The organism is Streptomyces sp. NPDC054975 (assembly GCF_053609105.1).
In genome coordinates, this window is sequence record NZ_JBSGWV010000046.1 from 1 (window position 1) to 49,823 (window position 49,823).

At 68.4% G+C, this 49,823-nt stretch carries 47 protein-coding genes and 1 pseudogene; 19 read left to right on the forward strand and 29 right to left on the reverse strand.

The features are described from left to right. Window positions 1–1,017: 1,017 nt before the first annotated feature. Window positions 1,018–2,172: a hypothetical protein gene (locus ACWF79_RS28215; protein WP_453730978.1), complete on the forward strand. Its 1,155-nt coding sequence runs from the start codon at window positions 1,018–1,020 to the stop codon at window positions 2,170–2,172. Continuing rightward, window positions 2,169–3,818 carry a hypothetical protein gene (locus ACWF79_RS28220; protein WP_453730979.1) on the forward strand — a complete coding sequence of 550 codons (1,650 nt, stop codon included), beginning with the start codon at window positions 2,169–2,171 and terminating at the stop codon, window positions 3,816–3,818. The genes ACWF79_RS28215 and ACWF79_RS28220 overlap by 4 nt, the downstream gene beginning before the upstream one ends. 901 nt (window positions 3,819–4,719) lie before the next feature. Here ACWF79_RS28220 and ACWF79_RS28225 read toward each other — a convergent pair. From ACWF79_RS28225 to ACWF79_RS28235, 3 genes are all read right to left on the reverse strand, one after another. After that, complete coding sequence (locus ACWF79_RS28225; RefSeq protein WP_453730980.1) at window positions 4,720–5,235, reverse strand: NUDIX hydrolase; 516 nt, start codon at window positions 5,233–5,235, stop codon at window positions 4,720–4,722. Next, window positions 5,232–5,747 (reverse strand): hypothetical protein, encoded by a 516-nt coding sequence (locus tag ACWF79_RS28230; RefSeq protein ID WP_453730981.1) that lies wholly within the window; start codon window positions 5,745–5,747, stop codon window positions 5,232–5,234. The genes ACWF79_RS28225 and ACWF79_RS28230 overlap by 4 nt, the downstream gene beginning before the upstream one ends. 145 nt (window positions 5,748–5,892) lie before the next feature. Further along, window positions 5,893–6,021 carry a hypothetical protein gene (locus ACWF79_RS28235; RefSeq protein WP_453730982.1) on the reverse strand — a complete coding sequence of 43 codons (129 nt, stop codon included), beginning with the start codon at window positions 6,019–6,021 and terminating at the stop codon, window positions 5,893–5,895. Window positions 6,022–6,195: 174 nt separating this feature from the next. On the opposite strand from ACWF79_RS28235, the gene ACWF79_RS28240 reads away from it, so the two are divergent. Beyond that, on the forward strand, window positions 6,196–7,059 hold the full coding sequence (locus ACWF79_RS28240) for a hypothetical protein (protein ID WP_453730983.1): 864 nt from the start codon (window positions 6,196–6,198) through the stop codon (window positions 7,057–7,059). Between the two features lie 264 nt (window positions 7,060–7,323). Here ACWF79_RS28240 and ACWF79_RS28245 read toward each other — a convergent pair whose 3' ends face one another. From ACWF79_RS28245 to ACWF79_RS28270, 6 genes are all read right to left on the reverse strand, one after another. Beyond that, window positions 7,324–8,043 (reverse strand): hypothetical protein, encoded by a 720-nt coding sequence (locus ACWF79_RS28245; RefSeq protein ID WP_453730984.1) that lies wholly within the window; start codon window positions 8,041–8,043, stop codon window positions 7,324–7,326. Window positions 8,044–8,400: 357 nt separating this feature from the next. Further along, window positions 8,401–10,329, reverse strand: a complete 1,929-nt coding sequence (locus ACWF79_RS28250) for a hypothetical protein (RefSeq protein WP_453730985.1) — start codon at window positions 10,327–10,329, stop codon at window positions 8,401–8,403. After that, window positions 10,326–10,868 carry a hypothetical protein gene (locus tag ACWF79_RS28255; RefSeq protein WP_453730986.1) on the reverse strand — a complete coding sequence of 181 codons (543 nt, stop codon included), beginning with the start codon at window positions 10,866–10,868 and terminating at the stop codon, window positions 10,326–10,328. Before ACWF79_RS28255 ends, ACWF79_RS28250 begins: the two co-directional genes overlap by 4 nt. Next, complete coding sequence (locus ACWF79_RS28260; RefSeq protein WP_453730987.1) at window positions 10,858–12,036, reverse strand: dsDNA nuclease domain-containing protein; 1,179 nt, start codon at window positions 12,034–12,036, stop codon at window positions 10,858–10,860. Before ACWF79_RS28260 ends, ACWF79_RS28255 begins: the two co-directional genes overlap by 11 nt. Window positions 12,037–12,213: 177 nt before the next feature. Continuing rightward, window positions 12,214–13,164 carry a hypothetical protein gene (locus ACWF79_RS28265; RefSeq protein ID WP_453730988.1) on the reverse strand — a complete coding sequence of 317 codons (951 nt, stop codon included), beginning with the start codon at window positions 13,162–13,164 and terminating at the stop codon, window positions 12,214–12,216. A gap of 15 nt (window positions 13,165–13,179) precedes the next feature. Beyond that, window positions 13,180–13,443, reverse strand: a complete 264-nt coding sequence (locus tag ACWF79_RS28270; protein WP_453730989.1) for a hypothetical protein — start codon at window positions 13,441–13,443, stop codon at window positions 13,180–13,182. A 1,000-nt stretch (window positions 13,444–14,443) separates the two neighbouring features. Between ACWF79_RS28270 and ACWF79_RS28275 the strand changes: the two genes are divergently transcribed. The 3 genes from ACWF79_RS28275 to ACWF79_RS28285 all read left to right on the forward strand — a co-directional run bounded on the left by ACWF79_RS28275 (window position 14,444) and on the right by ACWF79_RS28285 (window position 15,928). Next, on the forward strand, window positions 14,444–15,022 hold the full coding sequence (locus ACWF79_RS28275; RefSeq protein ID WP_453730990.1) for a hypothetical protein: 579 nt from the start codon (window positions 14,444–14,446) through the stop codon (window positions 15,020–15,022). Between the two features lie 185 nt (window positions 15,023–15,207). Next, the gene (locus tag ACWF79_RS28280; protein WP_453730991.1) at window positions 15,208–15,414 is read left to right on the forward strand and encodes a hypothetical protein; all 207 of its coding nucleotides are present in this window, start codon (window positions 15,208–15,210) and stop codon (window positions 15,412–15,414) included. Between the two features lie 148 nt (window positions 15,415–15,562). Next, window positions 15,563–15,928 (forward strand): hypothetical protein, encoded by a 366-nt coding sequence (locus ACWF79_RS28285; protein WP_453730992.1) that lies wholly within the window; start codon window positions 15,563–15,565, stop codon window positions 15,926–15,928. Between the two features lie 113 nt (window positions 15,929–16,041). Here the strand turns inward: ACWF79_RS28285 and ACWF79_RS28290 are convergent, their stop codons facing one another. From ACWF79_RS28290 to ACWF79_RS28300, 3 genes are all read right to left on the reverse strand, one after another. Beyond that, window positions 16,042–16,722, reverse strand: coding sequence for an HNH endonuclease family protein (locus ACWF79_RS28290; protein WP_453730993.1), 681 nt, complete (start codon window positions 16,720–16,722; stop codon window positions 16,042–16,044). 243 nt (window positions 16,723–16,965) lie between these two features. Further along, window positions 16,966–18,096 carry a hypothetical protein gene (locus tag ACWF79_RS28295; RefSeq protein ID WP_453730994.1) on the reverse strand — a complete coding sequence of 377 codons (1,131 nt, stop codon included), beginning with the start codon at window positions 18,094–18,096 and terminating at the stop codon, window positions 16,966–16,968. Window positions 18,097–18,152: 56 nt separating this feature from the next. Beyond that, window positions 18,153–18,479 (reverse strand): hypothetical protein, encoded by a 327-nt coding sequence (locus ACWF79_RS28300; RefSeq protein ID WP_453730995.1) that lies wholly within the window; start codon window positions 18,477–18,479, stop codon window positions 18,153–18,155. A 37-nt stretch (window positions 18,480–18,516) separates the two neighbouring features. Here ACWF79_RS28300 and ACWF79_RS28305 point away from each other — a divergent pair, with 37 nt between their 5' ends. Both ACWF79_RS28305 and ACWF79_RS28310 read left to right on the forward strand, forming a co-directional pair. Then, complete coding sequence (locus ACWF79_RS28305; RefSeq protein ID WP_453730996.1) at window positions 18,517–18,780, forward strand: hypothetical protein; 264 nt, start codon at window positions 18,517–18,519, stop codon at window positions 18,778–18,780. A 333-nt stretch (window positions 18,781–19,113) separates the two neighbouring features. After that, the gene (locus tag ACWF79_RS28310) at window positions 19,114–19,251 is read left to right on the forward strand and encodes a hypothetical protein (RefSeq protein ID WP_453730997.1); all 138 of its coding nucleotides are present in this window, start codon (window positions 19,114–19,116) and stop codon (window positions 19,249–19,251) included. 788 nt (window positions 19,252–20,039) lie between these two features. On the opposite strand, the gene ACWF79_RS28315 is transcribed toward ACWF79_RS28310, so the two are convergent. From ACWF79_RS28315 to ACWF79_RS28330, 4 genes and pseudogenes are all read right to left on the reverse strand, one after another. Continuing rightward, window positions 20,040–20,639 (reverse strand): hypothetical protein, encoded by a 600-nt coding sequence (locus ACWF79_RS28315; RefSeq protein WP_453730998.1) that lies wholly within the window; start codon window positions 20,637–20,639, stop codon window positions 20,040–20,042. Beyond that, entirely contained in the window at window positions 20,639–22,351 is a 1,713-nt protein-coding gene (locus ACWF79_RS28320; RefSeq protein ID WP_453730999.1) for an acyltransferase, read from the reverse strand. Before ACWF79_RS28320 ends, ACWF79_RS28315 begins: the two co-directional genes overlap by 1 nt. A gap of 278 nt (window positions 22,352–22,629) precedes the next feature. Beyond that, window positions 22,630–22,910: pseudogene (locus tag ACWF79_RS28325) on the reverse strand (fic family toxin-antitoxin system, toxin component); the annotation flags it as partial. A gap of 4 nt (window positions 22,911–22,914) precedes the next feature. After that, window positions 22,915–24,960 (reverse strand): hypothetical protein, encoded by a 2,046-nt coding sequence (locus ACWF79_RS28330; RefSeq protein ID WP_453731000.1) that lies wholly within the window; start codon window positions 24,958–24,960, stop codon window positions 22,915–22,917. A 795-nt stretch (window positions 24,961–25,755) separates the two neighbouring features. On the opposite strand from ACWF79_RS28330, the gene ACWF79_RS28335 reads away from it, so the two are divergent. The 3 genes from ACWF79_RS28335 to ACWF79_RS28345 all read left to right on the forward strand — a co-directional run bounded on the left by ACWF79_RS28335 (window position 25,756) and on the right by ACWF79_RS28345 (window position 28,763). Continuing rightward, entirely contained in the window at window positions 25,756–26,346 is a 591-nt protein-coding gene (locus ACWF79_RS28335; RefSeq protein WP_453731001.1) for a hypothetical protein, read from the forward strand. Window positions 26,347–26,526: 180 nt separating this feature from the next. After that, complete coding sequence (locus ACWF79_RS28340; RefSeq protein WP_453731002.1) at window positions 26,527–27,870, forward strand: hypothetical protein; 1,344 nt, start codon at window positions 26,527–26,529, stop codon at window positions 27,868–27,870. Further along, window positions 27,870–28,763, forward strand: a complete 894-nt coding sequence (locus ACWF79_RS28345) for a hypothetical protein (RefSeq protein ID WP_453731003.1) — start codon at window positions 27,870–27,872, stop codon at window positions 28,761–28,763. The genes ACWF79_RS28340 and ACWF79_RS28345 overlap by 1 nt, the downstream gene beginning before the upstream one ends. Window positions 28,764–28,835: 72 nt before the next feature. On the opposite strand, the gene ACWF79_RS28350 is transcribed toward ACWF79_RS28345, so the two are convergent. From ACWF79_RS28350 to ACWF79_RS28360, 3 genes are read right to left on the reverse strand one after another with little or no spacing between them, the layout of a single operon-like run. Continuing rightward, complete coding sequence (locus ACWF79_RS28350) at window positions 28,836–30,614, reverse strand: SAVED domain-containing protein (RefSeq protein ID WP_453731004.1); 1,779 nt, start codon at window positions 30,612–30,614, stop codon at window positions 28,836–28,838. Further along, window positions 30,611–32,077, reverse strand: coding sequence for a ThiF family adenylyltransferase (locus tag ACWF79_RS28355; protein ID WP_453731005.1), 1,467 nt, complete (start codon window positions 32,075–32,077; stop codon window positions 30,611–30,613). Before ACWF79_RS28355 ends, ACWF79_RS28350 begins: the two co-directional genes overlap by 4 nt. Then, window positions 32,074–33,132, reverse strand: a complete 1,059-nt coding sequence (locus tag ACWF79_RS28360; protein WP_453731006.1) for an SMODS domain-containing nucleotidyltransferase — start codon at window positions 33,130–33,132, stop codon at window positions 32,074–32,076. The genes ACWF79_RS28355 and ACWF79_RS28360 overlap by 4 nt, the downstream gene beginning before the upstream one ends. A gap of 486 nt (window positions 33,133–33,618) precedes the next feature. Here ACWF79_RS28360 and ACWF79_RS28365 point away from each other — a divergent pair, with 486 nt between their 5' ends. Both ACWF79_RS28365 and ACWF79_RS28370 read left to right on the forward strand, forming a co-directional pair. Beyond that, entirely contained in the window at window positions 33,619–34,239 is a 621-nt protein-coding gene (locus tag ACWF79_RS28365) for a hypothetical protein (RefSeq protein WP_453731007.1), read from the forward strand. Window positions 34,240–34,511: 272 nt separating this feature from the next. Then, the gene (locus tag ACWF79_RS28370) at window positions 34,512–34,763 is read left to right on the forward strand and encodes a hypothetical protein (RefSeq protein WP_453731008.1); all 252 of its coding nucleotides are present in this window, start codon (window positions 34,512–34,514) and stop codon (window positions 34,761–34,763) included. Between the two features lie 14 nt (window positions 34,764–34,777). Here the strand turns inward: ACWF79_RS28370 and ACWF79_RS28375 are convergent, their stop codons facing one another. From ACWF79_RS28375 to ACWF79_RS28390, 4 genes are all read right to left on the reverse strand, one after another. Beyond that, window positions 34,778–35,950: an SAVED domain-containing protein gene (locus ACWF79_RS28375; protein ID WP_453731009.1), complete on the reverse strand. Its 1,173-nt coding sequence runs from the start codon at window positions 35,948–35,950 to the stop codon at window positions 34,778–34,780. A 489-nt stretch (window positions 35,951–36,439) separates the two neighbouring features. Continuing rightward, window positions 36,440–36,991 carry a hypothetical protein gene (locus ACWF79_RS28380; RefSeq protein WP_453731010.1) on the reverse strand — a complete coding sequence of 184 codons (552 nt, stop codon included), beginning with the start codon at window positions 36,989–36,991 and terminating at the stop codon, window positions 36,440–36,442. A 79-nt stretch (window positions 36,992–37,070) separates the two neighbouring features. Next, entirely contained in the window at window positions 37,071–37,283 is a 213-nt protein-coding gene (locus ACWF79_RS28385; protein WP_453731011.1) for a hypothetical protein, read from the reverse strand. 120 nt (window positions 37,284–37,403) lie between these two features. After that, window positions 37,404–37,631 carry a hypothetical protein gene (locus ACWF79_RS28390; RefSeq protein WP_453731012.1) on the reverse strand — a complete coding sequence of 76 codons (228 nt, stop codon included), beginning with the start codon at window positions 37,629–37,631 and terminating at the stop codon, window positions 37,404–37,406. A gap of 828 nt (window positions 37,632–38,459) precedes the next feature. On the opposite strand from ACWF79_RS28390, the gene ACWF79_RS28395 reads away from it, so the two are divergent. Beyond that, a complete protein-coding gene (locus ACWF79_RS28395) occupies window positions 38,460–38,654 on the forward strand; it encodes a hypothetical protein (RefSeq protein WP_453731013.1) in 195 nt (64 codons plus the stop codon). Window positions 38,655–39,011: 357 nt separating this feature from the next. Here ACWF79_RS28395 and ACWF79_RS28400 read toward each other — a convergent pair whose 3' ends face one another. Both ACWF79_RS28400 and ACWF79_RS28405 read right to left on the reverse strand, forming a co-directional pair. After that, a complete protein-coding gene (locus tag ACWF79_RS28400; RefSeq protein WP_453731014.1) occupies window positions 39,012–39,464 on the reverse strand; it encodes a hypothetical protein in 453 nt (150 codons plus the stop codon). 134 nt (window positions 39,465–39,598) lie between these two features. Then, entirely contained in the window at window positions 39,599–40,363 is a 765-nt protein-coding gene (locus ACWF79_RS28405) for a hypothetical protein (RefSeq protein WP_453731015.1), read from the reverse strand. 194 nt (window positions 40,364–40,557) lie between these two features. Here ACWF79_RS28405 and ACWF79_RS28410 point away from each other — a divergent pair, with 194 nt between their 5' ends. After that, window positions 40,558–40,761, forward strand: a complete 204-nt coding sequence (locus ACWF79_RS28410) for a hypothetical protein (protein WP_453731016.1) — start codon at window positions 40,558–40,560, stop codon at window positions 40,759–40,761. Between the two features lie 35 nt (window positions 40,762–40,796). Here ACWF79_RS28410 and ACWF79_RS28415 read toward each other — a convergent pair whose 3' ends face one another. After that, the gene (locus ACWF79_RS28415; RefSeq protein ID WP_453731017.1) at window positions 40,797–41,237 is read right to left on the reverse strand and encodes a hypothetical protein; all 441 of its coding nucleotides are present in this window, start codon (window positions 41,235–41,237) and stop codon (window positions 40,797–40,799) included. Window positions 41,238–42,177: 940 nt separating this feature from the next. Between ACWF79_RS28415 and ACWF79_RS28420 the strand changes: the two genes are divergently transcribed. Continuing rightward, complete coding sequence (locus ACWF79_RS28420) at window positions 42,178–42,594, forward strand: plasmid mobilization protein (protein ID WP_453731018.1); 417 nt, start codon at window positions 42,178–42,180, stop codon at window positions 42,592–42,594. Further along, complete coding sequence (locus ACWF79_RS28425; protein ID WP_453731019.1) at window positions 42,591–43,670, forward strand: relaxase/mobilization nuclease domain-containing protein; 1,080 nt, start codon at window positions 42,591–42,593, stop codon at window positions 43,668–43,670. The genes ACWF79_RS28420 and ACWF79_RS28425 overlap by 4 nt, the downstream gene beginning before the upstream one ends. A 74-nt stretch (window positions 43,671–43,744) precedes the next feature. On the opposite strand, the gene ACWF79_RS28430 is transcribed toward ACWF79_RS28425, so the two are convergent. From ACWF79_RS28430 to ACWF79_RS28440, 3 genes are all read right to left on the reverse strand, one after another. Continuing rightward, the gene (locus tag ACWF79_RS28430) at window positions 43,745–43,882 is read right to left on the reverse strand and encodes a hypothetical protein (protein ID WP_453731020.1); all 138 of its coding nucleotides are present in this window, start codon (window positions 43,880–43,882) and stop codon (window positions 43,745–43,747) included. Between the two features lie 534 nt (window positions 43,883–44,416). Further along, a complete protein-coding gene (locus ACWF79_RS28435; protein WP_453731021.1) occupies window positions 44,417–44,797 on the reverse strand; it encodes a DUF6192 family protein in 381 nt (126 codons plus the stop codon). Window positions 44,798–46,107: 1,310 nt separating this feature from the next. Then, on the reverse strand, window positions 46,108–47,895 hold the full coding sequence (locus tag ACWF79_RS28440) for a SpoIIE family protein phosphatase (protein ID WP_453731022.1): 1,788 nt from the start codon (window positions 47,893–47,895) through the stop codon (window positions 46,108–46,110). A gap of 3 nt (window positions 47,896–47,898) precedes the next feature. Here ACWF79_RS28440 and ACWF79_RS28445 point away from each other — a divergent pair, with 3 nt between their 5' ends. Together ACWF79_RS28445 and ACWF79_RS28450 are read left to right on the forward strand one after the other, a co-directional pair. Next, window positions 47,899–48,141, forward strand: coding sequence for a hypothetical protein (locus tag ACWF79_RS28445; RefSeq protein WP_453731023.1), 243 nt, complete (start codon window positions 47,899–47,901; stop codon window positions 48,139–48,141). A gap of 873 nt (window positions 48,142–49,014) precedes the next feature. Next, entirely contained in the window at window positions 49,015–49,221 is a 207-nt protein-coding gene (locus ACWF79_RS28450; RefSeq protein WP_453731024.1) for a hypothetical protein, read from the forward strand. The last annotated feature ends 602 nt before the right edge of the window (window positions 49,222–49,823 follow it).

Genomic DNA, 49,823 nt, shown 5'->3' on the forward strand with positions numbered 1-49,823 from the left:
GTCTCCTGCGGAGACACGACGCGGAGTGACTGCGTCACTCCCAATGTCGCCGCGCCGCTGCGCGGCGCCGGGGGGAGTGTCCCGACGGGCAGTCACCTGCGGTGACTGCGGGCTGATCCGGCTCGGATCGGGAGTGCGGCCTTGTGGGTGGGAGGCCGGTTGTGGCTCGGCACCCCCTGCGGGGGTATCTATGCTGGTCAAAAGGCTTGTTGAGTGGTTGTCAGGGGTTGGTTGCTTCCGTCCCCTGCGGGGCCGGCTGCCCCGGTCTCGCCTCTTCTTGCTCGCTGGTAGTGACCAGTATGCCGGGGGTTGGAGGCGGTGTCCAGCCTCCCGGCCCGGCCGGAGGGCGGTCACGCAGAGTGCCACATGAGCAGCCTATCCGAGTGCGAGTGGTCTACACCTTATGAAAAAGGGGCACCAAGAGGGGTGGGGGTCCGGGCCCGGAAATCACCCAGCCGGCCAAACCGAAATACCCAAACAGCAAACCTCCATGACCAAACCTCATACCACCCCCAAAACCCACCCCCTGACACCCCAACAAACCCCCATACAGAAACCGCATAAGAAAACCACTCAGAACCTAGACCCAGTGATTCAAGTGCGGTAACTTATTCATGTCGGGGCAAGCCGCCTCGGCGTCACGGAAACAGCGGCGCCTATTTTCGCGCCCTCTACCGTAGTAGAACCGGAGGAAATTTGAATCCCCTGTACGCGCTGCCGAGCATGCTCGGTAGTCGCTCTACTGAGGCAAGTGCCGTGCTTCACACGGCACTTGCCGGACGCCCGCTGGTCGACTTCGACCGGCACACGACAGGCGGCCGTGTCGCCTATGCGGGGCCGGTCCCGGTCTCTGCCGCCCGTCCCGCGCTGTCCCTCGGGTGCTACGCGCCGTGGGCTCCTGCGCTGCCCGGTGACGTGGTGTCCGCTGAGGCGGGCACCGGGCTGCGGGGTGGCGGTGAGCGCAAGCACACGTGGTGGCCCTCCATCGCGCAGCGGGCTGCTGACCGCGTTCGGGGCATGGCCTCGCCGGTCGTGGCGGGGTGGTACGCCGTGCCGCATCTCGCCGAGCTGGCCGGGGTTACGGGAACCGTGGCCGGGCTGCCGGTGCTGGTCCGTGACCAGGTCGAGAACAAGGGCGAGTTGGGACGCATCCTGCGCGCGGCCGGTGTGTCGGAGCGCCTGATGATCCCCGGCCGGACCTACACCAAGCGTCTGCCGGATCTGTCGCGGATGCGGTCCGACGTTGGCGCGCGGCGGCTCGTGGTGCAGTCGGCTCACGCTGCGGGCGGGCGCGGCACGGTCTTCGTGGACGGCCCGGCGGACATGGCGCGTGCCGTGGCGCTGGCCGGGCCGTGGCGGGTGTCGGCGTTCGTGGACGGCTGGAGTTCGAACGTGTCGGTTCTGTCCGTGCCGGACGGCCGGGGCGGGGTGCGGGTCTACGTGGACCGTCCGTCGCGTAAGGCGGTCGGTGTCGGCGCGGTCGGCATCGGTCCGGCCAAGAGTGCGGGCAACGACTGGTCGGGGGCGCCGTTTCCTGCCCGTGGCGTTGCCGACGTGATCGAGGCGGCGACGTGTCTGGGTGAGTGGGCATGGCGCACGCACCGCATGACGGGGCTGTGGGGAATCGATGTGATCTGGTCCCCGGACGGGCCGGTGATCAACGAGATCAACGCGCGCAAGCAGGGCACGACTGAGATTTCGGGCGTGAACCACCAGCTTGCCGGGGTGCCGCCGCTGGTGGTGGCGCATCTGGTCGTGATGCTCGGGCACCGTCCGACGTGGCTGCCGGACGCCGACACGTTCAACAGCGGCTCGCTGGCGGCGGGCGGCGTGGGCCCCTACTACCTCAAGATCCGTGCCCGGTCGGCCGTGTCCGCGCGGGCGGACTTCCCCGGCTCCGGGGTGTACCGGCTGGCCGGTGGGCGGCTGGTGTGGGAGCGGCCCGGCGCGCACCCGGCTGAGGCGGACAGCGACGCGGGGCGGGTGCTGATCGCGAACGCCCCCGAGGCGGGCACGGCGTGTGAGCCGGGCGCGGAGCTGGCCACCGTCGAGGGGCTGACCGCTGGTCAGGCTTCGCCGTTCTCCAGCCCCTCGGATCTCTCCGACCACGGTCGGGCCGTTCTCGCGGCCTTCGATCAGTGGTTCTCCATCGACAGGAAGGAAGCACGATGACTCTGCTCGAACAGCTTCGGACGCTGCCGGATGAGGCGCTGACGCGGCTTCAGTACCTCGCCCCGGCCACGGGGTGCTTCAACCGGTGCGGGTTCTGCTCGCAGGTGGCCGGACGGGACGTCTGGCAGCTCACCCGGCCGGGCCTGTACGCGCTGATGGACGGCATGGCCACCGTGGCCGATGAGCGCGGGCTGAGGGTCGCCCGGGGCCGTGACGCGCACCGTCCGGGGACGGTGTTCCCGTACCTGGACAACGACATCATGAGCTACCCCTACCTGGACGACTACCTGTCGCTGGCGGGTGACCGGCTCGGAGCACGGGTGCGGATCTCCAGCGTCGGCTACTCGTCTGCGGCGCCGGACCTGGTGGCGATGCACCACCGGATCGTGCAGCGGCACGGAGATGTGCTGGACGGCGTCCGGGTGTCGCTCACGCCGTACACCCTGGGGTGGACAGACAGGGCCGGGGAGGACACGACCCGTGAGCAGTTCACGGCCGACATGGCGAACCTGCTGCGGACCTACCGGCCCGTGCTCGATGCGCTCGGGCACGGTGCGGCGACGGCGGCCATGGAGCTGCGATTCCCGCCGCTGCTCGGCCTGTTCCCCGTGAGCGAAAGCATGGTGGACGGACACCACGTCATCGCGGCCGGTCCGCATCTGGTGATCAGCACCACGGCGCAGACCACTGCGATGCAGCGGGCGCGGGTCGTGCGGCTGGGCGCGGGCAATCAGCCGGTGTTCAGCACCGAGGGGCGGGAGTACCTGCACCTGACCGGCGACGGTCTGAACGGCTCCCCCTCAACCGTGCGGGCGGCCCTGGCGGGCACGCTGGACGTGCTCCACGAGCGGCGGACGGCGCAGGTGTGGCAGTTCGCCAACGCTGACGGCCCGTACTGGGCCGTGGAACCGAACTTCGCGGAGACCGGGCGCTTCACCGCGCTCCACCTCTACCCGCGTACCAAGACCCGCGAGAAGTCCGGGTACACCGACGCCACCCGGCCGTTCCTGAACGCGCTTCTCGCGTTCAAGGCACAGCGCGGGATCGGACGGCGCGAGCCGTTCCCCGCCGCGACGTGGGCGGACGTAAGCGAACTGCTGTGGGGGCTGGCGGGGCGGGCGAGCGCCCTGGTCGCCATCGACCGGGCGGCGGCGCGGCACATCCGCGAGAGCGTCCTCCCGCTGGTCGAGACATACACCGAGGCGCTGCGCGCCGCCGGGTGGCCCGCGTCGGCGGTGTTCTCCCGAGAGTTCACCATCGACACCGGACAGATCGTGAACCAGGGGCGCGGACAGGGTCTGTTCCGAGGACTGGTGAGCGTGCCGGACGAGCCGATGACCCCGCGTGAAGAGCGCGGATACGGGGAAGTCAGCCTGTCCAGCATCCGGGGCACGGTGTGGAGGATCGCCCCCATCCCGTTCGCCTCGACCGGGCACCTGTCCGTGGCGGTCGCGGGCGGGAAGAACACCACGGCGGCCGTGCCGTCGCTGGTGGTCGAGGAGCTGGACCCCCGGCATCTGCGCAACACCGACCGGGCGACCGGGAAGCCGCTGCGGCGCTTCAAGCTGACCGGGGCCGAGGTCGAACACGTCACCCTGGATCGGGGTCGGTCCCGGCGGGCCTTCCCCGGGCTCCTCGCCGAGTAATCCGCTGACGGCCCGCGCCGGTTAGGCGGGGCAAGTGGGCCGGACCCGATAGCAGCGGGTCCGGTCCACGGGCTCACGATACCGGCGCGGCGCGGCGAGCGCGCAGCGCTCGGCCCTCGCTCCAGCTCCCGGGCGCGCAGCGTCCCGGGGATCGCTCCCCCTCCCGGCCGTGTGCGGCCGGGGATCACTCCGCCCCGCCCGGCCGCTTGCGGCCGGGCCCCACTGCGAGGCGCACCGCGCCTCCGCACCCGCTGCGCGGGGAAAGGTGGGAGCCGCCGGACGGCCGTCCTCGCGGCCTCGGCCACTATCCCCGGGCGCGCAGCGGCCGGGCCCCGCTGCGAGGCGCGCAGCGCATCGGCACCCGCTGCGCGGGGGAAGGAGTGGAAGCCTGGCTGCGCCGCCCGGGCGCTGGCTGTCAGGGCAGCGCGTCGGCCCGTCAGGGCCGACGCCAGAGCCGTCAGGCTCCCGCCCCCGAGACTGCTCTTGGCTCCCCAGCGCCGCGCAGCGGCGCGGCAACCCTGGGAGGGACGCAGTCCCTCCGCGTCGTGTCTCCGCAGGAGACCGCGCGCCATGGAAATTGCTCGCCCACGACGCTGCGCCGGGTGTGGGTGGGGGAGGTGCGCGGGAGTGACTCCGTCCCGGTCACCGACCGGTGTGAACTGAGGGTGGGGACGGAGTCAGTGCCGTGCACCTCCCCCACCCACACCCGGCTGCGCCCCGCACGGGTGCGCCCCACCCACGCGGCTGCGCCCCGTCCCTCGGCGCCGCCACTCAACGGCTGGTGGCTGCCGTGCGCCTGGGGCCGGCGATCCGCTCCACCGAGCTGCGCCCTGCGCCCGGGCCCTGCCCTGGCGTACACGTACATGGCCCGCCGCTGCGCCCGCCGGGCCCAGGGTCAGGGTCAGATCCAGCGGTAGTTGGAGTCATCGAGAGCCGGCAGAAGAGCGGCGCCGGCGTCCAGTTCGGCGGCCGGGCCCTCGAGGTCGGTCAACGGCAAGGGCGGGAAGAGCGCCAGGTCCTTGGTGTCCTGCCACCGGATCCAGACCAGTTCGCCGGCTCCGGCGGTGTCGTCGTGCTCCATCGGGCTCAGTGTCTCGCGGACCGTGTCGCCGATGCTCAGGCGGAAGACCATGTGGAGTTTGCGGGGCGGGGTGGTTCCGGGGCGGCTGACCATGGCGTCGATGAGCCATGTGAAGCGAGGGGCGGTGTCGGCCTGGTGGACGTGCAGGTCGAGTTCTTCCCTCAGCTCGCGGGCGAGGGCGGCCGGGATGGGTTCGCCTGGATCGACGTTGCCGCCGGGCACGGTGTACTGCTCAGTGCCGTTCTTGACCCTTTTGATGAGGGCGATCTCGTCGCCGTTGAAGATCAGTGCGGCAACACGGATCTTGATGCGGTGGAACGGTGCCTCGGCGTTCACGGGGTTGCCTGTCCTTCGTCGGTACGAGCGGTCTTTGATACGCGGGTGGTGCGGCGGTTGCCCATCCCCGGCCGGCGCGCCTGCCAGTCAGTGACGTCGCCCCAGGCGCGCCTTTCGTCGTGGCCCACGGGCGGGAAGGGGTTGTTGGATCCAGGTGGGTACAGCCGGGGGTAGTTGCGGACTTCGGTGTAGTCGCGGTCGAGCCGGCGGGCGATCTCGGCGAGCGACACCCGGTCCTTGCGCGGCCACTGCCTTGCCGGTGGATCTGCGGGGCCGGCGCCGGGGGTCTTCGCACGCTGCAGGTCGACGGCGGCCTTAACCGCCTCACGGGGGTAGACCTTGGAGGGCCGGCCGCGGGCGGCGCGTCGTTTCCCGATCCCGTCCGCGGCGGCCGGCCAGTGCGGCCACTTCGTCCACTCCTTGCCGACGGTCGCCTCACTGACGCCGTAGGCGGCAGCGATATGGGCCACGGTCCAGTAGCCGGGCGCGTCCCAATCGAGAATCTCGACCATGGCCTGTGTCCTCTCCGTAGTTTTTTCCAAAACTACTACGGGCAGGGGGGGGCGTCGCCGGGGCGGTGCTGCAGGCAGGCCCGGGCCCCTGGTGACCCAAGGCCCCACGGGTGACCGCGGGGCCCTCGGGCGTTGGTGCCGGCTGCTACTTCTCCCTCTCGCGCCACTTTCGGAATCCCCAGACGGTCAGTGCCGTGATGAGGGCGGTCAGCAGGCTGGCGGGGAGCTGGGTCAGAAAACCCTCTGTGAGCTGAGTCAGCGCCGTGTCGAACATCGTTGTCTCCCTGGCGAGTTGGAGTTGGTCTCACCAGGTTCGACCCGCCCGGGGGCGCGCTGACGCAAGAGGACGACGTTCCACAACTCGGTACGAGAGGCCACGGGTTAGGACGCTGTACCTTGTGTGTCGGACGCTATCGGACACTTCTGGACACTCCACGGGGGACGGCTCATGGCCAAGCTCACCACCCCTGCGCTTGCCCCCGGGCCGCGTAAGGAACTGAGCGATCACCTTCATGCGCTTCATCGCCGGGCGGGATGGCCGTCCGTACGCGAGCTGGCCAAGGCGCTCGGGCAGGGGGTGGCCAGCTCGAGCCGGATCCACGACGCCTTCACCAAGCCACGCCTGCCCGACTGGGGACTCGTGCAACTGGTGGTGGCGGAGCTCGCGTCACGGGTGCCCGACGCTACGCCGGCCGCCGAGGTCAAAACCTTCCACGGCCTTTGGGACAACGCCGCGGAAGCCGGGGACAACCCCAGACAAGCGCCGGTTGCAGCCGTTCCTGCCCCAGAGGAATCCGGCCGGGCCACTTTGGCCGCGATCGAAAAAATGCGTCGGCTTGTAGACGATGTGCGCACCCAGAAGCCTGAGGTTTTCACGCCGAGTACCGCTTCCGTCGCGGCGGCCAGGTCCACCTCGGTTGGTAGCCTCAGCCCGAAACCACGAGACTTTCCCACGCTTACGAACTGCTCTACCCCCGAGCAGCGCGCAAAAGACCTCGAAGAAGACGCTGAAGACGTTATGGCCGCGACCGTCACCGACCCCTACGTGGTCGGCCGTATCTACGCCCGGCGATGGATCAATCGCCTTGGCCCTCAGTACGACCTTGAATTTTTCGCCCTGGAATACCCGATTGTCCCCATGCGTATTCGGAATGATCTGATGATGTACGCCGGGCGGTGCGGCCTTCCCGACGCGTCTGAGGGACAGAACAATGAGAGGGATCTTCTGTTCCATCTCTTGCGGGGCTTCTGGCATGAGGTACACAACGAGTTGGGTGAGGATCCCATTGATCCAGTCGGGATGCCGACCTGACGGCTTACGCGGCGCCCTTGGCTGCCGAAGGTCTGGCTGGGCTGCTGTACAGCGCCTACGGCCGCCCTGCCTGGTCGGGCGGGGCGATGCCGGTTCCGCCGGTGACCGGCGGATGAGGGTTAGCGGCCCTCTCCGGCCATCGCGTGGAACGCGGCTCCACGTGGCGACACCGTGCCTTGACCGCATTCCGTCCTGCATCATATCCCGCCCGAAATAGGCTATGCGCCACCCGGCTTATTGAGGGAAATCCCCCTCAAGGAATTTCTAGTTGTTCCCGGGTGGTTCGTGCCATGGAGCCGTCATGCGTTCCACGGCAGCTCGGATTCCTCGGCGGACCGCTGGCGGGTAATCGAGTCGGTCTGCGGCCTGGTCGAAGGTCATGTGCTGGTCGGTACTCATGAGGGCGGCGATCCGTTCACCCCGGAGCTCGGCGAGCAGGCGCTGGGCCGTGGCCGGCGCAACGCCGACCGCTTCACGGACGCCGGAGATCGTGATGCCAGGGGAAGCGTCGAGAAGTGCAGCCACGTGCGCGCGGGCCTCCCCGCGGGGCAGGGCGTTGCTGCTGCCCTTCGGTCGGCCGGGCGCGGCACTCTTGCCTGGCCGGCTGTCGCGGAAGGTGCGCACGACGTCGCGGGGCCAGTGCTCGACTCCGTGGATGGTGATCGCGTGCGGTGCGATCTGCGGATCGGTGGCGTAGCTGTCCCATGTCTTGGGCGTGACGTCGAGTTCCGCGGCGGCTTCGTGGCGGTCCAGGAGCATGCCGGGGTCGTCGTCCCGTAGTTCCGGGACGGCTTCGCCGGCGAGGAATGCGTTGGTCTGGCCACCGTCCCACAGGAGGGTGCGGGCGCCGGCGGAGCTGATAGGTGCGGGGAAGTGGTCCTGGGTGTACGGCTTCTTGTTCCGGAACGTGCCCATGGCCATGCCCATCTCGTCGGCGAGCATCTCCCGGGTCCGCACCAGATGCTTCCGGTCTGGATGGATCATCGCGTGCTCCTTCAAGGGCTCTACTGGGAGCGGACTGTGACATGCGCCGCCACAGGACCGGAAAAGATACCGCAATTTCATCACCGCCGCCTGGGGACTGAGCCGGCCGAGCACGCGGTGAGCCAGGACGGGTTCACTCGGGCCGCTTGGATGGGGTAGCCGACCGCAGGCGACTCGCGCGGCGACGGACGCCCCCGCCGAACTGCAAGCGCCACCGCATCCACGCCGCCTCCGAGAAGCGTTCCGGCCCCAGCGGCAGGCCTGAGCAGCCTTTCCCGCCAGACAAGGGGCGGGATTGGTCGATGGGCGGGATCCCGGGCAGGCGTGGGACCGGACCTGTCCGGCCCCGCGCGGTCATCAGGCCCCGGCTTGCTCTGCGGGTGGGTCTGGAGACTGCTCGTCACCGTGTTCGGCAGGTGGCATGGGGACCAGTCGGTCTGTATCGGACAGCTCCAGCGACCGGTGGATGCCCTCAATGGGAGGGGAGTCGTTGTCAGTGACGATGATCTGAAGGCGATCGACGTGCTCGGTGGCCGTGCGCAGAAGGCTGGCATACATCTTGCGCAGGCGTTCGAGGTCGACGCCTTCGTGGCCGACGTTGCTGCTGATGCCGTCGATAATCAGGAGGTTGGGCAGAGGGATGTCGCCGTCGTTGAGTGCCACATGTTGGTGTGCAAGTACATGGGCGACGTTGACCAGTACCTCGACGCCTTGCGATTGCAGGTCAGCGAAGGAACGGCCGTCCACGACAGGCAGGTACGTCTTCTTATTGATGTAGGAGCCTGGCTGATCGTCGAAGCGGGGTGCGTCGAAGCTGCGAAGGACGGCTTCGAAGGCGTCATCGAGTTTCTGTAGACGTGCGCTGACGGCCTGGTTGCTGTGGCGGGTGGCGTCGATTTTGCTGTTGAGGTCTTCTTGCTCTCGTTCGAGCTCCGCCACGCGTTCGGCCTGCCCTGCCAGCCGGTCGTGAAGGGCCAGGCCGTCGTCGAGGCGAGCAAGGTGCTCCTCGAGTTGGGCTTGCCGGGCGGCGATTCTGCGGATGCGGTCTGCCTGGTCGGTGATGTAGGTGGAGGTTGCTCGGTCCAGTTTTTCGCCGAGGTCCGCCCGGTACTGAGTCTGGGTTGCCAGGGCGGTCTGGAGCTGAGCGAGGCGGTTGTTGCTTCGGGCGATGAGTTCTTCGGTCTCGGTTACCTGCTCGATGACCCGGTCTTGCTCCGCGGCAAGGGAGGACGGAGCTGGCAAGGTAGGCGGAGTTTGCAAGCAGAGTCGGCAGGTGTGCTCGTCGCCCCTGTCCGGTACGCCGGATCCGCAGCGCGGGCAGGTGTGGAACTCGAAGTCGTTGAGGAGCCGCTCGGCGACCAGGGCGCGGGTGAGCCGGCGGCTCTGGGCGATGAGTTGTCCGTGCAGTTCGCGGAGGTTGGCGACGGATACGGCTTCGGCTTCTGCGGCACCGGCGATCCGGGCGAGCTCTGCTTCCGTCTGTGCGATCCCTTCGCGGAGTGTGACGGTCGTCGGCCCGGGGAGCTTGATCCTGTCGGCGAGGTCAACGTCGGTCTGGCGAGCGTGGTTGAGTTCCCGCTCGGTCTTCTGGCGTTCGACTTCAAGCTGGGCTCGGGAGGCGAAGGCGGTGGTCTGGAGGATCCGTTCGAGGGTGTTGGCATCTGCGGTGAGGGCTGCCAGCTCTGTGGTGACTGCACGTAGGCGGTCGCGCATGCCAGCTGCCTCGGGGTCGTAGAGGCCGTAGAGGATCTCGAAGACGTACTTGCGCTTGATGTTCTTGGAGTAGTTGTCCGGGGTTCCGAAGACAGAGGAGTCGATCTCCTTCTGTCGGAGGACGCAGTACATGAGGTAGTCGCTGATGGTGACCGGAACCAGGGGGCTCGTGTCATCGCTGGGAGCGCGCGGGACGCTGAGGCGGGGCAGCTGAAGTACATCGCGCCACCAGTCACGGAAGGTCGCGTCGTACCCGGCTTGGAGCTGGCTGGCGGGCAGCCGCCAGACTTCCCCGCGGCCTTCGACTTCGGCGATCTCCACCATGGCGTTCGAGGTGGTGACCAGAGGGCGGACGATGCGAAATCGGCGATCTCCGACCAGTACCGTGCCGGCGATGGTCCGTCCTCGAAGTTCGGGGACGACGCTCACGTCGGCGCCGAGCAGGGCCCGGAGGCAGCTGACGGTGGCCGTCTTGCCGCCGCTCATGGAACCGACGATCGCGTTCATGCCCGGTTCGAAGCGGATCGTGCGGCTGGTGCCGACCAGGGTGATCTCTTCGATGCGCAGTCTCATAGGTGGGTCCCCCAGTCCGCCTCGACGATGTCGGGGAACGTCTCGTAGATCAGGTTCTTCAGGGTGGTGCCGGTCAGGTTGAAGTGCCGGCGCAACAGCACTGCCCGGTCGTGCACGGGGCGCCAGCTCTCGCTTTGTGTAAGAGCGCGAGCCACGTCATGCCCGGCTGGGGTCGTGCAGTAGGTCGCGACGGCGTCTTCGTGCCTGGGCTCGATGAGTCCTTTGCCTGTGAGGGCGCCGAGCAGGCTGTAGTAGGTGGGGTCCCAGGGTCCGTACTTGTAACGGATCATGCTCTGCTCGATGGTTCCGGTCAGCCACGGGTTCTCGCCAGCGTCGACGCCAGGCCGCCGAACAGCCATGAGGCGGTTGAAGTGGTCCGGGTAGCGCAGCAGGAAGTCGAGCTTGGCCAACTTCATGCGCCCTTCGATGCCCTTGGCTCCGGAGAAGACGTCGATGAGCAGCAGCAGGCGTGCTTGGGCATCGGCCGAGGGCGGCTGTGTGGGCGGCGCGGCGGCGGGCGCGGCGGCGCTAGGAGGCATCTCGGGCGCTCCCCCAGTCGAACTTGCACTCGTCTGAGATCGCGCATGCTCGGCCCATCAGGAGCACACCATCTTGGGCATAGAGGGGATGGCGGTCGTACGTGCCGGGACTGGCATCCAGTAGGCGCTGCAGTTCGTCGAAGATGACGTCAGCGGGCTGGGGCTGTCCCCGATGGGCTCGGCCGGTACGGCGGGCCAGCAGCAGCAGACGCTGGTCAAGGTCGGTCTCGATCGCTTGGTCGCCCGGCCAGGCCCCCAGAGCCAGCTCTCTGAAGCGGTGCCGGTCGGCGTGGGCACGCAGCATCTGCGCCTCCTCGATGACCTCCTCGGAGGCTGCACCCGCCCGGAGCTTGCGAACAAGCGCGGTCTCGGGGGCATGCAGTTGTTGGGAGAGGTCTTCCAGCAGGACGTGGTCGGGACGGGTCAGGCGCTGGCGTACGTCGGCAATCGCCACTGCGGAGAGGCGTTTGTTCAGCACGGCCACAGGCGGATTGTCGAGGACCAGGAGCTCTGTCCACCGGGCTACGGGCAGGCCTTGGGTGGCATCGCGAGTACGCCGGAGCAGCTCGTTGTATAGGGCGTCAATCGTCGCCATGGTGAGTCCCGGGCCGAGATCCGCCAGGACCCGCGTATTGCGCAGCTCGATGTCGCCGCGTCGCGGCAGCGGCCTGATACGCACTAGGGGAAGGAAGTCGCTGAGCGCGTCCTCTTTGACGTCCAGGTGCTTCGCCACCCGCTTGCGGCACGCCTCGTTGTCTCCGCCCTGTCCCTTGGACAGGGCCACCACCGCGGCGTCTGCTGGGTCGAGATGGCCCTCGATGCCGGCGGTCAGCTGATAGGTCAGACCAGTGCCTGCCACAGCTCCGTACGTGCGCCACAGGCTCTTGAGCGGCTTCTTGGCGATTACATCTGTGAGCGTCCAGGGCTCCACGGCATCCCTGGTCTTGATCTGCTGGAAATCCCAGAACACGCCACCGTCGGTACACCGGGAGTCGCCCTCCCGCGCCACGACTATGTCCTCAATGTGCTCGCAGGTCACATGGATGACCGTTCCGCCCGCGAGCATCTCCAGGACTGCTTGCACAGCGATGTGTACCTGGTACTCGAACCGTCGCACCACACCTGAACCCGTGTCATCCGGTGCTTCGATCTCAATCGGATCAGCCATCCGCCCCCCATCTCGTTACTCCCCGGACACGCAGCGTAAGGCGTCTGTGATCTCCAGTCGACAGTCACAGGGACCAGCCCACGACAGAACAAGGAGGAGCCAGCGTTCGCCGTGTCCAGCCGACGGAGTCCGACGCCGTCACACCACGTGCTCGGCCTGGCCCAGAGCGGATCCCAGTCAGCGGGCCATTCCCCGCCCGGAGGTCAGGACGGCCAGCGGCGGGGCGTAAGCGGGGATCCGTGAGCCGGCGCCGGTATATGTCTGCGCTCGGGAAGCAGGGTGGTCTACACACGTTGGGCAGCGCATCTCCCAGATCCCGGCTTCCCGTTGCTGGCGCTGGCGCTCGATCTCCCATTCCAGGCGGATCCGCCGGTTCTTTTCGCATGTCAGGCAGACCACTGACCACGGCTGCCCGTGGCCTCGGAAGGGCTCCAGGGGTGCGTATCCGAGGTCGTGTGCGGTCTGGATCGCGGTCTGCTCGCGGGCGAACTTGGCCAGGGCGCGGTTGGGTTCGGGGGCGGGCTGCTCCCCGGCGTGGCGTGCCCGTTCCTCCTGGTACTGGATGTTGGCTCGGTGCCAGGCCCGTACGAGGTCGCCGTGGCGCTCTGGTGGGATGCCGCAGCCCACGAGGAACGCCCGCATCTGGTTGAGGGTCGGGCGGGAGGTCTGCCGGGTTCCGATGCGCTGTGCGGTGGAGTGCGGCAGGCGCCCGAACCACTTCCAGTGGGTCAGGGCGCGCCGTTCGATCAGCCGGTACGACGGGCTTCCCTTGCGTTCGCGCAGGTCGACGAGGAAGAGGCCGAGTTCGGCGTAGGTGGTGATCTGTTCCACGCCGACCGGCTTGGTCTGGGGGCCGCGGCGGCCGTGTCGCTCGTCGTGCGCGGTCTTCCACATCCCCCTGACGGTGTCCAGGTCGAGGTTGCAGGCGCTCGCGAATTCGCTGACTACCTCCCAGGTGGAGACGTGTTTGCCGTCAGCGGCCCGTTGCAGGGTGGTCGCGTGGTACCTGGTGATGGCCGCGAGCTCGCGGTAGCTGAGGCGGCGGCGGGCCAGGCCGTCGCGCAAGTGCTGGGCGAGGCGCCCGGGTGCGTTGTTCGGGTTGGGGATCGGGTTCGAGGTGCGCCCCACGGCGTGGTTCTCCCGTCACGCCTGGCCAACGATGCGGGCGAGTGCGGCTACGGCTTCGCGTTCGGCTTCCCGGGCCGAGCGTGCCGCGACGGCGAGGGTCATGGCCGTGACCGTGACGACGGAGGCGCCGGCGGTGCCGCTCATCAGAAGCAAGATCTCGTTGACGGGCAGGCCGAGCGCGGCGAGCAGCACTGCGGATGCGAAGAACACGGTGGTGACGATCAGGACGAGGGTCTCTCGCGGCCCGATGCGGGTGGGCGCGGGGTAAGGCGGTGTCATGTCTCCCCTAAAGGTCCTCGGCACGGGTCTCCCCGTGACGTGGTGAAGACCCCCGGGCGACGTACGCGCCGGGGGCCGGGCTTCAGCCGAACAAGCGCTGCCTGCGGGCCGGTTGGCGCCGCCCGAGACAGATGGTGCGGACATATGCTGCCAGTAGCTTGAGCCGATCGGGGGACATTGATGCGCGGTGTCCGAGCAGGGAATTCACTGCTCGGCGTGATAAGTCGGCGACGTTCCGTACGCGGGCCGACGGGCATCAATCGGCGTACCGCCCCCGCAACGCCCGTACCAGGGCTGATGCGTCAGAGCGCTCCCTTCCTCCGCATCGGCTTCCGTGGGCGCTCGTCGATGGGGCGGTGAATCCCGCGATTCTGTCCCAGGGTTCCTTGCTGTGGCATCACGACGTCTGCCACCATCCACCCGACCCCTGAATACGGGCTTCAGCCGCCAGACCAGGGTTTCCGCACGATCGCGTTGGCGCGCGAGACTGCATAAGAGCCGGCCCTCTTACTCGGGGCCGGCTCTTGCCGTTGCGGACCCGACGTACAGACCGCGCGGGGCGCGCCAGTGCCAGGTCCGTTGTCGCCTGCGTCGTAACGGGCTCCGCCGCTGCTCGTTGATCGAGGCCTTCGGGCGACTCATACGGCCCTGTCAGCACCACCACTCAGCTGACGGAGCCGTCTTGCTACTGCCTCAGCGAGCGCGGCCGCGCGCTCGGCGCTACGGCGCGGGCGTATAGCGGACCACGGTGTTCTCACATGCCTCCGCGTGCACGCCGCTTGCAGCAGCCATAAGCAGCACAGGACACCTCCGTTCACGCTGCTCCGGCACCTGTGTGCTGCTGACGAGCCGACGGCGCCTGCGCACTCACACCCAGCCAGAAAATCTTCAGCAATCGCGCTCACACTCTCGGGCCGGATCGCCTGGTACTTCACAGTGCCGCCAGCAAGCTGAGGCGGCGCTCGTCCCTGACCGATCTACTTTGGAGGCAACGACGGATATGAGCAGCGATGATGCTCGCGGGCAGATCCCGCACCAGCGCGAGCCGCTGGGTCCTGACGCGCAGCGTCAGTGGGACCGGATGCACAAGATGGCCCGCACCGTGCGGCAGCTGATCTACTCGCGCACCGGTCTGCCCGCCACCGAGATCGACGAGATCGAGGCGAAGGTGTGGGAGGCCCTGTTCCGCCGCCTTCGCACCGGCCCGCTCGACGGTCACGTCGAGGCGTACGTGTGGACAGTCACCGGCCAGAAGATCCGCGAACACCTCGCAGAGCTGGCCCTATGGTCCCAGCGGTTCGTCGCCAACAGCGACGAGGCCCTGGAGCAGCAGGCCTGCCCGGGTCCGGAGGAGCAGAGCCTGGCGGACCTCGCGCCCGCCATGAGGCAGCTGCGCGGCTCCATGTCAGAGCTGCAGCTGCGGGCGTTCGTGCTGGCGGAGGCGTACGGCATGAAGGCGCCGTTCATCGCGAAGACCCTGGGCGGCACCGTGACGGCGGCCTCGGTGCGCGACGCGCTCCGCCACGCCCGCCGCAAGCGCCGGCAGCTCTTCGGCGGCCTCGCCGGGGACCTGGACTAGCTGCTTCCCGGAGGCACAGGCCGTCCGCAACGACGACGCTTCGGCCCGCGCCTCCGGGTGGTGACTACTCCGACAGGGAGCAGCACCGGCACGGATGGGAGGTCATGAACGACAACTGCGCTGGTTCCGAGAAGCACTCAAGAGGCCGAGGGGTATTCGGCTTCTTCCGTCCCCGAGGAGGGTGGATGTTCGCACCGATCATCAACGTACTGAGGATCGTCTTCTTCACGATCGTCACCGCCGTCATGGCGGCCGGCACGTGGCTGCGCTGCCGCTACGAGACCATGCTTGTCCTTCTGCCCGGCCGGGCGGCCGACCGGCCGGGCGGGCGGAGGATCGGCCAGCTTCGCCGTAGCAGGGCATCAAGGGCGAGCGTGCTGCTCGCAGAGTAAGCAGGGGGAAGTCGGGGGAAAGCCGGGCCGGGTCGCTCACAGTGGCGACCCGGCCCGGCTGTTTCTTCGTACCGACGCGAACGCGCGGGGCCCGCCGCCTCCAGGCAACCAACCCAGGCGGCGGGCAGGCACTCACAGAGGAACGCCCATGACCACCATGCCCTCCCTGCCCGAGGAGAGCCAGCGCCACCCGGCCTCGCCGCTCCTGAGCACCACGGCGGAGGAACTGCTGGCCCAGATCGAGCACGAGGCCAAGTGCCGCCGCCGCCAGGCCCGCGCACTGCGGCGGGAACTGCGGCGCCAGCGCCGGAAGGAACAGCCCCTCCACGCGCGCGTCGTACGCGTGTCGACGGCGATCTCCTCCGCCGGCCTCGCCGCGATCGGCGCCATCGCGTTCACCGCCGCCGGCGTCATGTACCTGCTCGGCCACATCGCCGAGGCGAAAGCGCTCCTGGCGCTCGCCTCGGCGGCCTGGAGCGGCGCCGCGGGTCTCGCAATCTTCTCCCGCCGGTAGCCGGCCTCGGACGAGGCCGGCGGCCGCACCGCGAAGCGGCGGTCGGCCGGACCCGTCCTCGGCAATCAGCGGGACCGCATCGCCGACGGGCGCCACGCCCGTCGGCGAACGGGCTACGGCGCCGGGGTGTAGCGGACGACGGTGGTCTCGCAGGTCTCGGCGTACACCTTCAGCGCGTCGGCCTCGGCCTGGTCGGCCGTGAGGCCCCAGCGGAGCTTGGTCGCGGTCCACTCGCCGACGTAGCGACAGTGCGCGTCCGGGAGCGGCGGCATCCACTCGGCCGGGTCGCGGTCGGCCTTGGCCCGGTTGCTGCGCGCGGTGACCGCGACGAGCGAGGTGGCGGCGTCCTGGTCGTTGGCGTACGCCTCACGACGAGCCGGCGTCCACGCGCTCGCGCCGGAATCCCAGGCCTCCGCGAGCGGCACCATGTGATCGATGTCGAGCTTGGCCGGGTCGTTGACGACCTGCCCGTCGTAGTAACTCGACCACGAGCCCCCCGAGAGCTTGCAGCCCGTCGCGACGGCCGGCGCCTCGGCAGCCTCGTCGAGAAGGACCTCCGCCCGAGTGTTGCAGCCGTCCTTGGGGTCGAGGCCGGCGTTCCAGTGCTTGAACTTGTCGCGTGTGTAGCCCGTCCTGCTCTCGTCGGCGACCTGGACCAACTCCAGGGCATCGACGAGGGCGAGGACCTCTGTGGCCGCAGGCGCGGCCGGGGCGGCCTGGGCGGTCGCGGGGACGGCGAGCGGGGTGAGCGTGAGGGTGAGCGCGGCCAGGCCGCGGGCAAGGTTCTTGATCACCAACGCTGGATACCGGCCAACACCAGGCCGTGACCAGCAGTTTCGCCCACGGCTCAGCCCTGCGGGTGAAGACGTTCACCGGGGAAACGGTCCGCCGCCCGCCGTCTGGGCGGACACCTACTGGCGACGCCTTGGCCCTCGTACGCCCTGCCGCCGGATCTGGTTGTCCTGCGGCTACAGTCGCGGGCAGGGGCCCGGAGCCACTGATCCTGGCTCCGGGCCCCTGCTGTACGCGGGGACGGTTCAGTCGTTCGTCGGCGGGGCGAGCAGGGCGAAGAAGGTCTTGCGGTCCTCGTCGCTCATCTTGCCGTCCATGGAGACGGCCGCGCGGAGGGTGCGGATGGTCTCCTCTGCCGGGATCTCCCACTTCTGGTGGGCCGCGTGCATGATGTCGCCGATACGGGCGTGGGCGGACTCAGGGTGGTGGCGGATGAACCAGTCGAGCATCTCCGCGATCGGACGCGAGACGTAGAGGAACCAGGTCTTCTCCTCCCCCGGGCCGGACTCCTCGCGGCCCTCGCTGTTGACCTCCATCTCGACGGCGTCGGCGAAGCTGTGGAGCACCGCGTCCACCACCGTGGCGCCGAGGATGTCGGTGGGCAGGATCCGGTCCAGGCTGACGGCGACGGTCCAGGCCAGGGCGTCGGAGACCTCGCGGACCGCGTTCTCGTTGCGGGCGCGCAGGACCCAGCGCTTCCGTACGTCGGGCCGCTCCCACAGCGTGCCGTGGAAGTCGGCGGCGAAGTGGTCGCGGACCTCGGCGGCACCGCGGGAGAGGTCGTGGCGGTCACCGGCGGACATGGTGGCGCGCACGCCCTCGTATGAGCGCTGGCGGGCCTCGACCCAGTCGTCTGCCACCGCCCGCGCCCACTGGTCCCGGCCCCCGATGTTGGCCTGCGGCTGGGGCACCTCGCTGTTTCCGCGCGAGATGTAGGCCCGCAGGGTGGAGGCGGTGATGCCGCCGAGCTCGGCCATCTCCGGCACGCCGATCAGCTGGGCGCCCGTCAGCTCGGGGCTGGCCAGGTCGACCACGCACCTGTCCAAGGGGAGCGAGCCGTCGCGCTCCTGCTGGCGGGCGGCCCACAGGGCCAGGTGGTCGCCCCAGTTGTCCGGGGCCGGGGCGTCGGCGTCGAAGGTGAGGACCTTGCCGATGTACGCCCTGCTCGGGTCGGCGCGGCCGTCGAGCATGTCGGCGGCGCTGACCGTGACCGCGGCGCGGGCCTTGCGCCGCTCGTTGTCCTGGGCGACGGGGTCCCAGACTTGTCCGGGCCGGTACCAAGTGGTGCCGTCCCACCAGTAACCGCCGGCCCGGAAGAGCAGTTGGTCGCCGCCCCACGCACTGTGCAGGGCCCCGGCTGCGTCACGGTGTCTCACCCCTCTTCGTCCCGGGCACTGAGTTTGCCGGGGTGGTGCATGCTCCCAGCGGACCACTAGGGGAGGAAGCGCAGATGGATATGGGTTCGGTGCTCGGCGGCGTAGAGCGGGCGGTGGCTGGGGTGGGCCGGTTCTTGTGGGAGGCGCTGACGGCGCCGACCACTGGCACGGAGGAAGACGCCCGTGAGGAGATCGGCAGGCTCGCCGGCCAGATCGAGGAGGAAGTGCCGGAGGAGCTGCACGACCAGGCATGGGGTCTGGTCCTCGATGCTCTGCGCTCGGCGTCCGGCGACATCGACCGGCTCGTGGAGGAGAACCGAAGAGAGCAAGAGGAACGGGACGTCGACCCGCGAGGGCACGACGGTGGAGATCGTCCCGGTCAAGCCCGGGGAATGACCGGTCGGCACGTCGGACGTGTCCGTGCGGCAACCTGTAGCGCGCACCGACGTGAAGCCGAAGGAGAAGGACATGGCGCGGGGGCACATCCACAGGCCGTCTGACGTGGCCCCGGGCATGGTCACCCTGTGTGCGACGAGGGAGCTGCCGGGCGGGCTTCAGTGGGCGCATCTGCCCGTGTACCGGTCCTTATGGGCCGACGAGGAGCTGCGCGAGGGCTTCCGTGTCCGGGTGCGGCGCACGGTGGGCGACCCGTCGGCGCCGGTCGAGGTCGTCGAAGGCGCGTAGCGCGGTCGCGGGAAGCCTCATTCGGGTGACAAGGCGCCAGGCGAGGTCCGCCGCGGAGATCACGAAGAGGGCGCGCCGCATATGCCGACGGTTCTTTCATGCACACCTCTGTTGCCCAGGCGGGGCGCGGTGGCAGGGTGTGCGCACGCGGTCCCCGCAGACCACCCCCGGAGAGGGACCGCGCACCTGGTTGGCCCCGCCTGCCGCCCAGTAGGCGGGGCCGCGCCGCCCCTTCCCGGCTCCCCACGGGAAGGGTCCAGGCGCGCCCAGCCGCTGCGCGTACCCACAACCAGCATGTGGTCCAGGTGCTGCCTGTCGATGCGGATCTCGCCCATGACCGCTCCCGTGCACCGCGGGCGCCCCGTCAGCGAGATCCTTCCCCTGCTGCGCCCAGCCGACCGGGCCCTGCTCAGCTTGACCACCGCGGACCTCCGTGAGCAGGCCGAGGCGATCAGCAGCGGGCATCCCTAAGTACTCCGGGTCCGTGTCGCTGGCCGCTGACCGCAAATCGACGGTGTGCGGTCACGACCGGAGTCTGCATTGCCATGACGCGGTGAGCGCTTGGGCTACCTTCCTGCCGGAGCAGTCACCGCCCGCGGTGAGGGCATCATGAACCATTGGCAGACATGCATGGATGTCTCGGCGGAGAACGACGGGGCTGGCCCGTCGACCCTGGGACGACGAACCGTGGTGGCACCCTCTCTGGGTTCCCTGGGCCGAGAGCGCCGATGGCGGGGCACAGGTGATCGACCAACGTCCTGGCCCGGACGCGGGCCGTCTCGGTTGGGCAGGCCACAGTGGGGGCGGCGACTTCACCGATTCCTGGCCTGATCTTGCGAGCCTTCTCCAACGCGGTCACCCATGTGCTCCACAAAGGTGAGCTTTGGTGGGACGACGCTGGCTGCGAGTAACTCAACGGTCAACCGCTGAGAGCAGCACCCATCGGACTGCCCTAACTATCAGCCTGCAGACCTGCCGCCGAGCCGACGCGAACCACTGCTCTTTCTTCTCGCGAACATTTCCAAGGCATCTGCCTCGTCGACGTTCTCGAAACCCACCGACAGGGTGCTCTCCGCTGTCACCTACGCAGCCAGCGCATTTCACCGCGGGGCCCGACGCTCACTCACCACCGCTCTCGGGCCAGGGTCCTGACTAGGCGTCAGGATCTCCCCTGACCACCCAACCGCGCGATTGCGGGACCACTGGGGGTTCCTTGGCCTGACCACGGAGCGGACCTTGTGCAGCATAAGGGTGAGTGGTCAGGCTCCGATGCCGATGGCGGAGACGTAAGCGTAGGCGGCGTAGTCGGAGTCAAGGTCGCTGATGACATCATCCCAGATCTCGTCGACCAGGTTCTGGTTGCGGGTGGCCCAGGCGTCGACGAGGTCTGCCCAGATGTACCGGACGGTGACGGTGCGTTGGCTGATGTTGGGGCGCTGGTATTTGGCTTCGACCTGGCTCTGGTCGACCGGATAAATCTCCATCCGGCGGCCGCGGCCGTCGTTGTCGAGGTGCCGTGTGAGCCAGCCGGACCTGATGAGGTTTTCCCGGCGTCGGGTCCAGTAGGCGGTGTCAATCCGCTTGCGGCTCGCTGGCGAAGGGGTGGCCTTGCCCTGCATCCAGGAGCGGAGTGTGCGGGAGGTGACGCCCTGCTCGGCGAGCGCCGCATGGCCAGCGGCGCTGTCGAGGTAGCGCAGGCGAGCGTTCAGTCCGCGTTTGGAGGTGACCGGTGAGGCGATGCCAGAAGTGTGGACGATCCGGTTCAGTTCCAGGATGAGGGCCTCGCCGCCCTTCATCCCGTCCGCGTTGGACTTCTTCCATTCGCCCCATCGGGACCACAGGTCCGGAGATCCGGCCATCACTTCTTACCGCCCAGGATGTAGGTGGCCTTCTCCTTCACCTGGTTCAGGTCCCGGCCCTCCGGGAATACCGTGCGCCATTCACCGACTACGTGAAGTTCGTCCGTGCCGGAAATCTCCACAACGTCAAGTCCGGCTTGATGTGCCTTGTTGGCCTTCATCCACAGATTCGCGAACGCCTTCGCTCGGATGATGTGCATCCAGTCCGGACGGCGGATTTCACGGTTCGCGCTGGACTCGCCAATGGTCGACACGAATTTAGAATACATGGCTTTCACGTAGGTCACGGTCAATTCGTCACCCTCTGCCAGAGCATTCTTCCGCGCTTCGGCCAGAGCCCGGCGGAGCTTTTCCAACAGGGCTTCGGAGGCGCCCGAGACCAGCGAACGATGGATCGCAGGGGCGTCGGCCAGGCCCTGGCGGGCGCAGTCGAGCAGGAGGCGGAGCGTGGACTCGCTCACCCACAACTCTCCCGGTTCCATGCGGTTTCCGAGGGGGTTAGGCAGGTCGGTGTGGTCCCACGCGGCCGGGGTGATGAGGTGGACGCCGGCCTTCTTCGGGTCGTGGATGCCGCTGGTGTCCTCTCGGAGCTGGCCGATCGGCAACCACGCCTTGAGCGCGGACAGATAGGCGGCGTTCATGTCCAGCGTGGTCACCTCGATTCGCTCACCGCTCTTGGCCGCCGCCACCAGCCCGGCGTTCCGCCACTTCGGCCGGCCCTCCCAGATTTCGTCCGCGCCCTTCTGGGACTTTTTCCTGAGGATGTCCTGGGTCGGCGGGAATTCTGAATGCTCGTACCGGCCGCCGACGCGGGAGGATTTCAGTAGGGCCATCACGTCCGGGATCGCGGCCTTGATCAGCGCGGCCTGCGTGGCGTCGACGTCGCCTGCGCATTCGTCCAGGACCTCGTGCACCCGGCCGGCAATCTGCTCCAGCAGCGTGCCGGAGGCGTACCTGGGCGCGCTCTGGCGCAGCTCCGGGGCCGGTCGCTTCGGCTGCTGCAGGGTTGGGGCGGGCACTGTATGCCCTTCCCGCCCCGGAGCGGGTTGGGGCGCGGGTGGCGGGGACAGGGGCGGTGATGTCGGCCCGGACGACGCAGCGGGCTCGGAGTGTGGCTCGGGTAGGGATACCGCCAGCACGGGAGCAGGTCCTGGTCCTGGCTCGGAGGCGGGTTCGTGCTTTGGGGTGGGTTCGGGTTCCTGGGTCGGCTGCGGCACGCTCGCTGCGGCGACGGCTGCCGCGCACTCGGCGGGATCGAGATGCTGCGGATAGCCGTCGACATCGTCCTGGGCGGGCTGGCCGCACAGCACACACGGCTGCGGCTGGTGGGCGGGCTCCTCGGCCATCTGCCGCCCAGGCTCGGCAGCCTGCACAGCGGGGAACCGCAACGGGACTGGAGCGGTCGCGGGGGTGAGGGCCTGCTGTGCGGGCGGGGTGACGGCCGGTTCACCGGACGGCCGCAGGCCGGGCACCGTGCCGTTCAGCACGCTCACCGCGTGCGTGGGGCCGGCGAGCAGGTCGAGTACCGGCAAGCGGTAGTGCGCGGCGAGCAGGTCGACGTCTTCCAGCGACCAGTGCTGCTGGCCACGCTGCTTACGCGACACCTGGGCCTGCGACTGCCCGATCCCCGCCGCCAGATCCTGCTGACGCTCACCCGTCCACGTCATCAACGCGGACACCGTCAGCCTGAGAACCTCCTCCACACCCATCATGATGCAAAACTAGCAACCCACATACAGATTCCGCATACAGCATGCGGAAGTGAGTGCCGGAAGCGGGACTCCGACTCGCCAGCACGGGTCGGCCTCCGCGGAAAGCGAATCCGAGACCTGCACTCCCCCGGCGCTCACCGCAGGACTCTTCCCCTGCACGCGGGGAGTAGACGTTCACCGATGAGGCCGGGCCATCACCTCCGGCACGAGAGCAGCAGGTGGTGGTCGGCGCCTGTGTGGGGACCTCAGATCCGATCTCGAGGCTGTTTTTGCGGGTGTTAGGTGGTGGTGGGCCAGGACCGCAGGAGTGTGGCGATCCTCGCGGTCCTGCAGGTGGGGTCGAGGAGGTCTTTGAGGGTGATGACGTCGTTGTGGGTGGGTTGACCGAGATACCGGCGCCTTCGAGATACATGACGCCTGTGGCGGCCGCGACAGCCATGTTCGAACGCTCCAGCCAGCGACACCGGCCCAGGGCGCGACCGAGGGCCGCCGCCATCGCGTACGGGCCGTCGTAGAGGGGCTGCTCGAACAGGGCGGCCCGGTGGCGGGCCACCGCGCTGGGTTCACGGCCTCAGGACTGCAAGTCGGGATGTGATCGCGCCTTCGTTGCGTCCGAACTCCTCGATGAGTTCAGGCAGGGAGGCTCCTTGTGTGTGGCGTTCGGCGAGCCGTGCGTCTTCCTCGGGTGTCCAACGTTGGTAGGCGCGGGGGTGGGTGCGGCGGATTTCTTCGACTGAATAGGCGGGCTCCGCGGCCGGGAGTGGCTGCGCAGGCGGGGTGATCTGGTCGGCGGGGAAGGGTGCGAGGCGCAGTTGGTGGAGTTTGAAGCGTACGGATCGTTCGGTGCGGTTGAGGTGGCGGGCGGTCTGGGCGGGTTCAGTGCCGGCCGCGTGGTAGGCGGCGAGGCGGTCGAGGTCTTCGGTGGTCCAGGGCTGTCCGTTGCGTGTGGCTCTGATGTCGCCGTTCGCAGGGAGCGCTGCGTGGGCGCCCGGCGGTGGCAGCTGGGCGGCGGCGCGCAGCAGGTCGCTGATGGGTTGGAGGTCGGTGTGGCTGAGGGGGCCGTCGATGCTGCTGAGGATCTCGCCGCCAGGTGAGAGGACAAGAATGGTGGCGTGGCTTTGGCCGTGCGGTTGGGGGGTGAGGGTGAGTTGGTAGTGGTGGCCCTCGTGGGTGATCTCCACGCGCCGGGCCGGTGAAGCCGGCCGGGCCGGTGCCGGCGGGGTGGCGGGAGGGTAGGGGTCGTCGAGGAGTTCGTGGACCTGCCAGGTGGCGGGCATGCGTCTGCCGTCGATGAGCTGGTAGAGCGTGGGGGCGAGGTCGGTGACCGCGTCAAGCGGAGCGAGGCGGACATGGAGCGTCTGGCCGGCGAAGGGACTGTCCGCCCCAGGCTGTCCCGGGCGGGGTGTGTGCTGCAGGACGGCCGCGTCCGGCGGCGGCCCGTCTGCGGCACCGGACGGATGCCAGTGCCCCATGGCGTCACGGAAGGCCACGATCACGGTCTCGGCCGGTGAGCCGGCCGCGTTGCGGGACCGCCCCGGCCGGGGCGCAGTCGCCGTCTGCCGGGCAGAGGCCTGCCGGGGAATGCCGAACTCGGGCGCGCGGCTGGGGACAGAGCTGATGTCGGCCACGGCGGGCAGAGCGCCCTGGCCCGGGGCGATGGCCGGTGTGGTGGGGCGCAGCAGCAGGGCCAGGCGCTCGCGCAGGACGTGCAGGGGGTGGCGGGCGCCCAGGAGGCGGAGGAATTCGGCCGTGGTGAGGTGAGCGAAGGCGCCTGCTCTGGCCGAGTACCAGCCGACGTCGGTGATGTTCAGATCATCGTGGTAGTCGAGCAGGAGGTATCCGGCGAGCTGGTAGATGTCCGCCAGCGGGAGCGCGGCCGGGCGGATGGTCGCTTTGACGTCCACGAGGGTGCCGTCGGCCAGCCAGTCGGCGTCTGCGCCCCCTACATCGTTGCTGCCGGTGAATGTGGGGGCGAGCGTTACCGTGTGGGGTGGGGTCCTCGCCCGGAAAGAGGCAAGTGCTGTGTCCGCCCGGGCTGCCATGGCGGCAAGGTCGTCCACTGCGAAGTCAGGGACATCCTTGAGAAGGTCCTTCAGGGTCAGTCCAGGCCGGGCTTGCTGGAAGAGCGGACTGTTGTGGGGGTCGGGGCGGCGGTACACGGCCTCGAACTGGGCCGTCAAATAGCAGGCCCGGGCGATCTCTTCCTCCACGTCCGCGGCACGCGTCAGCGGCAGCGACCGGTCATCGAGCTGATGCCTGGAGGCAAGGTCCCGCACGTGCTGTGCCAGTTGCCGGCCACATGCCGTCAGGGTCCGGGCAGTCTCTTCTGTGGTGAACTCGGGCCGGCCCGCCAAAGAGATGCCTGACGCCACTGCCGCTTGGTGTGGGTCCTGGTTCGTCAGCGCCAGGCGCAGCCGGTGATCGATAGCCGTTCCCAGTGTCGACCAGGGCACCGTCGTGCCCTCCGGTACGGCCGGGGCGACCACGTCCGCCGGTAGAGCGAGGCGGGCCCGGAACTCTGTCCGTAACCGGCCCGTTTCCGGTAACTCCCTGGCCAGAAACACTCGCAGAGGCGACGAAGTCACCTGCAACATCGACGTCAGACTCATAACCGACAACGCTATACGTCAACACTGACATACACAGCGTCACTACCTGCTCTTGGTCACCGCTCTGGAACTTCTGGCACGGCACAACCGTCCGGAGATCTCGTGCCCGGCCCCACGTGTGGGCACCTTGCCACCCCCAGCGGAGTACTTGACTGAGGGGCCTCCCCAGACCCGCACCCGGTCCGGAAGCCCGCAACCTCAGCCGACCACCCACGCATGCTGCACCGGCAGGGAGCAGGTACGGGACGGTGGCCCGCCAGGACGGCCGGGCTGTGCAACAAGCCGAAGAGCCCACGACAGGACGACATCCGGACGCTCGCAGGCTCCCGGCGGCGTCACGACGGAGCCAGTGCCCCAGAACTCACCGGCCGGCCCCAACGACGACACCTCCGGGGCTTGGCAGCCACGCCCCACAAGACCAACTGCCCGTAGCCACAAACGAGAGCGGCTTCAAGCTCAGAGGCCGTTGACAGGGCGGGGCACCGCTAGTGAACACCGGCCACATGACGGCATCCACCGGAAGAAGCTTGCCTGCCGCGCCAACGAAGTAGCCACAGGCCCCGCTCCGTACGATCTGTCGCGCGGCGCAGGGGAAGTACGCACCGTTTAGCGGAAACAGCCCGCCCCCGTGCCACGATGCTTGCATTGAAGTCGACAGCTTGGGCAACGCTGCCCCCACGGGCCGAGGACGAGCGAGGGACTGGGCGAGCGTGGCCCCGCCCTCGGGCGCCGTCGGGAGGGATCGCAAGAAGGGCCAGGCTAGGGGCCGAGTTCGTCTGCGTAATGATGGCCAGCATGGATGAACAGTGGGCGGTAGTGGTGGCTGCAGTGGCGGGCGGGGTGCTGGCCGGCGTGCCGGCGCTGCTGAGCGGCTGGTGGAGTCGCAAGAGCCAGCGGGAGCAGATCCGGAGCCAGCAGGTCTTGATAGCGGGCCAGTTGCAGTCGGCGCATCTGCTGCAGGCCGTGGAACCGCGGCGTCGTGTCTATGGTGACTTCGTGGCGCTGGTCTACCGGATGCGTTCGCGGCTGTACGAGGCGTGGGGCGACGGGCCTGGTGATGGATACGGCCGCGTGCTGCTCGTCCTGGAGGACGAGCAGTTCATTGACGAGTTGGAGCGGGTGCGGGCTCAGGTGGCTTTGGAGGGTCCTGCGGAGGTCGTTGAGGCGGCTGACAGGGTCATGGACCTGTTCTCTGCTCTGCATGGTCGGTTGCACTCCCTTGTGGAGAGTGGCGTTCTGGGCGAGTTCGCCGCTGAAGGCGAGGAGCTGGGTGTTCCCCCGGAACTGGGGGAGCTCAAGGTGTGTCTGGACGGCATGATCGCAGCGGCGCGAAAGGCGTTGTCTCAGTTCGGGTCCTCGGCTCTGCTTCCGGGGGTACCTCGCTAGGCCGGCATCTCGTTTGTGCCCGGCTGCCCTTGGCGGCAGGTCCTGAGTGGCCGCAGAGGGCCTTCGCCTGCAAAGGCATGGCGCACTCTCCAGTCCTGGGGGTAACGGGTAAAGGCCGGCGGCTGGGCGTCGGTGTCAGTGGCCGTCGCTATGCTCGCGCCACCGCTAGGGGGAGGTTGCATGTCGTACGGTCTGCTGACGCCGGACGTGCCGCTCGGTCCGTTCGAAGGTGCTGTTGTCACTCTGTGGTCGGCGCAGGCGAAGGACGCGAAGCTGCACTCCACGTCCTCTTGTTCTTACGTACGTTCCGCTCTTGTCGCTGAGCGGAAGGTGCAGCTGGACGCTTCCGCTATCGGCCGGCTGTGCACCCAGTGCGCGTCGTACGGATCGTGGGCGCGCCCCGGGACGGGGCTGGCCGTCTTCCTGGACGCGGTCGCCGGCATGGGCCTGCTGTATGAATTGGACCGCTGCTGCGATGCCGACGAAGACGGCTTCGATGATGTGGAGCTGGACGAGGCTGCCTCGCTGCTCTTGCCTGCCTCTGTACGCGGCAAGGAGAGCGCTCAGACCGGTGAGGAGGACGCGGAGGACGATCACTGGGGGGAGGTGCGGGAAGCTCGGCAGGTGCGTGAATCCGTCGTGGCCGAGTGGCTCGACGCGCTGGTCAGCCTGCACCGCGTGCTCCGCGTCCTGGCGATGTTTCCCTGGCTGAAGTCCTGGGCTGAGCCGCGGGTGCAGCGGAAGTCGGACCGCCTTCAGGTTTTACGGACACGGGCCGGTCGGCTGATCGCCCCGGATGCGCTGGTCTTGGCGGCAGCGGTCTCGGTCATGAAGGAACAGGATCTTCCTGTCGATGATCCCGCTTTCGCCCTGCTGGGTACACACGGCGAGGTAACGGACTCGTTGATGTCACTGTGGCGGCAGTGGCGCAGCGCAGTGGAGGACAGCTGGGACCATCCGCGTGAGCAGGAGTATCTCGCCTACCGACTAACCCGCGGGATGAGCAGTCGGCGCAAGGGGCGGGATCAGATGCTGGAGCGGGCCCAGGTACTGCTGAGGGCCTGGGCGGAGGAAGCTGCCCGGTCGGTCGCAGGCGACTGCGGGGAGCGGGTCCTGGCCGTACCTCTTGGCGGCGGTTCCCTGTCGGCGTCCGGCCAGAGGGCGTCTCTGTTCGAGCAGCTCAGTCAGTGGGAACGGGGTGTGCTCGCCTCGTACACGGTCTCGGTGGATTGGGCGGGGGCTGAGCTGGTCATCTCGCTGCGAGTGCCGGAGCCGATCGCGGCCCGCCTGCTATCGCAGCGTTCCCCGCTCGTGTACGAACATCGGGAGGAGGAGAAGCCCCTGGCCGGAGACAGGATGACGGCTCTGGAGGTGGGCCCTGCTCTTGGGCCCGGAGTGTTCGACGACACGCCGGTGCATGGCCGCCAACTGCTGCGGCAGGAGCACCTGCGGGCCTTGCGCGACACAGCGGGCGGCGCGGAACAGCTGTACTGGTCCTGGGCCTGGGCGCCGGTGTGGAAGTGATGACACTGGGCGCCCTGGAACAGCGCTGCGCGGCCGGGTGGCAGGGTGTAATTCTCGCCGCCGCGAGTGACCTCCCCGACGCTCTGATCGATGCTGCCTTGCGGCCGTCCGCCACAGAGGCGGTTGAGAACGACGACGTGTGGGCTCGGCCGGTGTACGACCCGGAGGAGGAGGCGTTCGGCCGGAGTCTGAGTGCAGCGGAGGGCGAACGGGTCCTGGTGCGGCTGTGCAGGGAGAAGCGGGAGATTCGTCAGGCGTTGAAATCTCTGGCTCTGGCGCGTTCGTTGCCGGATCTGCGGGATCTCGAGGCCGTCGCGGAAGACGAGCAGGGCTATCCACTCAGGCCGTTCGCCAGGGCAGTGTGGAACGGACTGCTGGCGATGGAGCAGCTGGACCTGGAGCCCTTCGCATCAGAGGGAGACGAGCACTGGGCCGATGGCTCTGGCCTTCCTCTGGGAGTACTCGCCTCCGTGCAGGCATACACCACGGATGCGTTCGGTCGCTTCCAGGGCCGGGCCCACTCCCCCGGCTGCGCGCACCGGCGCCCCTACGCCGGGGTCGATCGGCAGGACGAGAAGGTGGGCATCGAGGAACTGCTGTACGCCAAGGGTTTCGATCCGTGCAGCAAGTGCGGCGGGTACGCAGTGCGCCGGCTCAGTGATACCCAGGTTGCCTACTACCGGGCAGCACACCGTCTGCACCACCTCATCCAGATCTCAGTTTCTGACTCCGGCACGGCCGATGTGGAGAAGTACTTGAGCCGGCTCGACGAGCTCTGCAGCCTGGATGCTCAGGCTGAACAGGCATGGTTTCCCGACCGAGGGCAGGCCCGCCAGTGGCGGCAAGTCATCAACCGTCTACGCGCCGGACTGCAGGCCCGCGCATGGCTGTGAGCCAGGTGCGGTCGTGGCACTGCCACAGCATTGCGCGGTGGTCGCCGCGTGACGCGATGTTTGTTGGCATGTCTATGGGTTGAGCAGGACTTCGGTGATCGGGCCGCCGGCAACACCTGGCTCGAGCGCGAGGGCTGGGGTGTAGAGGGGCTTCCCAAGGGTCGCGTTGTCCCATTCGTAGACGACGGTGCGCAGTGTGTTGAGGTGTCGCCCTACGAGTAGAGCCATCGTGTACGGGCCGTGGAAGGCGAGGTGGACCTCTGCACGGCCATGACGTGCGGCCAGCCTTTTGATCTGTTGCGCGGCAGTTGTGCTGAGCCGTGCGGCTTCGCGCGGGTCGAGGCGGTCCTCCCCGACGACCGTGAGTATGGCGGCCTCGGTGAAGCCGTCGCCGGACTGGTCCAGGAGCCGTTCGAATGCGGTGAGGTCTGGATCTGGGGTCAGGCTGACCAGGACCGCGACGCGGTCCTGGCCGTCGTGTGACTCCGATTGCCCGAAGTCGACTGGTTGCGTATGCAGTTCGCCGGTCAGCGGATCGTCACCGGCTTCGGCAGATGCCCACAGAGCGTTTTGGGCATCGACCACCTCAATGTTGCCGATCTTGGTTTCGGGTAGGGCCGCGCCCAGGGCAAGAGCCACGGACAGGTGTGCTCCGCCGCAGATGCGCACTGTTCGCGCGCGCGTGGCATAGACGGCGTCGCTGGTCAGGGGCAGCGTGGTCTGAAGGAGCTGGAGGCCGGTTCGTGACGGCAGACGCCCTTCGCTGGCGGCTTGAATGCGGATGTGCAGGTCGTCCTCGCCCGCGTCCATGGCGAAGGGTACGGGGCGGGTCTGGACTCGGATCGTGAAGGGTCGGGCCTCGCTGTGGATGGCGGGCTTGCGCTGTTCGGTTCGGTGCATCAGAAGGTCGCGCACGATCTCGCTCTCGCCGGTCGGCTGGAGCATGTTGTTCTGTTTTTTGTCGGCGAGGGTCCGGGAGGGGGCGAGTCTGAGGAGTCGGTCAGGTGCGTCGTAGTCACACTGTGTGGGGCTTCCCGCTCTGGCGGTTGTGTTCGCGATGCACAGGCTGAAGGCGGGGTGTTCGTCGAGTTGGAGCAGCCGCGGCAGCTCGCGTTCCCGGACGATGTCGCTGTGGGCGATCTCCGGTGTCACGACGAGTACGGCTGCTGAGAGTCCTTGGGTCAGGGCCTGCTCGAGACGGTCGGTCGTCGTGCCCGGGCGCAGGTCTCTGTGGTCTCTCCACACGACGAGACCGGCGGCTCTGAGCAGGTTCTCAATCGACTCGGCCTGCGGGGTTCCGTCCGATTGTCGGTAGGAGATGAACACGGGGCCGTCAGCTCGTACAGCGTCGGCGGGAAGGGGGCCCAGTGCTTCGAACCTCGGCGGCGGCGGAAGGACCGTGACTGCTTTGCTCATGACGCGTCCCCATCGTTGGCGCCTGGTGATCAGCCCGAAGAGCGGGTGCGCTCCTTTGGGCGTGTAGACGACGAGTGCGAGGGGGCCGTCGTGGTCCCTGGCGATTGCTTTCATGGCAGTGATGTCAGTGGGGCTCGGTCCGACAGGGGCGGGATGGCTGTGCCACTCGCCGACGTAGCCGGTTGGATCGTCGCTGGCTCGCTCGGCCAGGAAGGCTGCGAGGAGCGCATTCGCTGTGACGTCATCTCGCACGTATCTGTGGGTGGATGCTCCTTCTCCGTCGACCTCGAGGGCACGGGTGACGACGATGTCGGTGTCTTGTCCGTAACCGAGAAGGATGCCGCCCGTTTCCTGTGGCAGCTTTTTGGCGGTGGCTGCTGCGATGACCTCGTATGCCTCTTGGCGCAGATCGATCCGTGTTGCCGGCCGGGTCACTGGTGGCTCTTTTCAGGTGGGGGGTGGAGGTTGTGCGTCTCGCCTGCGGGGTGGAGAGGGCGGTTTACGAGGAGGCCGATGGCGTGGCGGACGGTTGCGGCTGCTGCCTCGATCACTGCGTGGGGTGGTGTGGGGGATATCGGGCTCCCGCAGCCTGCTTCGAGCAGTGGGGGGGTCTCGGTGTCGGTGCTGGTTGCCGAAGGCGGGAGCGGTGCTGCGTTGCCGAGGGGCGGCAGGACGTCGATGCGGTAGGTCCTACCGTCGTTCTGGAGTGCTGCAGAGAGGATGTGCGTGCCCAGTGTCTGGGCGCTGAGGTGCAGGAGGGCGGTGGTGGCGAAGTCGGCTGTGGCGTTGATGACGAGGTCGTGGTTCTGCAGGTGGTCAAAGGCGTCGGTGGCTGATGTGAGTGCGTGGTTGATGGTGCCGATGCTGTGGGTCAGTGTCTTGTTGTGCGTGACGAGGTGTTGCTTCACTGCTTCGGCTTTCAGCAGGCCGACCGCGTCGGGTCCCACGAGGTGGCGGACGAGGTTTCCGGGCTTGACGACATCGGCGTCGATGAGAGTGAGGTGACGGACGCCGGAGCGTGCCAGCATGTCGGCGATGAAGGATCCCAGGGCCCCGGTGCCGACGATCGCGACCTTGTGCTGACGCAGTTCGGGAGCAAGGACGCCTGCGCGGATTGTCCGGGCTGTTTCGGTGTCTGCGGCCGAACGCAGTCGTGTGACCGCTGTGCAGGCTTCCTTCGTGGGTGCTACGTCCAGGAGGATCACGCCCTCGTGGGTGCCGCGCCGGTAGAGCAGCACGACGACGGTGATCGAGTGCTGGCGAATTTTGCGGTCCAGGTCCGCGCTCGAGGCGAGTCGGGCGGAGATGTCCGCCCAGGTCCGCGGCGGTGCGTCCACCTCGCCCAGATCGGCTACATATCCGAAGCGGTGCTTATTGCGCGTATGGGGCTTCTTGGGGCTGGTGCCGGGCCCGATTCGCATTGTGTTGTTGTTGGAGGGGCTGAAGCGGACGAAGTGGCCAAGGTATGGGCGGAGGTCGCCATAGAGGTAGAGACGGTGGTCTGCGGATTGCTGGAAGTACCGGTCGAGGTCAAGGTCGGGTCGGTCGCCCCTCCAGCCGTTGTCCGCCTGGTCGAACCACGCTGTGACGTGGGCGAGGAACGCCGGTGCCTCTGCCCACCACAGCCCTTCGTGATCGTCTTCGGCGACCAGGCACAGGCCGCCGTCCGGTTCGCGGTGCCAGGACCAGGGCACCGCGTCGTGATCGACCGGCTCTACTCTCGGGGGCACGAACGGAAAGCGGGGCGGCAGGTTGATCAGGACGCGGGTCGTTCCTGTCGCGTGCGGGATAGGTCCTTCCCATCCTGCTTCGACTTCCTTGAACCTGGCGCGGATCAGGCCTTCCTCGAAGTGCTGCCGGGCGTAGGCGACGTGCTCGTCGAAGTCGTCAGGGGTCACCCGAAGGTCGCCCTGCCGGCAGGGACGGAGCGGGCGCCGGGCGAGATGGCCGATGCCTTCTTGCTGCCGTCGTCGTTGAAGCCGTTCGGCATCGGGAACACCGTGTCTCCATCGCCGTTCGTTCCCAGCAGTTTCCGGAACGCCAGTGCAGCCTGCCCCTCGTCCTCCTCGGCGAGCGCTGCTTCCGCCGACGCTGCAGCGTCGGAGAAACGCTCACGCGCGGTGTTCAGTTCGTCGTCGGTTGCTCGGATGCTGATGGTGTGTCCGGGCAGTGTCGGATCGGTCACCGCAATGCCGTAGGTCACGAAGTTGTCGACGATCTTGCTGACCTCCCGCAGAGCGGAGACGTAGTACTCCGCCTGGTCGTCGCCCGAGACCAGGCCCGAGGCGAATGCCTGGTAGGCCGCCATCTCAATGAAGAATCCGCCGGGCTTCTTCTTACCGAGCAGGGCACGACGCGTCTGGCGGAGCAGCTTGACGGTCGGTACGTAGTACTCCTCGTGGTCCGCGTTCATCGCGCTGGACAGTTCCGTCAGCCCGTCGGGGTTCGTGCGCACCCACTTGTTGTCCTCGCCTTTCTGCGGGATCTCCCACGTACCGTCGCCGTAGGGCCGGGCCGGCACCGCGTCGACGTAGAGGTCGTAGTCCGGGAAGGAGACCTGCAGGCTGCGGTCCTGACGCCTGGTACGTCGGCGTCCGTCGGCGTCGGTGCGGAACTCCGCATGCAGGACGTTGAAGAACCTGTCGAGGATGTCCTGCGAGGTCACGTCCCGGGGGACCTCGGCGAGGCGCACGAATACGTCGACGTCCTTGATCCTGCGGATCGACACGTTGCGCTTGTAGGAGCCGATCAGTACCGGGCTGACGCCGTACTCGGCGAGCTTCGGGTCGGCCTTGAGGGCATCGCTGACGAGGTGATGAGCCTCCGGCGCGTTGTCTTTGTCGGCACCGGGCTCGATGGAGCTCAGCGCCGTCTTGAACTGCTGCTTGAGGTGAGCCATCAGGCCCTCCGATCCTAGTTGTCGATGCGTCGGACAGGGGTGAGTCTGGCTCACCGGCGACAGGGTCAGGCTGGTCAGATGGAGGCAGCAGCCTGGTGGAGGAAGAGCCGTTGAGGCTGCGTCGAGCAACTTGTCGGTCCCATGCCACGTGCCTCCTCGGCGAGTCGTTCAGCCAGGGTGCACCCTGCGGCGTTCAGCCCCCGGGCTGGAAGCTGGTGACCGCGAACCGGCATCTGTGTGGCTGCTCCTTCACCACATTACGACCCACCACTGACAAACCCGCTGCACCGGAACTAAACGATCACGCAGGGGAGCTTCTCTCCGTGTCGGACCCACGGGTCCGTGCAGGTGGGAGGCGTATTCGCGGGTCGACTGTCTCCTGCTGGGAAGCTCCGCGAACGAGCCCCGGCGCCCAGCGTCGGCCGGCGGCAGGGCAAGAGCGCCGCGGGCAGCTAGAAGATCTGCACTCCGCCTTTGGAATCCGGGGCGCGCAGCAGCACACTGCGGTACGTACCGTGGCCAGAGAGAGTGGGGGCGTGTGTGAGATGGCATCGACAGCTGAGAAAGCTGCTGTTCTCCCGGGAAGGCTGCGGCACCGTACTGATGGCGGCCTTCACAGCCGTTGCGCTCGGCGTCGTGCCGAGCATCCTGGAACAGTGGACCACGCGCCTGTGGGTGTTCGGCGTAGTCTTCGTCGGCGCTCTCGCCCTGGTGCTGGTGGGGTGGGTTCTGCAACGCCCGCGCGGGCTCGGCGTGGTGGTCAGTCTCTACCCGCCAGGCCGTATGCAGGGTTCGCGGCCCGTGGCACTCAAGAACGCTTCTCGCGGTGCACACAACGTGACGCTGGTCGTCGACCGAGCAGCCCTGTGGCCAGGTGAAGGGTCCACGCAGGGCGACTCGGACGTTGTCGACTTCGTCGCCCGGCTGATCGATGCGCAGGTTGAGGAGTTGCGCTCAGGAAACCGGACCGAGCCCGAAGTGGTGTTGTATGTACTTGCGCATCTACGGGACGGATTCCGTCTGGGGCGTCGTCTGGCCGACGATCCCCAGCTGTCGCTTAACGTCATGCATCTGTCGCAGCAGGCTGGTCGTTCGCTGATTCCTGGAGTCGGCCTGAGCAGCTTGCTTCGTTCCCCGCTCGATGCCCATCAGCGCAATTAGGTCAGCCGGCACCTGGACGCTGCCGGGACAGGCCGTCCGCGGCTCGTGGAGCTACCCGCAGAAGCCGGACAGCGACGCCATCACATCGCGGTGATCGTACGCCTGGCGTCGGCCGGCTCCATGGTCGACGACGCCCTTCACGTAGCGGCAACCGGACAGACCACCTACGCGGGTCGGGACAGCACACCGGTTATCAGCTGCCAGACACGGACGCAAGCGGTGTAAACGGTCCGTGCGGCGCCTACGTCGTCATCGACTTCGGAACCCCTTACTTGCCCGACGATTCGGCTCTCTACGCCGCGGTGACCACCTATGTCTGGGAGTGCTGGCTTGCCGCGCGGCAGGAATGGGTTCAGCGCCTCGGCGGCAACACGGCAGTGGAGGGGTTGCTGTTCTTCCATGGTCCGCTGCCGATCGCGGTCGCACTGGGCTGGCTTACGGCCCGCGACCGCATCACGCTGGTCCACCACGATCTGCAACTTACACAGTGTGCAGCACCGCCTCCCATAGCGGATTCACCGTGAGGATGCGCGGCTCCTCACGCGTCTATGGCGAAGGCCTTCTCATACACCTGAAGTGCGTTGACGTCCTCGTACACGACGGTGGGGCGCAGTCGGTTCCACCGGTTGCCGAGCAGCAAGGACAGGCCCATCGGGCCGGCCTGGAAGAGGTGGATCGCGGGGTTGGCACGACACTCGCGGCGCAGAAGGTCCCGGATGCCGACGGCCAGCGCGTTGGCGGCAGCCGCATCCGGCACGGAGTTGTCCTTCGCTCCCGCAGGCGGGCGCAAGACCAGCAGCCGGGACACGGGCACCTGCTGTTCGCGAAGAAAATCCAGCACATCCTGCGTCGGGTCGGTGGCGACCGCCACCGCCACGGCGAGATCGGGCCCGAGCCCAAGGGCATGCTCGTCGACGGCCGGCGCAAGCGGCGTCTCGTACTCCGTCGTGGATGACCACAGCTGCCCACGCTGGACCACGGCCAGGTCGACACCGGCCACCATCCGAAAGGCTGCCCCGACCACGAACGCAGGTGCCAGACGAAGGCTTCCGGTGACAGCAACCGCGGTCGTGCCAGGCGGAATCCGGTACGGCGCGGATTCGATGTCCGCCTGCAGCTGAGCCCAGGTCGCCGGGGACAGCGGGCGCCGCTTCAGATAGGCCGAAGCTCCCTCGAAGCGGTCCGTCCAGTCCACCGCATAATCCGCGTCCTCAGCCATCGGGTCCGGCTTCAAAGTGGCAACGGACACCACCGCACGCGATGAGCCGGCTTCCAGACGCAGAGCCCAGATCGCCTCTTTGATGTCTGCCAGCGACAACCGACGCTGCCCTGCGGCGACCTGACGCGCCACCCAGTCGGCACCAGCGTGCATCGACTCCTCGTCGAACCGCAGCCCTGCAGCGAACATCAACATCTGCAAGTGCTCGTGCAGGTGCCCTACATCTCGCGCCAGGTCGAAGCGCAACACCTTCAACAGCTCCAGCAGCTCCTCCTCGGTCAGCCCGGCGCCGTGGGCCCAGCGCCCGCGCGCCTGCCCCCTCTTCGATCTGGGCCCCTGCTGCGCCGCCTTCGGCAGGAGCAGTTGAGTGCGGGAATCCCGCAGCGAGACCAGCGGATCACCAGAGTCCGGGAACCGGTTGCTGAGCAACGCGAGATCCACCGGCGTACTGTCCTTGGCGAGCTGCCGCCAAGCCTTCGCCAGCTTGTGCATTATCGACGGGCCACCCTGGTCACTAGGACTGAGTAGATACTCCTCGTTGACCGGGGTGGAACTGTCTACGGCGTACTTGACCTGTATGTAAGTGTGAGGCGGAGCCTGCCGCCACAGGACGACGTCATCCACGTTTCCCACGCCGCCCACCTCAACGCCAACCGCCACCACCGGGTTCGGGACGCGCAACTCGGAGTCCCGCACAGCCGTGACACATCCCTGCCACGCAACCAGCCACTGATAACGGTCACCAGCGATACGAACCCCCGTCGAACTCGGGGCCGGAAGGTCAGACATAGAGCGCAATCCCCCACAAGCATCAGGCCGGCAGAGTCAGAGAACCTCGGCAGACCCTCCACATGGCGGAGCTCTCCCGGAAGGGGCGAGTATGGCACCGCCCTCTGACAGTCAGGCCAGGTCGCCCTCAGCAGCAGGCGTGACCGGAACCGCGCGACTCAATGGATTGACATGGACCATACATTTCGCGCCTCAGTGGCGGCTTCGCGGCGTGCACGGCCGGCCGAGTCGACGCCTACCAGGGCCAGACCGTCCGCGGGCGTGCGTAGGCAACCCAGGGCTGAACAGCTTCCCGGGAGGAGAGCGCCAGGTGCTGTTGGCGATGCCCTGGTAACTCCACTCGGAGCCACCGGAGGAGGTGCTCGTATACACCTTGCTGTCCCCTCCGCGGGCCAGGCGCCACAGCCTGCCGCCGTAGGGAGCCAGCGCGACAGGATCTTCCACCTTCCACCCGAGGGTGTCGGAGTAGTGGCTGCTCCACCTGTTGCCGTCGTGGGTGTTGAGATTGGGCTGCCCGTCGCTGCCGATGTGCGTCAGCCACAGCCGTCCCGAGTATTCGGACGACAAAGCGGGAGCCACCTGAGAGGTGTAGCCCGCGAAGGACGCTGCCGGATTCCAGGAGGACCTCGTGTCGTTGAAGGTGCCCCAGTACACGCCGGTGTCCGTGCCGGTGAGGGCGTAGTAGAGCCTGCCGTGCGCCACGCCCAGCGCAGGCGCGCAGTAGCTGGCGGTACCGCCCCCCATCTCCTGCCGTACGGAGCGGGTACGCGAAGACCTCACGGGTGACGGATCGCTGTACTCCCTCCAGAGCGCTGACCAGCACTTACGCCCCGGACCAAATGGTGGCGGCTACCCGCGTCGCTCGTCCCTTCTTCTCGACGGTCGTTACGACGGCTTTCCGGCGAGCGCGGGTCAGGCGCGTCATCTCGTCCACACCGTCGTTGCAGCGCTGCCCGCACACCAGCCGCGCGGCACGGGCCTGCTTCTTCGACCAGGCGGGCCACTCCGCCGACAGGGCCAGCTTGGCGATGGCCATGCCCTTGGCCCGGGGCTGGAACAGCGTGAAATCCCAGCCGGGGGCGCCCTCGGGGGTGTCGGCCGACGGTCTGCTCCAGCGACGGCATCCACGGCACCAGACCGTACGGCTCGTCTACGGTCACTCGCCGTCCTGCCGGGCCCACGCCCTGATCGTGTTGGGCGCCACCGCGGTCAGAGCGGTGATCTTCCGGAGGGGCACCTCCATGCGCCGCGCTTCCGCGATCAGCGGCCGCAGGTCGGCGTCGACGGCCTCCAGTTCGGCGAGCAACCCGATACGGCGCTCCCCCAGGTCTCGGAGAGCCTCCTCGGCGTCGGCCCGAAGCTGGGCCGGTGTCTTTTGCGTCATGTGATTCACATTGACACGGCGATGGTGAACTGCGCAACCCTAGCATCCTGAGTTGTGTGAAATAGTCCGCACTGTCTGCCGTCGTTTTCCCGCTACCCGTCAGGGCAGCCCCCGAGACCCCGGGGTGCCGCCCGCGCCGAGCCTTGCGCTCCCGCCTGCACCCCGCCCCGCTCCAGCCCGGCCGGCCAACCCCCACCATTCGTCGACAGGCGGCTCCCTGAGCGCTCGTCAGGCATCTCGAGCTCAAGGGGTGCACACCCAGGCCGAGAAATCGCCTCAGCGGGCCGTACAGGGGCACCCAAGGCCCGCAATCCTCCGCGGCATGCCGCATGCGCCAATTCCGGGCTGCCGGACGGCCGCTCATCCGCCCCGGCCCCACCCCTCCCGCTGCTGGCCGTCCTTCCCACCTCGAAGTACCCACAGCGGCTTGGTACGCGGCACGAGTTCAGCCGGAAGGGCGTGAGACCGTCCCGCGCGCGGGTACGCGTAGGACGGTCTCACCAGTTCCACGAGGTGTCTCACGTGTGAGACACGAAGTCCACGTGGACTACCGGGTCACTCCTCGTCATCTCGGCGCACACGGCGGTCCTTCCACCTGTTGGCGGCCCACATGCTCAGCGCGGCAAGGCCAACGTAGGTCGCGGTTCCGAGTAACTCAGCAGTGGAGGCCTGGAGGAGGGCGAGCATCGTCATCTCCGTCAGTGCGTAGTTCCGCGCTGACGGGGCGGCTAGCCGCAGAGGCGGCTTTTTTGCGTCCTGGTTCGCCCTCCGGCCGTCCAGACTGGCCTCCCCTGAGCGGACCAAGACCACGAGCGGGAAACTGATCTCATGAGCACCATGCGCCGCCCGCTCGGCACCGGTCCGACGACAAGCACCAGGAGCACGAGCACGGAACCCGCCCCGCGGCTTCTGCCTGTCGAGCGAGCCGACCCGGCCGTCCTGCTGGACGACGTGGACGAGCACCAGGCCGTGGGTTTCCCGAACCGTCGGCGCACACTCGGCACCGGTCCCCCGGCCGGCTGAAAGCGGGGAGAGCGAGTTATGGGTTACCAGGCCCAGTAACTCGGTGGACGGCCGCGGACGGCCGGGGTTTCCGGGGGTTGCTCCCATGGTTGTCTGCGGCGTTGCGTGCACAGGGGGTCTCAGGGTTTCACCGGAGGCAGAACCGGAGGTGTGGCGAGCCTGAGGCTTGCCCACGCCCTTTCCGCAGACCAGCCACCGTGGGCAAGCCCCTCAGCCAGACCGATACCTCTTTCCACGGTGCTGGAAAGAGGTTCGTCTGTATTACTCCGCCGCCAGCGGATCGGGTTTCCGGATTTTCTGGACCCACCTACGCGCGCGTGCGCAAGCTGTGACTGGCCGTGTCGCAGGTCTGGTCCGTCAGCGGCGGGCGAGGAGTGGGGTTGTGATGCCACAGGGCTCGCAGGGGGTGAACAGGCCGCAGCTTTGGCCGTCAGGATGAAGCATGTCCGGGCCGTGGCAGTCGTCTCCGAGAGAACAGGTGACCGTGCCGTCCTGGTGCTCGACCTCGCTCCCGGGGCAAAGGTCTGCCGGTGTGCCGGGGCAGCGGGCGCAGGTGTGGTCGAGCGGGTCGAGCAGGTCGAACCGGTGGGCGTGCTCGCAGTACTGCAGGGCCTCAGGCACATGGAGCACATCGATCGGTCCGGGGCAACCTGCGTGGCACTCGACGTGGCCGTCGTCATGGACGAACAACGGGCCGCCGCAAGCCGGACCTTCGGGGTCTTCCTTGTGGAGACGGATGTAGCAGGTGACGAGCTGGCCCACGATGGTCTGCACGATCTGGGGACGGCCGGCGATGGTGCCGTCCTTCATGGAGTCACCGACGCTGGTGAAGCGCCACTGCTCGGGAAGCCGGGGGTGATGTACCGGGCGGCTACGGCGGGGCTTGCTCTGCTTACGTCGTCCCATGGGGGCCTCCGGCCTGGGCGGTGGGTTGTTCGTAGGGGTCAACGAGCCGAGGGGCGGAAACTGTCGGCTGCCGCCCCGATCGGGTCAGCGGTTTTCTGCCGGACGCGGATGAGGGCTGCGGCGATCTGGGCGGCGTGGGCGGTGGTGGCGATGCGCCGGCGGCGCAGGAACTCGCTCTGGGCATCGGCTGGTTCAGGCTCCCTGGCGAGAGCGCGGGCCCCGGTAAGGACGTCGGTGTCTTCCGTCTGGGACCACCACTGGGAGGGGAGCTTGCCCTCGGCCTTGCACTGCAGGCCTGCCTGTTGGGCTCGGGCGTCGGTCAGCTCGCGTTCCTGCTTGGCCTTGCGGACGCGTGCCTGGATGTGGAAGTCGTCCGCGCCGGCCTTCAGCGTCTTGAGTTGGGCGGCGAGCTCGGCCTTGTCGAAGCCGTGGCGCCAGACCTCGGCGCGGGCGGCGAGGGTGGTCCGTTCGATGCGGCGCATGGTCTCGTCGAGGGTGGGTATCGCTCCGGCTGTTACAAGCGTCTCGGCCCCGACGACGTCGGCGCCCCAGATCAGGCCCCAGGTTCCGACGAGGGCGCGGACAGCGCGGGTGCCGCCGTGCTCGGCGGCCTTGATCAGGGCGAGGGAACGGCCCTTGTGCCGTACGGCGTGGCGGTACCAGGTGGCGGCCGGGATGAGTGCGAGGCGTTCACCAGCGGCGGCCTCGTCTGCTGCGACGTCTCCGTCCTGGCGGCCGTCGAGCTCGAAGCCCGGTGAGGCGAGGTGCTGGCGGAGGCCGTGGGACCAGTACAGCGAGCGCATACCGGTGGCGACGGGCCCGAACTCTCGGAAGAGGGCGGCATCCCGGGCGCGGTCTTCGGCGCTGGCGTTCTCGTCGGTGGCGCCGCGGGCGATCTCGAAGGGGGTGCGGTGGTCGGCGTTGCCCGTCTTGACGTCCTGGCAGGTGAACTCTGCGGCGATCCCCCCGAGGCCTTCCCGTCCTGGTTCTTCATGAGGTGGCAGGCGAGCCGTGCGGACTCTCCCCGGTCGGGGGCATCGATCCGGACGCCGGCCGGCTCGCCGTCCGCGCCGAACTCGACGGGCCGGTAGGCGCCGGCCTTCTCCAGGGCGGCGGCCCAGACCTCGAACGCGAGGTGCTGGAGCTCTTCGACCTGGAGGCTGTTGAGGGGCCGGGCCAGGAAGAGCAGCACGCCTGGTAGTGGCAGTGCCGGCCGTTCTCGCCGCGGGTGGCCTTTCAGGCTCGTACGAAGCCCTCCACTCCGTAAGCCTTCTTCGCCTTGCGCCACTGGCGTCTGGCGTTCTGGCCAAAGCCCTCGCGCCAGGCCTCGCGCTGCTGCTCTGCCAGGAGCGCGAGGGGCTGGCACTCGTAGCGGCGCATGGTGAGCGTCATCATCACCAGGCCGCAGCTCTGGCACTCCCAGAAGCGGCCCACCTGGTCGAGCTCGTCCTGCCGGGCACGGCGGATCGACGTCGAGCAGCACGGACAGACGTGGACCGAGCCGCACGTTACGACTCCGGAGAAGCCCGCCCTGCCGTTCCGGACGACCGGGGTGACGCCACCCGCGAGGACGCTCACGCCGCACTTCCCGAGCCGGCCGGGGTCTGTGATCTCCCTGAGGTCTTCGCGGAACTTGAACCGGCCGTCACGTGCGCCCGTGCCGGCGTCCAAGTCCATCGGCGTCCCACCCGGCGGTCCGCTGCAGCGCGCGTCCGCTTGCGAAGTCCAGGTAACCGTGGCGCCCGATTCCTCCCAAAATCCGTCCGTGGACACGTCAAGCATCAAGCCGCCGACCTGCATGTCCGTAGTTTCCGCGGTACGGCCGGCAGCCCCGAATCGGAGCTGCTCACCATACCCACGCCGTCGCGACTGCGAGCGCGTGAGGCGACCGCACGACCCGCCCGGGGCTGAGGGGGAGCAGCTGCTGCCGCGACGGGGTGACCGCCGGACAACTGGTCAGCCCTGGAGGTCTCGCCGTACCTCAGCGTCCGGCTGCCTCTGGTCGGTCGGCTCCGCCCACAACTGGACGGCCTCAGCTCGATGAGCACCAGGCGGCGGCGGAAGCAGAGGCCGGCGCCTCGCCCGGGGCGGGGCTGGAGGCATCACGGCCGCATCAGACCGCTGCCAGGCCTCCACGGGTACCGGCAGGACCGGAGCAGGCCTTATCCGGGCGACCACGCGCGCCGAACGGGCGCTCTGACCGGCAACGGAAGGAGTTTCATCAGCTGATGGAACTGAAGGCCTCCTGGTTTCAGCCGTTGCCGGAACGGACCGCTCGTCGGCCCGGCCACGTGAGTAGGCAACGAGCCGCAGCTCCGCTTCGCGGCGGGCTCGGTACGCGTACTCGCGGTGGGTCCGCGAGCAGTAGTCGCGGCTCCGGCCCACGCCGGACTGTTGGATCTTGTCTCCGCACCAAGCGCAGACCTTGTTGCCATCGGCGTCTCTGGGAGTCTCCCTCTTCATGCCGCCCGACCGTACTCGGCCCGGCTGCGCCAGTGAACCGCCGCCCCATGAACCGGCCCCTCCAGCCGTCGTCGGGCGGGCCCGGAGAATGGTCCGCGTCGGGGATACAGGCAAACTGATGATCAGATATCACCAAGCGGGAGGGGAACGGGGGATGGTGCGAGGAACGCCGGGGGAACGGCGCAGTCACTGCGTGTCGGTGCGGGTGACGCCCGAGGAACTAAAACGGTGGCACGCGGCGCGGGCGGAGACCGGCCGCAAGGAGTTGGGCGCGTGGGTGCGGGCCGTCGTGACCGAGGCCCTCACGGGCCGGACCGGCGTACCCGGAGACGTGCCGGTCGTGCCGCTGATCAACGAGGCCGCCTACGGTCAGCTCGTCCAGGCGGCCAACAACCTCAACCAACTCACCCGGTACAGCCACCAGGAGAGGACGCTCCCGGCGTCCATCCAAGCCGCCGTAGAGGAGATCGGCCGGGCCGCCCTGGCCGTACGCGGGCTCGGCCCGGACCGCGACACCACCGAGGACCAGGCCGACAAGGACGCTCACCAGGCGCACGGGGCCGACACGTGATCGCCAAGATCACAAAGGGACGCCGCGCGGGCGGAGCACTGCGGTACGACTTCGGACCCGGCCACCGCGAGGAGCACAAGGACCCTCGAATCGTGGGCGGCTCGGTGCCGGGCACCCCTCAGCAGGTCGCCCGGATCATCGACCGGCACAACCGCCGCCGCCTCGACGTCGCACGCCCGATCTGGCGCTGCTCGCTCTCCCTGCCCGACGAAGACGGCGTCCTGCCGGACGAGCAGTGGGCCCAGATCGCGGAGCAGTACGTCGGCCGGATGTGGGGGCCGGACGTGCCATGGGTCGCCGTCCGCCACGGCGACGACCACATCCACCTGACCGTCTCCCGCGTCCGCTGGTCCGGCGAGCTCGCCAGCGATTCGCACGACTACGCGAGGTCACGGCCGATCGTACGAGCGCTGGAGCGGGAGCACGGCCTGGTGAACGCCGAGGAGCGGTCGAACCGGATCTCTCCACAGGTGTCCGGCCCCGAGCGTGCAGCCGCCCAGCGCCGAGGAGCGCAGCGGCCAGAACGCGAGCAGCTGCGCGAGCTGGTCCGCGCCGCCCGCGACGCGAGCGCCGGCGGCGGGCGGACGGCGTTCGAGGCCGCACTCAGGGAGGCTGGGGTGGACTACAGGGCAAACACTGCGCGCAACGGGCGGATGAGCGGCTACTCGTTCAGCCTGCCCGGCTGGACGGACGCCGAGGGCGGACAGGTGTGGGCCGCCGCATCGCGGGTCTCGCGAGAGCTGCGGTGGACCGAGCTGAGCGAGACGCTCGGGAACCCGGACCCCCGTACCCCGGGGACAACACCGACCCCGGCCCCCGAGGCAGCCCAGGAGACCGAGCCTGCCCGCGTACCGGCCCAGCCCCGGGTACCGGCGCAGCCCAACCGTCCACCCGCGCCCCCGACTCAGCCGGCCCCCTCCCCATGGCTCGTGGGGCTGGGCCGGACCCGCGCCGCCCACGCCCGCAAAACCACGACGAGCACCGAACGCACGAGCAGAACCAGATCCACGGGTCCGAACGGCCAGCCCTACCGGCCACCCGAGCCTCCCCAGCCCGGACCCAGCCAGGAGATGTGACCGGCAAAACAGCGGCCTGCACCGCCTACGCCGCACCGGCCCCGCGCAGACGGCAACCCCAGGTTTGCCGCCCCCTACCACACAGGAACCGAAACCGCCACCACCAGAAAACCGCCAAACACAGAGATAGCAGCTGCCAACTCCCCCAGACAGACCACCATCAGGAGCGTTCCCAGGGAGACATCGTGGTCCTGATCCTCGTCGTCGCGCACGTCGCCAGCCGGGAAGGCGCGCTCGGCGGGGAGCATCCGCGGCGGTGACGTCGGCGTGGGCCCGGTGGACGGCGCCGGGCCGGTGCCGAGCCGATGGCGGGGGCACTCATCCAGTCAGTCTCCCGCCTGTGCCCGGGCGCTCACGACCACTCGGGGGCGGCCGTAACTGGGCCCAGTAGCCAATATCTTGCTGCCAGTTTTCAGCTGCACACGCGCGCCCGCGTCGGGGGGTCCAGAAATCCAGAAACTCCAGCCCGGCCGCGGCGGCGGGCCACCCCTTGAAGCACGACCCGACCACGCTCGTCCTCATCGGCGCCGTGTCTCGTCGGCACCAGATGATCGGGATGAGGTGATCGGCCGCACCGACGTCCCGAAGGTGCCGGATCCCTCGCTCGACCTGGGACTTCGTCAGCCTGATGGCGGTGATGAGCTGCTTGGTCTGGAGGCCGGAGGGGCGGGCTTCCATCAGGGCGACGCGGACCAGATCGCCGTAGTGCTCCTCAAAAGACCGGGCTCCCGGCGCCGTGCCATGGCCTACTCGCCCTTGAGGAGTTTGGCCAGCTGCTCGTCCAGGGTGAACTCGCCGTTGTCGATCCCCGCTTCGAGCCAGTCGGCCGCGGCCCGGACCTTGGAGATGCCCCGGCGGACGGTCTCGCGCTCGTCGTCGGTGAACTCCTGGCCCCGCAATCTGGGGACGAGCCGGCCCAAGGTGGCAACGAACTGTTGGCAAGATCCGACCAGGTCGAGATATTCGATGGTGTGCTCGATCTTGCAGACGGCCGGGGTGCGTTCACGGATCGTCTCGCAGGCCTGCGCGGAGTTGTCGAACTGGGCCCGGTTGACCAGGAAGCGGGCAGTGTCGTCCCGCATCGTCTCCCTCGCGACGTCGGAGCGTTTGAGCAGGTCGGCGGTCACCTCCTTGGCGACCTCGTCGTCCCGTGTGAGCTCGCGTCCTCGTCGTCGCGAGCGACGCCGGCCGGGTAGTCCGCGGTCCAGTTGGGCAGCAGGTCACGGGAGTGGCCCTCCCTCCCCGCCGAACCGCTAATGCCAGCGGAAGGCACCCAGGTTCTGCCACTGCACCCCGAGTCTGACCTGGTCACTCGTCACTCTGATGACCCGGCGCCTCGTTCTCGTCCTGGATCGATGCCAGGACCTTGTGGACGCTGAACGACACGCCGTCCTTGCGGCTGGCCGCCTGGCCGCTTAGCCCCCGCGTCTACGCAACGACAACAAGGGTCGGGAGCTGACCGAGCTCAGCGCCACGCTCACGAGCGGGCAGGCACACCCCATCGCGCGTGGAGAAGGGGCCTGGCTTTGAGACCGTCCTGGCGTTCCTCCCAAACCACCTCGAGGAAGGCGTCGGCACGCTGGCCCGGGTCCGCCGAAGTTGAGCCTGATCCGGGATCAGGCTGACCTCAGTGCCGCTCTGATCGACCTGTATCAGCGGGCGGGGGCGCCTGCGTTGCGGCTGATGGAGGAGCGGGCCGGCGGGTTCGGTGTGCTGCCGCGCAGTGCGGTGCACCGGATCATCAGCCGTCAGACGATCCCGCGGAACCGGAGCCAGTTCGAGCGTTTCCTTGCCGCGTGCGAGGTTCCGGAGACCGACCGGTTGAAGTGGGTCGCGGCGTGGGGGCGTGCGCTGAGGCCGGATGATGCGGCGGTGGCCTCTGCCCTTGCTGATGGTGTGGAGGCGTCGCCATCGTCGCCGGCCGGGACGAGGTGCAGCCGAGAAGATTCTTCACCTGGCCGCCTTCGTTGGCCCAGCAACGAAGGCGGGTGGCCCGGCACGGCGGCCGTGCTCACGACGCGGGTTCGCGCGGCTCCTGAACCCGGGCATTGAATTTTAAGGAACAAACAAGCCGCCCCGACTCACTGCCCGGGTAGGCCGAGGTCCGGAAGGAAGTGCGGGAGCGCGGCGATCGTGCCCCGCGGTGAGCGGTGGGCTGATGTCGGCCTGTCTGTTCCTTAAAGTTCGATGCCGGTCGACAGCAGCGAGCTCCGTCGACCGGCATCTCTGCTCAGGACGACTCGGCGAGCCCCCTTGGCGGAACAAGCGCCGCCATCGACTCATCCAGCGCTGTCAACCACGCCGAGAACGCCTCATCCCCCAACCCCGCCCTGACCGCCTCCATCGTCCGGGCCGCCCACTCCACCCTCACCGGCAGGTCCCGAACATCAACCCCGGGAGCCAGCTGACGGAACGCATAGAACAAGAAAGCAAGGCATCACCGCCCGGCAAGATCAACCTCGAACCACACTGCCTTCCCCCCGTACGTGGGTACCGCCCCCCACCGTGATGAAAGAGCTTCAACCACTGCCAGTCCGCGTCCGCCCTCGTCCGTGTCCCGTGCTCGCCACCGCCGGGGCAACTGCGGCGAGTCGTCGCCGACTTCGCAGCGCAGCACGTCGGTCTTCAGCAGTCGCAGGGTCACCGGCCGTTCCGCGTACCGCACGGCGTTCGTCACGACCTCGCTGATCAGCAGCTCGACCGAGTCCGAGAGCTCCTCCAGGTCCCAGCGGGCCAGCGCCCGCCGGGCCAGCCGCCGGGCCCGCCCCGGCGCCGCGTCCTCCGGTTCCAGGAACCAGTACGCCACGTTGTTGGGCGCGATCCCGTCGAAGCGCGCCGCGAGCAGGGCGATGTCGTCGTCCCGGTCGCCCGGGCCGAGCATGTCCAGGACGTCGTCGCAGAGCGCCTCCAGGGGCGGTGAGTGGTCCGGGCCGGTCAGATGGGCGGTCGCCGCGAGGCGCTCGCGCAGCTGCTCTATCCCGGTCCACACGTCGCGTAGTCGGGACTCGACCAGGCCGTCCGTGTACAGCAGCAGGGTGGCGCCGGGAGGGGCGTCCAGCTCGACCGCGTCGAAGTCGACCCCGCCCACGCCGATCGGCACCCCCGGCGGGACGCGCAGGACTTCCGCGCGGCCGCCGAGGTGCAGCAGCATCGGCGGCGGGTGGCCCGCGTTGGCGATCGTGATCCGGTGCGAGACCGGGTCGTACACCACGTACATGCAGGTTGCGAGCCGGTCCTGGCCCAGCGACTGGGCCTGTTGGTCGAGTCGCCGCAGGACGTCGTCCGGCGGGAGATCTAGTCCGGCCAGCGTCTGCGCCGTGGTCCGCAGCTGGCCCATGATCGCGGCGGAGGTCATGGAGTGGCCCATGACATCCCCGACGATCAGGGCCACGCGGTGACCGGGCAGCCCGATGGCGTCGTACCAGTCCCCGCCGACCCGGGCCGTCGCGGCGGCCGGGAGATAGCGGGAGGCGAGCCGGACACCGGTCGGCTGCGGCAGCGAGGCCGGCAGCATCCTGCGCTGTAGCTCGCCGGCCAACAACGCTTCCCGGCCGTACAACCCGGCCTTGTCGATACCGATTGCGGTCTGGGTGGCGAGCGGGGCGGCGACGAGGAGGTCGTTCGGCCCGAAGCCGGGCCGCTCAGGCCGGCGCAGGAAGACGGCGGCGCCGATGACCCGGCGGCGGCCACGTAATGGGGCCAGGATCGCCCGGCGAGGACCCGGCAGGGCGTACTCGGGGCCCAAGATCTCGGCCAGGGCGGCACGGGCGGCCGTGGAGTCGCCGAAGACCGGCCGGACACCGCGCAGCACCTCGGCGAGGGACCCGCCGGGACGCACCTCGCAGAGTTCGGCCGCGGGGGCCGTCTCCAGGTCGAGCGCGAGCATGTCGACGTCCGCTTCACGTCGGTCGGTGCGCCGCAGGCGCAGCATGTAAGGGCCGACGGGGCTCTCGTCGCCCACCGGAAGCGGGTCACGCAGGTAGACCAGGATCTCGTCGGAGAAGGTAGGCACCGAGGCCCTGCACAGACCGAGCACGATCTCGTCCAGGTCTATCCCGCGCGAAATCCGCCGGGTCGCGGCCCCCACGAACCGCATGAAGTCGCCTTCCCCGCGGACCGCAAGATCGGCGCCGGTGCCTGGCATGGACGCGCTGGTGGGAGGGTTGTCAGGGGTTGTCCCGAACAACTCCTCGGCATCGTCTTGGGCCGCTGGCTCGTCCCGCACGACTTGGCCAGGGACGACTCCGCCCTGGGGTTCGGCTTCCTCGCCACCCCACCACCCGACTTCCTCGGCAGCTTCCCTGACGGCCTCATGCTCTCGGTCGAGAACGTCGCGCGCCCTCTGGAGGGCAGCGTCAACCTGGTCGAGAGTGTCGTCGTCCGCGGTGGCCCCTACCGTCCCGGGAAGCGCGACTTCCGCTCCGCTCGGCGCCTGGGCTCCAGGATCCGTGCTCGGCCTGAGGCCGCGTAGCTCCTCCTCCAGCTCGCTGATCTGACGAGCCGCGAGATCTGCGACATTCTGGGCCCGATCCCGTTCTTCCTCGGCTCGGGTCAACTGAAGGCGGAGATCCTCAGCCTGCCTCTGAGCACGCCCAAGGCGATTCTCGGTCCGCAGCTCCTCGACCGGCCGGGGGCCATCGGCGGCGCGGATGGCGTCGAGCTGCCGTGTGAGTTGAGCCACCTGAGCCTGCGTCTGGCCCAGAAGCGCGAAGAGGATCGTGGCCACCTGCAAGGCCTGCAATCGCGCTTGCTCGCTGACCTCGTACGCCTGGCGTACGCGGTTGAGATCCTCCAGCGCCCGGATCGTGTGCTGCTGCGCCTCGACGAGGTCGTACGCCGGATCAGCACGAGTCGCGGTAGGTGAGGTGCTTGCCGCAGTCCACAACGGCCGCACCTGATCGAGCCGGTGAGCTGCCTGTGGACCCGTCTCGCCCGGGAAGCAAACGTCCGCGACGGCCTCGGCAAGCTCCCATGTCAAACCCACGCCATTGAGCTGCTCCCGTAATCGCCAGATCGCCGGGATGGAGCTGCCGTCAAAGTGCTCGGGTGTCAGGAGACCGTGCAGCTTCGCAACGGAGACGTTGGCCGTGTCGAGCCAGCCACGAAGGATGTGCACGAGGTCGTTGATCTCCTGGCACGCCCCACGAGCCTCCGCCCACGGCCGCCCGGGCCGCTTTGCTGTCCCCACGTCGTCCCCTCCGGCTTGGGTTGTTCACCGAACAACCCCACGTTGTCCCGCGAACAACATCCAACCGGTTCATCCGCGCAGGTGGGGGGTGGATCGTCATTTCAGTGCGGTGCGACGGCGTACCGCAACCCACGAAGTTGATCTTGGAGGGGAGTCGTGGACGCTACCCACACCCTGATGGTGCTGTTGTTCATCGGGCTGGCGGTGATCTTCTCGTTCTTGGTGGCGGGCGTCGCGTTTGCTGTCGCCCGCTGGGGCGGAAGCCCGGTTCCTGAATCTGTTTCCACGTCGGGGAAGGCGTTCGCGATGGCGCTGATGGTCATCAGCGCCGTCCTCGCGGTGATACTCGCGGTTTTCAAGTAGACGGAGCCGCGCCTGTGAAAGCAGGACGGATTGGTCGTGTGGCGGCTTCCCCACGCCACCGGCCGGTCAGTGAGGGACTCAACGTCGGGCGCCCATCTCCCGGAGATGGCTCCACACACCCCGCCTCCGTGTCCCCGTGTTGATCCGGGATCGGCACGACGGTGGCGGCCTGGCGATCCGAAGGACCTGTCGCCGTCGTACGCGGCTGGTGACGCGATTCTTACTGGCCCCCGTAGTAAAGATCATCCCAGGGCGGGGGCTTCTGGCGCCTCTGAGGCATGGCCCAGAGGCGCCCGCGAGGCTGGCGCCGAGCACCCCGCGCCGGGCGGTCCACACACGGATCCCCCGTCAGCGTGACCGTGAGCGGGCTTCCGGCCACACAGTTCTGCGGCTCGCAGATGAGATCTTGTCCGAGGTGGGCATCCGACCGGAATACGAGGACGCTCGAGAACGGCTTCATCTCTGAACCCCGGCACTCCCGGATCGCGACGGCCAGACGGCTCCGCAGCACCGCGTGCTCCGCCAGCTCGACTCCGTCATCGCCGACGACGGCGGGCTGCGACCCGCGACCTGCCTGCTCGTCCAGGTCGACCCGGCGCGCG

Bases quoted from the DNA above. Each gene is read 5' to 3' on its own strand.
- ACWF79_RS28220 (WP_453730979.1), top strand. From the start codon at position 2,169: ATGACTCTGCTCGAACAGCTTCGGACGCTGCCGGATGAGGCGCTGACG.
- ACWF79_RS28260 (WP_453730987.1), bottom strand. From the start codon at position 12,036: ATGGCTGATCCGATTGAGATCGAAGCACCGGATGACACGGGTTCAGGT.
- ACWF79_RS28230 (WP_453730981.1), bottom strand. From the start codon at position 5,747: ATGGTCGAGATTCTCGATTGGGACGCGCCCGGCTACTGGACCGTGGCC.
- ACWF79_RS28345 (WP_453731003.1), top strand. From the start codon at position 27,870: ATGACACTGGGCGCCCTGGAACAGCGCTGCGCGGCCGGGTGGCAGGGT.
- ACWF79_RS28400 (WP_453731014.1), bottom strand. From the start codon at position 39,464: ATGAAGGACGGCACCATCGCCGGCCGTCCCCAGATCGTGCAGACCATC.
- ACWF79_RS28270 (WP_453730989.1), bottom strand. From the start codon at position 13,443: ATGACACCGCCTTACCCCGCGCCCACCCGCATCGGGCCGCGAGAGACC.
- ACWF79_RS28385 (WP_453731011.1), bottom strand. From the start codon at position 37,283: ATGGCCATCGCCAAGCTGGCCCTGTCGGCGGAGTGGCCCGCCTGGTCG.
- ACWF79_RS28315 (WP_453730998.1), bottom strand. From the start codon at position 20,639: ATGGCCGGATCTCCGGACCTGTGGTCCCGATGGGGCGAATGGAAGAAG.
- ACWF79_RS28310 (WP_453730997.1), top strand. From the start codon at position 19,114: ATGACCGCTCCCGTGCACCGCGGGCGCCCCGTCAGCGAGATCCTTCCC.
- ACWF79_RS28375 (WP_453731009.1), bottom strand. From the start codon at position 35,950: ATGCACAAGCTGGCGAAGGCTTGGCGGCAGCTCGCCAAGGACAGTACG.
- ACWF79_RS28250 (WP_453730985.1), bottom strand. From the start codon at position 10,329: ATGAGACTGCGCATCGAAGAGATCACCCTGGTCGGCACCAGCCGCACG.
- ACWF79_RS28380 (WP_453731010.1), bottom strand. From the start codon at position 36,991: ATGGGGGGCGGTACCGCCAGCTACTGCGCGCCTGCGCTGGGCGTGGCG.
- ACWF79_RS28330 (WP_453731000.1), bottom strand. From the start codon at position 24,960: ATGAGTCTGACGTCGATGTTGCAGGTGACTTCGTCGCCTCTGCGAGTG.
- ACWF79_RS28390 (WP_453731012.1), bottom strand. From the start codon at position 37,631: ATGACGCAAAAGACACCGGCCCAGCTTCGGGCCGACGCCGAGGAGGCT.
- ACWF79_RS28280 (WP_453730991.1), top strand. From the start codon at position 15,208: ATGTTCGCACCGATCATCAACGTACTGAGGATCGTCTTCTTCACGATC.
- ACWF79_RS28420 (WP_453731018.1), top strand. From the start codon at position 42,178: ATGGTGCGAGGAACGCCGGGGGAACGGCGCAGTCACTGCGTGTCGGTG.
- ACWF79_RS28335 (WP_453731001.1), top strand. From the start codon at position 25,756: ATGGATGAACAGTGGGCGGTAGTGGTGGCTGCAGTGGCGGGCGGGGTG.
- ACWF79_RS28255 (WP_453730986.1), bottom strand. From the start codon at position 10,868: ATGCCTCCTAGCGCCGCCGCGCCCGCCGCCGCGCCGCCCACACAGCCG.
- ACWF79_RS28275 (WP_453730990.1), top strand. From the start codon at position 14,444: ATGAGCAGCGATGATGCTCGCGGGCAGATCCCGCACCAGCGCGAGCCG.
- ACWF79_RS28340 (WP_453731002.1), top strand. From the start codon at position 26,527: ATGTCGTACGGTCTGCTGACGCCGGACGTGCCGCTCGGTCCGTTCGAA.
- ACWF79_RS28240 (WP_453730983.1), top strand. From the start codon at position 6,196: ATGGCCAAGCTCACCACCCCTGCGCTTGCCCCCGGGCCGCGTAAGGAA.
- ACWF79_RS28235 (WP_453730982.1), bottom strand. From the start codon at position 6,021: ATGTTCGACACGGCGCTGACTCAGCTCACAGAGGGTTTTCTGACCCAG.
- ACWF79_RS28215 (WP_453730978.1), top strand. From the start codon at position 1,018: ATGGCCTCGCCGGTCGTGGCGGGGTGGTACGCCGTGCCGCATCTCGCC.
- ACWF79_RS28395 (WP_453731013.1), top strand. From the start codon at position 38,460: ATGAGCACCATGCGCCGCCCGCTCGGCACCGGTCCGACGACAAGCACC.
- ACWF79_RS28245 (WP_453730984.1), bottom strand. From the start codon at position 8,043: ATGATCCATCCAGACCGGAAGCATCTGGTGCGGACCCGGGAGATGCTC.
- ACWF79_RS28405 (WP_453731015.1), bottom strand. From the start codon at position 40,363: ATGCGCTCGCTGTACTGGTCCCACGGCCTCCGCCAGCACCTCGCCTCA.
- ACWF79_RS28285 (WP_453730992.1), top strand. From the start codon at position 15,563: ATGACCACCATGCCCTCCCTGCCCGAGGAGAGCCAGCGCCACCCGGCC.
- ACWF79_RS28320 (WP_453730999.1), bottom strand. From the start codon at position 22,351: ATGATGGGTGTGGAGGAGGTTCTCAGGCTGACGGTGTCCGCGTTGATG.
- ACWF79_RS28415 (WP_453731017.1), bottom strand. From the start codon at position 41,237: ATGGACTTGGACGCCGGCACGGGCGCACGTGACGGCCGGTTCAAGTTC.